The 57,671-nt window shown below is 71.9% G+C and carries 49 protein-coding genes (2 of these 49 running past the window's edge); 29 read left to right on the top strand and 20 right to left on the bottom strand.

Translation table 11 applies throughout. The features are described from left to right. Positions 1-320, top strand: partial view of a quinolinate synthase NadA gene (gene nadA / locus ABT170_RS01675; protein ID WP_351863405.1) — the end only. The gene continues 868 nt to the left of window position 1, outside the view; only the last 320 of its 1,188 coding nucleotides appear in the window; its start codon lies off the left edge, out of view; it ends in the stop codon at positions 318-320. Between the two features lie 237 nt (positions 321-557). On the opposite strand, the gene ABT170_RS01670 is transcribed toward nadA, so the two are convergent. The 5 genes from ABT170_RS01670 to ABT170_RS01650 form a co-directional block, all read right to left on the bottom strand. Then, complete coding sequence (locus ABT170_RS01670; protein ID WP_351863403.1) at positions 558-3,707, bottom strand: efflux RND transporter permease subunit; 3,150 nt, start codon at positions 3,705-3,707, stop codon at positions 558-560. Between the two features lie 421 nt (positions 3,708-4,128). Next, positions 4,129-4,818 carry a response regulator gene (locus tag ABT170_RS01665; protein WP_266930013.1) on the bottom strand — a complete coding sequence of 230 codons (690 nt, stop codon included), beginning with the start codon at positions 4,816-4,818 and terminating at the stop codon, positions 4,129-4,131. Then, positions 4,815-6,098 carry a sensor histidine kinase gene (locus ABT170_RS01660; RefSeq protein ID WP_329943197.1) on the bottom strand — a complete coding sequence of 428 codons (1,284 nt, stop codon included), beginning with the start codon at positions 6,096-6,098 and terminating at the stop codon, positions 4,815-4,817. The genes ABT170_RS01665 and ABT170_RS01660 overlap by 4 nt, the downstream gene beginning before the upstream one ends. A gap of 198 nt (positions 6,099-6,296) precedes the next feature. After that, the gene (gene pspAA, locus ABT170_RS01655) at positions 6,297-6,575 is read right to left on the bottom strand and encodes a PspA-associated protein PspAA (RefSeq protein ID WP_329943198.1); all 279 of its coding nucleotides are present in this window, start codon (positions 6,573-6,575) and stop codon (positions 6,297-6,299) included. A gap of 10 nt (positions 6,576-6,585) precedes the next feature. Next, positions 6,586-7,368, bottom strand: a complete 783-nt coding sequence (locus ABT170_RS01650; protein ID WP_266930018.1) for a PspA/IM30 family protein — start codon at positions 7,366-7,368, stop codon at positions 6,586-6,588. A 296-nt stretch (positions 7,369-7,664) separates the two neighbouring features. On the opposite strand from ABT170_RS01650, the gene ABT170_RS01645 reads away from it, so the two are divergent. From ABT170_RS01645 to ABT170_RS01635, 3 genes are all read left to right on the top strand, one after another. Further along, on the top strand, positions 7,665-8,261 hold the full coding sequence (locus tag ABT170_RS01645; RefSeq protein WP_266930020.1) for a DUF3043 domain-containing protein: 597 nt from the start codon (positions 7,665-7,667) through the stop codon (positions 8,259-8,261). A 59-nt stretch (positions 8,262-8,320) separates the two neighbouring features. Continuing rightward, positions 8,321-9,055, top strand: a complete 735-nt coding sequence (locus ABT170_RS01640) for a class I SAM-dependent methyltransferase (protein ID WP_329943463.1) — start codon at positions 8,321-8,323, stop codon at positions 9,053-9,055. A gap of 114 nt (positions 9,056-9,169) precedes the next feature. Next, the gene (locus tag ABT170_RS01635) at positions 9,170-10,267 is read left to right on the top strand and encodes a S1C family serine protease (RefSeq protein WP_329943199.1); all 1,098 of its coding nucleotides are present in this window, start codon (positions 9,170-9,172) and stop codon (positions 10,265-10,267) included. A gap of 155 nt (positions 10,268-10,422) precedes the next feature. On the opposite strand, the gene ABT170_RS01630 is transcribed toward ABT170_RS01635, so the two are convergent. After that, a complete protein-coding gene (locus ABT170_RS01630; RefSeq protein ID WP_329943200.1) occupies positions 10,423-10,686 on the bottom strand; it encodes a hypothetical protein in 264 nt (87 codons plus the stop codon). A gap of 78 nt (positions 10,687-10,764) precedes the next feature. Between ABT170_RS01630 and ABT170_RS01625 the strand changes: the two genes are divergently transcribed. The 4 genes from ABT170_RS01625 to ABT170_RS01610 all read left to right on the top strand — a co-directional run bounded on the left by ABT170_RS01625 (position 10,765) and on the right by ABT170_RS01610 (position 15,898). Further along, positions 10,765-11,967: a bifunctional adenosylcobinamide kinase/adenosylcobinamide-phosphate guanylyltransferase gene (locus ABT170_RS01625; RefSeq protein WP_329943201.1), complete on the top strand. Its 1,203-nt coding sequence runs from the start codon at positions 10,765-10,767 to the stop codon at positions 11,965-11,967. A gap of 108 nt (positions 11,968-12,075) precedes the next feature. Further along, positions 12,076-13,257: a nicotinate-nucleotide--dimethylbenzimidazole phosphoribosyltransferase gene (cobT, locus tag ABT170_RS01620; RefSeq protein ID WP_351863398.1), complete on the top strand. Its 1,182-nt coding sequence runs from the start codon at positions 12,076-12,078 to the stop codon at positions 13,255-13,257. A gap of 83 nt (positions 13,258-13,340) precedes the next feature. Then, on the top strand, positions 13,341-15,170 hold the full coding sequence (locus ABT170_RS01615; protein WP_351863396.1) for a phosphatidylglycerol lysyltransferase domain-containing protein: 1,830 nt from the start codon (positions 13,341-13,343) through the stop codon (positions 15,168-15,170). Continuing rightward, positions 15,167-15,898 (top strand): hypothetical protein, encoded by a 732-nt coding sequence (locus ABT170_RS01610; protein WP_329943204.1) that lies wholly within the window; start codon positions 15,167-15,169, stop codon positions 15,896-15,898. The genes ABT170_RS01615 and ABT170_RS01610 overlap by 4 nt, the downstream gene beginning before the upstream one ends. Here the strand turns inward: ABT170_RS01610 and ABT170_RS01605 are convergent. Beyond that, positions 15,838-16,602, bottom strand: coding sequence for a hypothetical protein (locus tag ABT170_RS01605; RefSeq protein ID WP_351863393.1), 765 nt, complete (start codon positions 16,600-16,602; stop codon positions 15,838-15,840). The two genes, ABT170_RS01610 and ABT170_RS01605, sit on opposite strands and share 61 nt — an antisense overlap. 88 nt (positions 16,603-16,690) lie before the next feature. Here ABT170_RS01605 and ABT170_RS01600 point away from each other — a divergent pair, with 88 nt between their 5' ends. After that, positions 16,691-17,473: an adenosylcobinamide-GDP ribazoletransferase gene (locus ABT170_RS01600; RefSeq protein ID WP_351863391.1), complete on the top strand. Its 783-nt coding sequence runs from the start codon at positions 16,691-16,693 to the stop codon at positions 17,471-17,473. Between the two features lie 172 nt (positions 17,474-17,645). Here ABT170_RS01600 and ABT170_RS01595 read toward each other — a convergent pair whose 3' ends face one another. Beyond that, the gene (locus tag ABT170_RS01595; RefSeq protein WP_351863389.1) at positions 17,646-18,452 is read right to left on the bottom strand and encodes an endo alpha-1,4 polygalactosaminidase; all 807 of its coding nucleotides are present in this window, start codon (positions 18,450-18,452) and stop codon (positions 17,646-17,648) included. A 347-nt stretch (positions 18,453-18,799) separates the two neighbouring features. Between ABT170_RS01595 and ABT170_RS01590 the strand changes: the two genes are divergently transcribed. The 7 genes from ABT170_RS01590 to ABT170_RS01560 all read left to right on the top strand — a co-directional run bounded on the left by ABT170_RS01590 (position 18,800) and on the right by ABT170_RS01560 (position 29,349). Then, a complete protein-coding gene (locus tag ABT170_RS01590; RefSeq protein ID WP_329943208.1) occupies positions 18,800-20,341 on the top strand; it encodes a leucyl aminopeptidase in 1,542 nt (513 codons plus the stop codon). A 325-nt stretch (positions 20,342-20,666) separates the two neighbouring features. Then, entirely contained in the window at positions 20,667-22,055 is a 1,389-nt protein-coding gene (gene lpdA / locus ABT170_RS01585) for a dihydrolipoyl dehydrogenase (protein ID WP_329943209.1), read from the top strand. Between the two features lie 61 nt (positions 22,056-22,116). Beyond that, positions 22,117-23,907, top strand: a complete 1,791-nt coding sequence (sucB, locus tag ABT170_RS01580) for a 2-oxoglutarate dehydrogenase, E2 component, dihydrolipoamide succinyltransferase (protein ID WP_351863386.1) — start codon at positions 22,117-22,119, stop codon at positions 23,905-23,907. Between the two features lie 226 nt (positions 23,908-24,133). Then, entirely contained in the window at positions 24,134-24,757 is a 624-nt protein-coding gene (locus ABT170_RS01575; protein ID WP_266930044.1) for a GntR family transcriptional regulator, read from the top strand. A 258-nt stretch (positions 24,758-25,015) separates the two neighbouring features. Further along, positions 25,016-27,685, top strand: coding sequence for a pyruvate dehydrogenase (acetyl-transferring), homodimeric type (gene aceE / locus ABT170_RS01570; RefSeq protein WP_351863384.1), 2,670 nt, complete (start codon positions 25,016-25,018; stop codon positions 27,683-27,685). Positions 27,686-27,790: 105 nt separating this feature from the next. Next, positions 27,791-28,765, top strand: coding sequence for a helix-turn-helix transcriptional regulator (locus ABT170_RS01565; RefSeq protein ID WP_351863382.1), 975 nt, complete (start codon positions 27,791-27,793; stop codon positions 28,763-28,765). 62 nt (positions 28,766-28,827) lie between these two features. Then, positions 28,828-29,349, top strand: a complete 522-nt coding sequence (locus ABT170_RS01560) for a DUF4240 domain-containing protein (protein ID WP_329943213.1) — start codon at positions 28,828-28,830, stop codon at positions 29,347-29,349. Between the two features lie 42 nt (positions 29,350-29,391). On the opposite strand, the gene ABT170_RS01555 is transcribed toward ABT170_RS01560, so the two are convergent. Continuing rightward, positions 29,392-30,162 (bottom strand): SDR family NAD(P)-dependent oxidoreductase, encoded by a 771-nt coding sequence (locus tag ABT170_RS01555; protein ID WP_329943214.1) that lies wholly within the window; start codon positions 30,160-30,162, stop codon positions 29,392-29,394. A 185-nt stretch (positions 30,163-30,347) separates the two neighbouring features. On the opposite strand from ABT170_RS01555, the gene ABT170_RS01550 reads away from it, so the two are divergent. After that, on the top strand, positions 30,348-30,977 hold the full coding sequence (locus tag ABT170_RS01550; RefSeq protein ID WP_329943215.1) for a TetR/AcrR family transcriptional regulator: 630 nt from the start codon (positions 30,348-30,350) through the stop codon (positions 30,975-30,977). Positions 30,978-31,051: 74 nt separating this feature from the next. Here ABT170_RS01550 and ABT170_RS01545 read toward each other — a convergent pair whose 3' ends face one another. Next, a complete protein-coding gene (locus ABT170_RS01545; protein WP_329943216.1) occupies positions 31,052-31,573 on the bottom strand; it encodes a GNAT family N-acetyltransferase in 522 nt (173 codons plus the stop codon). 93 nt (positions 31,574-31,666) lie between these two features. Between ABT170_RS01545 and ABT170_RS01540 the strand changes: the two genes are divergently transcribed. Next, positions 31,667-32,566 (top strand): TIGR01777 family oxidoreductase, encoded by a 900-nt coding sequence (locus ABT170_RS01540; protein WP_329943217.1) that lies wholly within the window; start codon positions 31,667-31,669, stop codon positions 32,564-32,566. Positions 32,567-32,744: 178 nt separating this feature from the next. Next, positions 32,745-34,112 (top strand): NAD(P)/FAD-dependent oxidoreductase, encoded by a 1,368-nt coding sequence (locus tag ABT170_RS01535; RefSeq protein WP_329943218.1) that lies wholly within the window; start codon positions 32,745-32,747, stop codon positions 34,110-34,112. Positions 34,113-34,161: 49 nt separating this feature from the next. Here the strand turns inward: ABT170_RS01535 and ABT170_RS01530 are convergent, their stop codons facing one another. Continuing rightward, on the bottom strand, positions 34,162-35,820 hold the full coding sequence (locus tag ABT170_RS01530; RefSeq protein WP_351863378.1) for an NsdA family TPR-like regulatory protein: 1,659 nt from the start codon (positions 35,818-35,820) through the stop codon (positions 34,162-34,164). 268 nt (positions 35,821-36,088) lie between these two features. Between ABT170_RS01530 and lipB the strand changes: the two genes are divergently transcribed. From lipB to ABT170_RS01510, 4 genes are all read left to right on the top strand, one after another. Then, positions 36,089-36,898: a lipoyl(octanoyl) transferase LipB gene (gene lipB / locus ABT170_RS01525; protein WP_329943220.1), complete on the top strand. Its 810-nt coding sequence runs from the start codon at positions 36,089-36,091 to the stop codon at positions 36,896-36,898. Positions 36,899-37,021: 123 nt separating this feature from the next. Next, positions 37,022-37,999 (top strand): lipoyl synthase, encoded by a 978-nt coding sequence (gene lipA / locus ABT170_RS01520; protein WP_351863376.1) that lies wholly within the window; start codon positions 37,022-37,024, stop codon positions 37,997-37,999. Positions 38,000-38,272: 273 nt separating this feature from the next. Next, on the top strand, positions 38,273-38,476 hold the full coding sequence (locus ABT170_RS01515; protein ID WP_329943222.1) for an SCO2195 family GlnR-regulated protein: 204 nt from the start codon (positions 38,273-38,275) through the stop codon (positions 38,474-38,476). Positions 38,477-38,486: 10 nt separating this feature from the next. Continuing rightward, complete coding sequence (locus tag ABT170_RS01510) at positions 38,487-39,194, top strand: DUF4191 domain-containing protein (RefSeq protein ID WP_329943223.1); 708 nt, start codon at positions 38,487-38,489, stop codon at positions 39,192-39,194. 133 nt (positions 39,195-39,327) lie between these two features. On the opposite strand, the gene ABT170_RS01505 is transcribed toward ABT170_RS01510, so the two are convergent. Further along, the gene (locus tag ABT170_RS01505) at positions 39,328-39,795 is read right to left on the bottom strand and encodes an RDD family protein (RefSeq protein ID WP_351863373.1); all 468 of its coding nucleotides are present in this window, start codon (positions 39,793-39,795) and stop codon (positions 39,328-39,330) included. Between the two features lie 221 nt (positions 39,796-40,016). Here ABT170_RS01505 and glnA point away from each other — a divergent pair, with 221 nt between their 5' ends. Next, a complete protein-coding gene (gene glnA, locus ABT170_RS01500) occupies positions 40,017-41,426 on the top strand; it encodes a type I glutamate--ammonia ligase (protein WP_329943225.1) in 1,410 nt (469 codons plus the stop codon). A gap of 96 nt (positions 41,427-41,522) precedes the next feature. Here the strand turns inward: glnA and ABT170_RS01495 are convergent, their stop codons facing one another. The 4 genes from ABT170_RS01495 to ABT170_RS01480 are packed head-to-tail and all read right to left on the bottom strand — an operon-like array spanning position 41,523 to position 50,554. Then, on the bottom strand, positions 41,523-44,273 hold the full coding sequence (locus tag ABT170_RS01495; protein WP_351863370.1) for a pPIWI_RE module domain-containing protein: 2,751 nt from the start codon (positions 44,271-44,273) through the stop codon (positions 41,523-41,525). Continuing rightward, complete coding sequence (locus ABT170_RS01490) at positions 44,270-47,812, bottom strand: pPIWI_RE_Z domain-containing protein (protein ID WP_351863368.1); 3,543 nt, start codon at positions 47,810-47,812, stop codon at positions 44,270-44,272. The genes ABT170_RS01495 and ABT170_RS01490 overlap by 4 nt, the downstream gene beginning before the upstream one ends. Then, positions 47,805-48,941: a pPIWI_RE_Y domain-containing protein gene (locus ABT170_RS01485; protein WP_351863366.1), complete on the bottom strand. Its 1,137-nt coding sequence runs from the start codon at positions 48,939-48,941 to the stop codon at positions 47,805-47,807. Before ABT170_RS01485 ends, ABT170_RS01490 begins: the two co-directional genes overlap by 8 nt. Further along, positions 48,938-50,554: a PD-(D/E)XK nuclease family protein gene (locus ABT170_RS01480; protein WP_329943229.1), complete on the bottom strand. Its 1,617-nt coding sequence runs from the start codon at positions 50,552-50,554 to the stop codon at positions 48,938-48,940. Before ABT170_RS01480 ends, ABT170_RS01485 begins: the two co-directional genes overlap by 4 nt. A gap of 65 nt (positions 50,555-50,619) precedes the next feature. On the opposite strand from ABT170_RS01480, the gene ABT170_RS01475 reads away from it, so the two are divergent. Continuing rightward, complete coding sequence (locus tag ABT170_RS01475) at positions 50,620-51,537, top strand: serine/threonine-protein kinase (RefSeq protein ID WP_329943230.1); 918 nt, start codon at positions 50,620-50,622, stop codon at positions 51,535-51,537. Positions 51,538-51,585: 48 nt separating this feature from the next. Here the strand turns inward: ABT170_RS01475 and ABT170_RS01470 are convergent, their stop codons facing one another. Then, positions 51,586-54,417, bottom strand: a complete 2,832-nt coding sequence (locus ABT170_RS01470; RefSeq protein ID WP_351863363.1) for an AfsR/SARP family transcriptional regulator — start codon at positions 54,415-54,417, stop codon at positions 51,586-51,588. A 226-nt stretch (positions 54,418-54,643) separates the two neighbouring features. Here ABT170_RS01470 and ABT170_RS01465 point away from each other — a divergent pair, with 226 nt between their 5' ends. The 3 genes from ABT170_RS01465 (at position 54,644) to ABT170_RS01455 (ending at position 56,133) form a co-directional block, all read left to right on the top strand. Then, entirely contained in the window at positions 54,644-54,796 is a 153-nt protein-coding gene (locus tag ABT170_RS01465; RefSeq protein WP_329943232.1) for a hypothetical protein, read from the top strand. Positions 54,797-55,078: 282 nt separating this feature from the next. Continuing rightward, entirely contained in the window at positions 55,079-55,840 is a 762-nt protein-coding gene (locus ABT170_RS01460; RefSeq protein WP_351863361.1) for a hypothetical protein, read from the top strand. After that, positions 55,837-56,133 carry a helix-turn-helix domain-containing protein gene (locus ABT170_RS01455; protein WP_329943234.1) on the top strand — a complete coding sequence of 99 codons (297 nt, stop codon included), beginning with the start codon at positions 55,837-55,839 and terminating at the stop codon, positions 56,131-56,133. Before ABT170_RS01460 ends, ABT170_RS01455 begins: the two co-directional genes overlap by 4 nt. Positions 56,134-56,206: 73 nt before the next feature. On the opposite strand, the gene ABT170_RS01450 is transcribed toward ABT170_RS01455, so the two are convergent. Both ABT170_RS01450 and ABT170_RS01445 read right to left on the bottom strand, forming a co-directional pair. Continuing rightward, positions 56,207-56,701 (bottom strand): hypothetical protein, encoded by a 495-nt coding sequence (locus tag ABT170_RS01450; protein ID WP_329943235.1) that lies wholly within the window; start codon positions 56,699-56,701, stop codon positions 56,207-56,209. Between the two features lie 122 nt (positions 56,702-56,823). Continuing rightward, entirely contained in the window at positions 56,824-57,129 is a 306-nt protein-coding gene (locus ABT170_RS01445) for a hypothetical protein (RefSeq protein WP_266930078.1), read from the bottom strand. Positions 57,130-57,248: 119 nt separating this feature from the next. Between ABT170_RS01445 and ABT170_RS01440 the strand changes: the two genes are divergently transcribed. Further along, positions 57,249-57,608, top strand: coding sequence for an arsenate reductase family protein (locus ABT170_RS01440; RefSeq protein ID WP_329943236.1), 360 nt, complete (start codon positions 57,249-57,251; stop codon positions 57,606-57,608). A 51-nt stretch (positions 57,609-57,659) separates the two neighbouring features. Here the strand turns inward: ABT170_RS01440 and ABT170_RS01435 are convergent, their stop codons facing one another. Further along, on the bottom strand, positions 57,660-57,671 hold the 3' portion of the coding sequence (locus ABT170_RS01435) for a carboxymuconolactone decarboxylase family protein (protein WP_351863358.1). It continues 486 nt past the right edge of the window; only the last 12 of its 498 coding nucleotides appear in the window; its start codon lies off the right edge, out of view — the gene reads right to left on this strand; its stop codon occupies positions 57,660-57,662.

Here is a 57,671-nt window from a genome sequence, read left to right as displayed (position 1 = left end):
CGGCCGCGGACTACGTCGGTTCGACCGAGTACATCATCAAGGCCCTGGAAGCGGCCCCGGCCGGCTCGAAGTGGGCGATCGGCACGGAACTGAACCTGGTCCGCCGGCTCGCCGAGCGCTTCGCGGCCGAGGACAAGGAGATCGTCTTCCTCGACCGGACGGTCTGCTTCTGCTCGACGATGAACCGGATCGACCTGCCGCACCTCGTCTGGACGCTGGAGTCGCTGGCCGAGGGCAATCTGATCAACCGGATCGAGGTCGCCCCGGAGACGGAGAAGTACGCGAAGCTCGCGCTGGAGCGGATGCTCGCGCTGGCGTAGCCGCGCGAGCGCAGCCCGGCGCGTCCGGCGTGTCCGGCGTGTCCGGCCGGCATCCGGCCGGACTACCCGGGCCGCGGTACCGCGGGCGGGAGCCCGGATCTGTGGGTCCGGGCGGTCCGGGCGCCTGTCCGGGCGCCCGTCGGGGCCGCCGGGACGATGAAGGGGCCTGTCCCGCGTATGTACGCGCGGGACAGGCCCCTTCGTCGTCAGCCGTCCGTCAGGGAGCGGGCCGGCGGATCACACGCCCGAGGGCTCCGTCTCGCGGGCCTCGTCCGTGGCCCGCGCGGCCGGAAGTCCGGACTTCCCGGCGCGCTTGGCCGCCTTCTTCCCGGCCCGGCGCTCCTTGCGCAGCTCGACCATCGCGTACAGCGTCGGCACGAGCAGCAGCGTCAGCAGCGTGGAGGTGATCAGACCGCCGATCACCACGACCGCCAGCGGCTGCGAGATGAAGCCGCCCTCGCCGGTGACGCCGAGCGCCATCGGGAGCAGCGCGAAGATCGTCGCCAGTGCGGTCATCAGGATCGGGCGGAGCCGGTGACGGCCGCCCTCGACGACCGCCTCGACGATGCCCATGCCCTGGGACCGGTACTGGTTGATCAGGTCGATCAGCACGATCGCGTTGGTCACCACGATGCCGATCAGCATCAGCATGCCGATCATCGCGGGAACGCCCATCGGGGTGCCGGTGATGATGAGCAGCCCCAGCGCGCCGGTGGCCGCGAACGGGATGGAGATCAGCAGGATCAGCGGCTGGACCAGGGACCGGAAGGTCGCCACCAGCAGCATGAAGACGATCGCGATGGCCGCCAGCATGGCGAGGCCCAGCTTCATGAAGGCGTCGTTCTGGTCCTCGGAGACTCCGCCGATGGTGGCGGTGGCACCCTCCGGGAGGTCCAGGGCGTCGATCTTCGACTGGAGCGAGGTGGAGACCGCGCCGGTGTTGTCGCCGATGGGCTTGGCGGTGATCGTCGCGGCGCGCTGACCGTCGATCCGGGTCATCGAGACCGGGCCGGGGACCAGCTTCACCTCGGCGATCGTGCCGAGCCGGACCGGGCCGAGCGGCAGGTCCTTGAGCTCGGCCATCGTGGTGGCCGGGTGGGAGGACCGGACGATGATGTCACGCTCGGTGTCGTCCAGGATCGCCTTGCCGGACGGGGTGCCGCGCACCGCACCGGCGACGGCCGCGCCGAGGGTGGCCTGGTCGAATCCGGCCGCGGCGGCCTTGTCGTTGGCCTTGACCGAGATCCGCGGGATGCTCTGCGCCAGGTCGCTCTGGACGTCGGTGACGTCCTTGATCTTGCCGACCTCGGTGCGTACCGCTTCGGACGCCTTCTTCAGGACGTCGCCGTCGGAGGCCTTGACCACCACGCTGAGGTCCTGGCTGCCGAAGCCGTCGCCCGCGGCGATGGTGGTGTCCCCGATGCCGTCGAGCTTGCCGAGGGCCTCGTCGATACGGTCCTGAGCGGCGTCGAAGTCGGCCGCGTCCTTCAGGGTGACCTGGTAGGAGGCCTGGTTGGCGCCCGTACCGCCGCCGAAGGCCGCCATGAAGCCGGAGGAGCCGACGGTGACCTGGTAGTCCTTGACGCCCTTGTCGTCGTCGAGGACCTTCTCGACCTTCCGGGCCGCCTTGTCGGCGGCTTCCAGGCTGGTGCCGGGCGTCAGCTCCTGCTTGATGGAGAGGACTTCCTGCTCACCCTGGTCGAAGAAGTTCGTCTTGAGCAGCGGCACCATGCCGAAGGTGGCGAAGAGCACCGCGACGGCGATGACGATGCTGGTGATACGGCGCCGGGTCGCGAACCGGAGCACCGGGACGTAGAGCCGCTGGAGCTTGCTGGCCGCTTCCTTCTCCTCCGCCTTGCGGCGTGCCTCGGCCGGGTTCTCCTCCGTGCCCTCGGGGGCGCGCAGGAACCAGAACGAGAGGACCGGGACGACGGTCAGCGAGACCAGCAGGGAGGCCAGCAGGGCCGCGGTGACGGTGAGCGAGAACGAGCCGAAGAGCTGTCCGACCATGCCGCCGACCAGACCGATCGGAAGGAAGACGGCGACCGTGGTCAGCGTGGAGGCGGTGACCGCTCCGGCCACTTCCTGGACGGCCGCGATGATCGCCGGCCGGCGCTCCTCGCCGTAGCCGAGGTGCCGCTTGATGTTCTCCAGGACCACGATCGAGTCGTCGACGACACGGCCGATGGCGATCGTGAGCGCGCCGAGCGTGAGCATGTTCAGCGAGAGGTCGCGGGTCCAGAGCACGATCAGCGCGAGGACCACGGAGAGCGGGATGGAGACCGCGGTGACCAGGGTCGAGCGCAGCGAGGCGAGGAAGACCAGGATCACGATGACCGCGAAGAGGAGGCCGAGCGCGCCCTCGGTGGTCAGACCGGAGATCGCCTTGGAGACGGCGGGGCCCTGGTCGGAGACGACGGTCAGTTCGGCGCCGGCGCCGAGGTCCTTGCGCAGGTCCGGGAGCTTCTCCTTGACGGCGTCCGAGATGGCGACGGCGCTGCCGTCCTTGTCCATCGTCGCCATGACGGCGAGGCTCGGCTTGCCGTTCGTCCGGGTGATGGAGACCGCGGTGGAGGGCTCCTGCTTCACCTCGGCGACATCACCGAGGCGAACCGGCTTTCCGGGCTGACCGGTCGCCGGGTCCTTGGCGGCGACCTGGAGGTCCTGGATCTGCTTCAGCGAGGTGTAGCCGCCGCCGACCTGGATGGTGCGGCTCTTGCCCGCCTCGGAGAACGCACCAGCCGGGACGGTGGCGCCGCCCGCCTGGAGCGCCTGGGCCAGCGATCCGGCGTTCAGGCCGGCCCCGGCGAGCTTCTTGTCGTCGGGGACGACGGAGATCTGGAGGTCCTGGACCCCGTCGACGGCGACCTGGCCGACGCCCTCGATGTCCTCCAGGGCGGGGACGACCGTGCGGTCCAGCTGGTCGGCGAGCGCCTGCTGGTCCTTGTCGGCGGTGACAGCGAGGACCACGGTCGGGATGTCGTCGGTGGAACCGGCGATGACCTGGGGGTCCACGTCGTCGGGGAGCTGGATGCGGGCCCGGTTCACGGCCTGCTGGATGTCGGCGACGAGCTGCTTGGTGCCCTCGTCACCGAAGTCGAACGTCGCCATGATGACGGCGTTGCCCTCGCTGGCGGTCGAGGTTATGCCCTCGATGCCGTCGACGGCCTTGATGGAGTTCTCCAGGGGTTCGACGACCTGCTTCTCGACCACATCGGGAGACGCACCCGGATAGGGGGCCAGCACCGACACCATCGGGAGTTCGATGGTGGGCAGCAGCTGCTGCTTGAGCTGCGGGATCGCGATCGCTCCGAAGACGAGCGCGACGATCGAGATCAGCCCGATCAGGGCCCTTTGCGCGAGGCTGAATCTGGACAGCCAGGACATGGGTGGGTCTCTCTTCTGTGGCTTGCGCGGCAGATGGGCGGGAGGAGGAACGGGGAAGCCTCCCGCCGCTTTGTACCGACCGGTACACGGGGGACGGGGAAAGGAGCGGGGCCGGATATGTCCGGCCGGCGGGACTGAGGATCGGTGGATGGCCGAGCCGTGGTGAGTGACGGCAACGCCGCAGATGTGCGTGCCCCGCCCCGCGACCCCGCCCCCAGGTACTGGTCGTTCTCATACGATCGCCGATCCAGGTGGCCGGGACGTCGGCCCCCGGGTTGCTTTCTTATGTCGCGCATACCGCAGGTGGAGTACGCCGGATCTCCACCTGTAGCCGCACCCGGCGCTCCACCTCTCCTCCGGCCGGCGCTCCGCGGTCACTCCGCCCGGTGCTGCGCGGTCGCTCCGGCCGGTGCTCCGCGGGTCACTCCAGCCGGGCTCGTACCAGCCCCGACTCGTAGGCGATGACGACGAGTTGGGCCCGGTCGCGGGCGCCGAGCTTCGCCATGGCCCGGTTGACATGGGTCTTGACGGTGAGCGGGCTGACGGCGAGCCGCTCGGCGATCTCGTCGTTGGAATGTCCGCCCGCGACCAGCACGAGGACCTCGCGTTCGCGCACGGTGAGCGCGGCGAGCCGCTCGGAGTACGCGGCGGAGTCCGGCCCCTCCCCCGAACTTCCGCCCTGGGCGAGGAAGGTGGCGATGAGCCCCTTCGTCGCCGCCGGGGAGAGCAGCGCCTCACCGCCCGCCGCGACACGGATGGCATTGAGCAGTTCGTCCGGTTCCGCACCCTTTCCGAGGAAGCCCGAGGCTCCGGCGCGCAGTGACTGAACGACGTACTCGTCCACCTCGAACGTGGTGAGCATGACGACGCGCACCTCCGCCAGATCCGGGTCGGCGCTGATCATGCGGGTGGCGGCGAGCCCGTCCGTGCCCGGCATCCGGATGTCCATCAGCACCACGTCGGCGCGCGTCGAGCGGGCCAGCTCCACCGCCTGCGCACCGTCCGCCGCCTCCCCGACGACCTCCATGTCGGGCTCCGAGTCCACCAGCACCCGGAACGCGCTGCGCAGCAGCGCCTGGTCGTCGGCGAGCAGCACCTTGATCGGTGTCATCCGCGTCCCCCCGTCCTGCCCGCCGTGCCCGGCCGCTCCGGTTCACCCGTGCGGGCCCTGACCGGCAGGATCGCATGCACCCGGAATCCGCCTCCGTACCGAGGCCCCGCGGTGAGGGTGCCGCCGAGCGCGGTGACGCGTTCGCGCATGCCGACGAGGCCGTGGCCGCCGCCGTGGCGGTCCTCGTCCTCGACGGCGGGGCGGGCGTCACCGCCGCGGCCGTTGTCGAGCACCGTGACCTCGGCCGTCACCCCGACCCGGATGACGCTCACCTCGGCCCTGGCACCGGACCCCGCGTGTTTGCGGACATTGGTCAGCGCCTCCTGGATGACCCGGTAGGCGGCCAGGTCGACGGCCGCGGGCAGCGGGGGCTCGCTGTCGGCACAGGCCACCTCGACGGGGAGCCCGGCGTTGCGGAAGGTGGCCACCAGCCCACCGAGGACGGCGAGCCCGGGGGCGGGTTCGGTGGGGGCCTCGGGGTCGCCGGACTGCCGCAGCAGCCCGACCGTGGCCCGGAGTTCGTTGAGCGCCGAGCGGCTGGCGTCCCGGACGTGGGCGAGCGCCTCCTTGGCCTGGTCCGGGCGCCTGTCCATGACATGGGCGGCCACCCCGGCCTGGACATTGACCAGGGCGATGTGGTGGGCGACGACGTCGTGCAGGTCCCGGGCGATCCGCAGCCGCTCCTCGGCGACCCGGCGGCGGGCCTCCTCCTCGCGGGTGCGCTCGGCGCGTTCGGCACGTTCCCTGATCGCGTCGACGAACGCGCGCCTGCTGCGGACCGCGTCCCCGGCGGCGCCCGCCATCCCGGTCCAGGCGAAGACGCCGAGGTTCTCCTGCGCGTACCAGGGGGACGAGCCGAAGACCATCACGGCCACGGTCAGCACCGCCATGGTGACCAGGCCGACCCGCCAGGTGGTGGGCCGGTCGGTGCGGGAGGCGACGGTGTAGAGGGCGATGACGACACCCATGACGACCGGGGCCGGCGGGTCCGTCAGCACGAACTCCGCCGCCGCCAGGGCGCCGGTGAAGGCGAGCACCGCCATGGGGCGCCTGCGGCGCAGCACGAGGGCTCCGGCGCTGAGCGCCATCATGAACACGCTGAAGACCTCGGGGCTGCGGGTGCCGAAGCTCGGCCTCCCGTCGTTCGCCGCGCCCGGGTCGGCGAACGACGCGCAGATCATGCTCAGGAACACGATGAGGGCGAGGGCCCCGTCGAACGCCAGGGGATGGTCCCGCAGCCAGCGGCGGGCGCGCACGAGCCCGGTCGAGAGGGTGGTCACATCGGGCAACGGTACGGCGTGTCGTACACGGATTCGTCAGCGCGGTGTGCGAATACGACCACAGAACCGCCACTGCCCCGAAGCCGGGCCCGGAAGCCGCGGCGGACAGCACGGTGCCCCGCAGCCGGCGGACCGGGCGGGGCACTGTGCGAGGCGGGTGCTGTCGGAGCGTGGAGCGGGAGTCGTGCGCGGCGGCTGTCAGCCGGGGATCAGCCCGTCGTCGCGGAGCATGGCGCGCACCTCTTCGAGGGTCGCGTCCGGCGACGGCAGGATCAGCCCGGACGGCTCCAGGGAGTCGTCCGGCAGGGGTGTACCGAGCTCGCGCACCTTGTCCAGGAGCGCATGGAGCGTGGCGCGAAAGCCGGAGCCGTCGCCGCTCTCCATTTCCGCGAGCAGTACGTCGTCGAGCTCGTTGAGCTCGGCGACATGACTGTCGGCCAGTCTGACCTGGCCCTCCCCCATGATCCGTACGATCATGACGTTGCCCTTACTGCTTGTCGAACCTGTGCGGGGACTGCTGCGACTGCGGTGCGGCGTCCTGGGCGCCGCCCTCGATGGCCTGCTGCGAGGAGGAGGAGCCGCCGGCCAGTTCGGCCTTCATGCGCTGCAGCTCCAGCTCCACATCCGTACCACCGGAGATCCGGTCCAGCTCGGCGGCGATGTCGTCCTTCGCCGTGCCGGTCGGGTCGTCCAGGGCTCCGGAGGCGAGCAGCTCGTCGATGGCACCGGCCCGCGCCTGGAGCTGCTGGGTCTTGTCCTCGGCCCGCTGGATCGCCAGACCGACGTCGCCCATCTCCTCGGAGATCCCGGAGAAGGCCTCGCCGATCCGGGTCTGCGCCTGGGCTGCCGTGTAGGTCGCCTTGATCGTTTCCTTCTTCGTACGGAAGGCGTCGACCTTGGCCTGAAGGCGCTGGGCCGCGAGAGTGAGTTTCTCCTCCTCACCCTGCAGCGTGGTGTGCTGCGTCTCCAGGTCCGTGACCTGCTGCTGGAGGGCGGCGCGCCGGGAAAGCGCCTCGCGGGCCAGGTCCTCGCGGCCGAGCGCGAGTGCCTTGCGGCCCTGGTCCTCCAGCTTGGACGACTGTCCCTGCAGCTGGTTCAGCTGCAGCTCCAGCCGCTTGCGCGAGGTCGCCACATCGGCGACGCCGCGGCGCACCTTCTGAAGCAGCTCCAGCTGCTTCTGGTACGAGTAATCGAGGGTCTCGCGCGGATCCTCGGCCCGGTCAAGGGCCTTGTTTGCCTTCGCGCGGAAGATCATCCCCATACGCTTCATGACACCGCTCATGGGCTTCGCGCGCCCCCTTCTGACGGACTGAGCTCCAGCACTCCAACAGAACCCACAGTACGGGCCCTGTCTCTATTACCGCACTGTTCGGACGCGGATGTGCTCCTCCCCAAGGACGACTGCGCCCGGAGAACGCTCCAGCCCAGGGAGTAGGTGGCGGTCAGGGAGGCGGGTGACAAACGTCCGTTCTGCCCCGTCAGGACCCATCTCGAACGGCGGGCCGTTGCCGGATCGTTCCCGCCCGGTCCGTACGTGTCGCGGCCGACCCCGTACCCTTGGGTTTTGTGTTCCGTAGCCGTGCCAAGGAAGAGAAGGTCCCCACCGACAAGGTGACGACGGACCTCTCCAGGCAGTCCCGCGACCCGCAGGCCCCCAAGGGCCGCCCGACCCCCAAGCGCAGCGAGGCCCAGACGCAGCGCCGGCGTGCCTCCAGCACGCCGACCGACCGCAAGGCGGCCATGAAGCGCCAGCGCGAAGCGCGCCGCGTCGACATGGCCAAGCAGCGCGAGGCGCTCGCCACTGGCGACGAGCGCTACCTCCCCGTGCGCGACAAGGGGCCGGTCCGGCGCTTCGTCCGCGACTTCGTGGACTCGCGCTTCTGTGTCGCCGAGTACTTCCTGCCGCTCGCAGTGATCATCCTGATCCTCAGCGTGATCCAGATCCAGAACATCCAGAACATCTCGCTGCTGCTCTGGCTCGGCGTGATCGTGCTGATCGTGGTCGACTCGATCGGCCTCGCGTTCCGGCTCAAGAAGCAGCTGCGGGAGCGTTTCCCGGACACCCCGAAGCGTGGTGCCGTCGCGTACGGCCTGATGCGCACGCTCCAGATGCGCCGCCTGCGGCTTCCCAAGCCCCAGGTCAAGCGCGGAGAGCGGCCCTGAGTACGGAGACCTCCGGGTTCACGGGGGTCTCTTCGGCGTGGCTGGACGGTCTCGGCGGCCTGCGCAACACGGTCCGCCAGGAACTCGTCGCCCGACAGCTGGACGAGCAGATAGCCGCGCGCTTCCCGGTGGGGCAGCGGCTGCGGGTGCTCGACGTCGGCATGGGCCAGGGCACCCAGGCCCTGCGCCTGGCGCGGGCCGGGCACTCGGTGACCGGGCTGGAGTCCGACGCGGCCATGCTGCGGGCGGCCCGTGAGTCGCTGTCGGTGGAGCCCGAGGGCATCCGGGAGCGGGTCAGGCTGATCGAGGGCGACGGCCGGGACACCGGGGTGCACTTCCTGCCCGGCAGCTTCGACGTGGTCCTCTGCCACGGCGTGCTGATGTACGTGCCGGAGCCGGACCCGATGCTGGCGGGCCTGGCCCGGATGCTGGCCCCCGGCGGGCTGCTCTCGCTGCTCGTACGGAACGCGGACGCGCTGGCGATGCGCCCCGGGTACGCCGGTGACTTCGCGGGCGCGCTGGCGGCCTTCGACACCGCCACGTACACCAACCGGCTCGGCCTCACGGTGCGGGCCGACCGGCTCGACGCCCTGACGGCCACGCTGGCCGGGATCGCGGCGCCGCTGCACGCCTGGTACGGGGTCCGGGTCTTCACGGACAACGTGGGCAACGACGTGGAGCTGCCCGCCGCCACGGAGCTGGAGCAGCTGCTGGCCGCGGAGGACCGGGCCGCGCGGACGGATCCGTACCGCCGGGTGGCGGCCCTGCTGCATCTGTGCGGAGTACGCGGCTGACGCCGCGGGGGCGGGCCGCGCGTACGGCCCCGGGTGGGCCGGAGGCGGCGCCGCCGCCCCGTTCGGCCCATCAGCACAGGCCCCGCGGGGGTCTGTGCCATGAGACTGCCGGACATGGACTCCTCACACTCCCGACACCCCCTCAGCCGGGTGCGACGGCTGCTGATGCCGCTGACCGCGGGCGTCTGCGCGATCACCCTGGTGGGCGGCTGCTCCGATTCCGGATCCGGCTCCGTGGAACCCGGCTCCAGTCCGACGGGCGCGGCACAGGGTTCGGCCTCCCGCGCCACCAATGACCTCCAGGACGACTACCAGGCCGTCATCAAGGACGTACTGCCCTCGGTCGTGCAGATCGACGCCTCCGACAGTCTGGGCTCCGGCATCGTCTACGACGGCAAGGGGCACATCGTCACGAACGCCCACGTCGTCGGCGAGGAGAAGTCCTTCAAGGTCAGCGTCGCCACCGGGGGCAAGGTCCTCAGCGCCTCGCTCGTCTCCACGTACCCGGAACAGGATCTGGCCGTCATCAAGCTCGACGCGGTCCCCGACGGGCTGAAGGCGGCGAGGTTCGGCGACTCGGAGAAGGTCGAGGTGGGGCAGATCGTGATGGCGATGGGCTCGCCGCTCGGTCTGTCCAGCAGCGTCACCCAGGGCATCGTCTCGGCCCTCGGCCGGACCGTGAGCGAGAGCCGTTCGGGCGGTGGCACCGGGGCCACGATCGCCGACATGGTGCAGACCTCCGCGGCGATCAACCCGGGCAACAGCGGTGGCGCGCTGGTGAACCTCAACAGCGAGGTGATCGGCATTCCGACGCTGGCGGCGACCGACCCCCAGATGGGTGACAGCGCGGCGCCCGGGATCGGGTTCGCGATCCCGGTCTCGATGGTGAGGACGGTCGCCGACCAGATCATCGAGACCGGCAGGGTCACCGACTCGGGGCGGGCGGCGCTGAACATCACCGGCCGCACGGTCGTCGACGACAGTTACCGGCCGGCCGGGGTGGCGCTGGTCAGCGTGACCAAGGGCGGCGCCGCCGACAAGGCGGGGCTGCGGGTCGGCGACATCATCACCGAGGTGGGCGACGCCCCCGTCACGACGATCACCTCGCTCTCGGAGGCCCTGGCGGGCGAGAAGCCCGGCCAGAAGGTCGAGGTGACCTACACGCGCGGCGACACGGAGAGGACGGCCCAGGTCACGCTGGGCGAGATCTGATCCGGTCCGCGGACCGGGTCTCCCGGGAGCGGAACGGACCGGATCTCCCGGGAGCGGGAAGGGCGGGCGGTACAGGTGGAAGTCCCTGTACCGCCCGCCCTTCCCGCTTTCCGTCGTCCGGCTTCCCGTCGGACGGGACCGGGCGGTGCTCGGCGTCAGGCCCGGTCCGTCGTGTCGGCCCGGTCCTCCGCGCCGGCGCCCTCCGCGCCCCCGGCCCCGTCCGCGCGCAGGCTCATCGGGCCGTAGATCTCGACCGAGTCCTCGAACAGCGTCACCTGCTCCGCCCCGCCCGCCAGGAGCTCCTTCCAGAACTCACCGATCCAGGACTCCGCGTCCCCCTGCGTCGTGAACTCCTCCGGCTGCAGCGCCGGCTCCGTCTCCGTACCGTCGGACTTCTCGAACCGCCACGTCCACGCCATGTCCGCCTCCTGGGTCACGTTGCTGCCCGAAGCCTAGCCGGGCGCGCACCCCGGGCGGGGACGCGGGAGGATCATCGTGTGGAACTGACTCTGCTCGGCACCGGAGCCCCCGAGGGCCTGCCCCGGCCCGACTGCCCCTGCGCCGTCTGCGCGACGGCCCACGGCCCGCGGGCACGGGCCGCGACCGCCCTGCTGGTCGACGACGCGCTGCTGCTCGACCTCACCCCCGGGGCCGTGCTCGCGGCCGCCCGCGCGGGGCGTTCGCTGACCGGGGTGCGCCAGGTCCTGCTGACCCACCCCCACGACGGGCCCGCCGTCGAGCTGCCCGCCGTGCTGCCGCCGGCCGGGCGGGTGCCGGACGGCCAGGTACTGACCCTGATCAGCGGCCACCGGGTACGGGCGGTGCCGATGGACGCCCCGGGGACCGGCTACGAGGTGACCTCGCCGGAGGGCGAACGGCTGCTGTACCTCCCGCCGGGAGCGGCGCCCGCCGGACTCACCGACCGGGCGACGGCGCCGTACGACATGGTGGCCGGCGATGTGATCGCACGGCCCGACGCCGTGGCCCGGCTGCGGGCCGTCGACGCGATCGGCCCGACCACCGAGGTCATCGCCGTCCATCTGGACCACGACGCGCCTCCGGGCGCCGCGCTGGACCGCCGGCTCGCGGCCGCCGGTGCGCGGGCCGTGCCGGACGGTACGACGCTGGTGGTGGGCGAGTACCACGCGGTCCCGGATGTGCCCCGGCGCACGCTGGTGACCGGTGGCGCGCGGTCCGGGAAGTCGCTGGAGGCCGAGCAGCGTCTGGAGACCTTCCCCGCGGTGGTGTACGTGGCGACCGGGGGCCGGCGCGACGGCGACGCCGAGTGGGCGGCGCGGGTGGGGCTGCACCGGGAGCGCAGGCCCGCCGCGTGGCAGACCGAGGAGACCTGCGAGCTGGCGGAGCTGCTGTCGGCGGACGGGCCCCCGCTGCTGATCGACTGTCTGTCGCTGTGGCTGACGGACGCGATGGACCGGGTGGGCGCCTGGGACGACGCTCGGTGGGCGGACGGTGGCGAGGAGGCATTGCGGGAGCGGGTGGCGGAGCTGGCCGCCGCGGTGCGCGCGACCCGGCGCAAGGTGGTGGCGGTGACCAATGAGGTGGGCGCGGGGGTGGTGCCGGCGACGGCCGCGGGGCGGCGGTTCCGGGACGAGCTGGGGCGGCTGAACGCGGCGGTCGCGGCCGAGTGCGAGGAAGTGCTGCTGGTGGTGGCGGGACAGGTGCTGGTACTGCGGGGGTGAGCCCGCCTCCGGGCGTACTCGGGGGAAGGCGGCACCGGTACTGTTCCCGGCAGGAGCCCGCCGCCGGGTTCCCGGACCCCGACGTGACGACCCGCGAGGCAGACCTCCGTGAATCTGGACGACTTCTCCGACCTGATCGAACGCCCCGACGGCGGCGTACGGCGCGATGCCGAGGAACGCCGGGAGCGGCTGACCGTTCCCCCGGGTGCCCTCGGCCGCCTCGACGAGCTGGCCGAGTGGCTCTCCGCCGCGCAGCAGTCCGTACCGGTCAAGCCGGTCGAGCGGCCGCGCGTGGTGCTCTTCGCCGGCGACCACGGGGTCGCGGAGCTGGGGGTGTCCGGCCGTGCGGCGGGGAGCGCCCACGAGCTGGTCCGGGCCGCGCTGGACGGCGCGAGCCCCGTGTCGGTACTGGCCCGCCGCTTCTCCGTACCGGTGCGGATCATCGACGCGGGGGTGGACTGCGACCCGGAGCTGCTGCCCGAGTCCGTCGTACGGCACCGGGTGCGGCGCGGCAGCGGGCGGATCGACATCGAGGACGCGCTGACGGCGGAGGAGGCCGAGCAGGCGGTACGCCTGGGTATGGCGATCGCCGACGAGGAGGCCGACTCCGGCACCGACCTGGTGGTGCTCGGCGATCTGAGTGTCGGCGGCACCACGGCCGCGGCCACGCTGATCGCCGCGCTGTGCGGCACGGACGCCTCCGTGGTCACGGGGCGCGGCGGTGCGGGCATCGACGATCTGGCTTGGATGCGCAAGTGCGCGGCGATCCGGGACGCGCTGCGCCGGGCCCGGCCGGTCCTCGGTGACCAGTTGGAGCTGCTGGCCACGGTCGGCGGTGCGGATCTCGCCGCGACGACGGGCTTCCTGCTCCAGAGCGCGGTGCGCCGGATGCCGGTGATCCTGGACGGCGTCGTGTCGGCGGCCTGCGCGCTGGTGGCGCAGCGGGCGGCGTTCCGGGCTCCGGACTGGTGGCTGGCGGGTCAGGTCAGCGGTGAGCCCGCGCAGACGAAGGCGCTGGACCGGATGGCCCTGACGCCGCTCCTCGACCACGGCGTCACGGTCGGCGAGGGCAGCGGAGCACTGCTCGCCCTGCCGCTCGTCCAGGCCGCGGCGGCGCTGGCCGCCGAACTTCCCGAGGGGGCGCCGGAAGCGGAAGCGGAGGCCGAAGCGGAAGCTGATGTGGAAGCTGATGTGGAGGCTGATGAGGACGCCGAAGCGGACGGCGCCGCCGGTCACGCGGACCCCGACCACGCCGTCCCCGTGACGGGCGACGCGAAGAGCGGCGGCTGACCGCTCCCGGACACACGCGGGCCGCGCATACCGGTCGCAGCCCGCGTCACCACGATCCGCGATGCCCCATATGATCGCGTTTCATGGGAGAGGTCCGATTGTCGAGTGAGGAAGCCGGGCGCAGTACCGCCCGGTCACGGCGCAGCGCGGCGTTCGCGATCTGGTACCTGCGTGTCGTCTCGTTCATCAATTTCCTGAGCGCCGTCTGGGTCACTCTCGGCCAGGACCTGCGGCGCCACAACACCGAGAACTTCTTCACGCCCTATCTGCTCACCGCGGGCTTCTCCTCCGGAGTGGTCGCGCTCTTCCTGGCGGTCACGATGCGGCGGCGCAAGCGGGCCGCCTGGATCGTCAATGTGGTGGCGGGCGGGCTTCTGCTGCTGCTCCTGGCTCTCGCGTTCCTCTTCCCGGAGATCAGACAGCACGCGCAGAACTGGATCTCGCTGGCCCTCACCGCGGCGTTCGTCCTGGCGCTGCTGCTGGGCCGGCGGGAGTTCTACGCGAAGGGCGACCGCTCCAACCCCAGGCTGGCGGCCGTCGTGGCGGCCGTCGGGCTGCTGGTCACCTCGCTGCTCGCCGCGGGGCTGGTCACCCTCACCAACACCGCGCACGACGACCACCGCTCGACGTTCCTGGACCGCTGGCGCTACGGGGCGCTGCGGCTGATCTCGGTCGCCGCGGACGACTCACGGTTCCCCGGCATCACCACGCCGGGCTGGGTCGATGTCGTCATCAACATCCTGTCCACGCTGCTGCTGATCGCCGTGGTGTACGTGGCCTTCCGGGCCCGCCGGGCCGTCGACGCGCTCACCCCCGAGGACGAGGCGAGGCTCCGCGGGCTTCTGGACAAGTACGGCGACCGCGACTCGCTCGGCTACTTCGCGCTGCGGCGCGAGAAGAGCGCCGTGTGGTCGCCGACCGGGAAGGCGGCCGTGGTCTACCGGGTGGTCGGCGGGGTCTCGCTCGCCTCCGGCGACCCGATCGGCGACCCCGAGGCCTGGCCGGGCGCGATCACACCGTGGCTCGCCGAGGCCCGGGAGCACGGCTGGATCCCGGCGGTCATGGGCGCGAGCGAGGAGGCGGGCACCGTCTACGCCCGGCACGGCCTGGACGCGCTGGAGCTGGGCGACGAGGCGATCGTGGAAACGGCCGATTTCACCCTCGAAGGGCGTGCGATGCGCACCGTGCGCCAGGCGTACAACCGGGTCCGGCGGGCCGGTTACGAGGTGACCGTCCGACGGCACGCGGACATTCCCGCCGACGAGATGGCCGAGCTGCTGCGCCGCGCCGACGACTGGCGCGACGGGGCCACCGAACGCGGCTTCTCCATGGCTCTCGGGCGCCTGGGCGACCCGGCGGACGGGCGGTGCGTGATGCTGGAGTGCCGCGACGCCCCCGCGGGGAGCGACACCCCCGGCAGCGGCGGCCCCGCCGGGGACGGCGGGGCGGACAGGAAGCCGGGCGAGCTGCGCGCCGTCCTGAGCTTCGTCCCCTGGGGCCCGCACGGCCTCTCGCTGGACCTGATGCGCCGCGACCGGGACGCGGAGAACGGCCTGATGGAGTTCATGGTCATCGAGCTGCTCCAGCGCTCCGGGGAGATCGGGATCACGCAGGTCTCGCTCAACTTCGCGATGTTCCGGTCCGTCTTCGAGAGGGGATCGCGACTGGGTGCCGGACCGGTGCTGCGACTGTGGCGCTCCCTGCTGAGCTTCTTCTCGCGCTGGTGGCAGATCGAGTCGCTCTACCGCGCCAACGCCAAGTACCGACCGATCTGGGAGCCCCGATTCATGCTCTTCGAGAAGAGCGCCGACCTGTTGCGCATCGGCGTCGCGGCGGGCCGCGCCGAAGGGTTCCTGGAGGCTCCCGGGCTGCCCAGGTGGATGCACCGCACCCATCTGGAGACCCGTAGATGACCCTCCGTACGGGCGCCCTGCGCTCGGCGGCCCGCCGGGAGTGGGGGCCGCTGCTGGGAACCGTACGGCGGACACTGGCCGCACGCGGAGTGCGGGCCCTGCCGCTGACGCTGACGGCCGTGTTCCTGACGGCGCTGATACAGGTGGTGCAGAACCGGTCCTGGGGATTGCGGACCGTGCAGAACCTCGGCGCGGTGCGGGCCGAGGACCCGTTGTGGCTCGCTCTGCTGCGTACCCCGCTGTCGCCGTTCGTCCCCGCGCTCGACCTGCCGGTGTGGGGTGCGCTGGCGCAGTTGCTCCTGGTGCTCGGCATCGCCGAGATCACTCTGGGGCGCGGGCGCACGCTGGGTATCGCGTACCTGGCGACACTGGCCGGGACACTGTACGCGCGGATCGGCGTCGCGGTCGGTCCGGCGGGGTTCTTCGGACTGCCCGCCTCCGACGCCCAGGTGGTGGACACGGGGCCGTCGGCGGCGGTGGTGGGGCTCGCGGTGTACGTCTGCTGCGCCTACCGGGCCTGGTTCACCGGGGCACTCGTGATCGTGGCGATGGTGGTGGAGATCGTCTTCAAGGACAACCTGGCGGGCAAGGAACATCTCGCCGCGATCGCCGCCGTACTGGTGCTGTGCGCCGTGGCCGAGTGGCGCCGGCACACGCGCCGGCGCGGTCAGGACCGGGGCGCGGGCGGCAGCGGCACCCGGTCCGGGGCCCCGCCGATGAGGTCCTGAAACCTGCGGCGCGGCCCCACCCACCGCACGTCGTGGTGGTAGGCGCGCAGCACCGCCCGGGAGCGGGCCCGGTGCCGGCCCCGGTAGAAGCGCCTCGCCCACAACGATGTCGGCCGGGCCAGCCGGATCGCGCCGATCAGCGCGATGAACGGGACGAGCGTGCCGACCACCGCCATCCGCGCCTTGCCCTTGAACAGGGCGATCAGCACGAAGCAGAAATTGATCACGACGGACAGGATGACGCTCAGCCGGCTCTGCTGTTCGTCACCGCTGACGTCGTCCACCCCCAGCGGTGAGAAGCCCGCGAGGACCAGCAGGACGAGCGAGGCCGTGAGGACGACGACCTCCACGCTGCGGCGGCCCTCCTCGGTCCAGTACACGTCGTCGAGGTGGAGGATCAGCGCGAACTCGTCGAGCACGAGCCCCGCTCCCACCCCGAAGATCACCGCGAAGACCCCGGCGGTCACCCCGTGGCGTCCGCTCGCCACCGCGCCGAAGCCGCCGACCACGGACAGCACGACCCCGGGCACCACATGGTGGATGTGCACCCCGCCCGGGGTGATGTTGCGGAAGGGCCCCTTCCCCGCCCGGATCATGCGGGTGATGGTGCGGGTGACCGCGAAGGTCAGGACGAAGGCGCTCAACGCCAGGAGCAGTGGGAGCTTGCCCGGCTCGGTGATGTTGGTGTGCCACCAGTGACCCATGCCACCCACTCCCGATACGTCACACTACTCAGCCTTTGAGGCGTTTTGCCCAATCTATCGGCGAGATGAACCGGCTAGCCTGCCCGCGGTGACCTCCCTGAACAGCCACGGCATACGTTTCGCCTTCGGCACGCTGACCGTGCTCCCCGTCCGCGTCACCCGCTGGGACCGCGAGAGCGCCCGCGCCGGAATGCTCTGCGCCCCGCTCGCCGGTCTGGTCGTGGGCCTGCTCGCCGCCGCGCTCGGTTCCCTGCTGCTGCTGTGCGGGGCGGGGCCGCTGCTCGCGGCGGTCGCCTCCGTCGCGGTGCCCGCGGCCCTCACCCGGGGCCTGCACCTGGACGGTCTGGCGGACACCGCGGACGGCCTCGGCAGCGCCAAACCGGCCGAGGACGCCCTGCGGATCATGAAGCAGTCGGACATTGGGCCGTTCGGTGTCATCACGCTGCTCCTGGTCCTGCTGGCCCAGGTCGCGGTCCTCTTCCAGCTGTACGCGCAGGGCTGGGCGCACGGGGCGCTGGGGGCGGCCGTCGCCGCCGTCGCGGCTCGGCTCGCGCTCACCCTGGCATCGCGTCAGGGCGTGCCCGCGGCCCGCCCGGAGGGGCTGGGCGCGGTGGTCGCGTCCACGGTTCCCAGGGGGCGCGCGGTGGTGGCCGGGGTCCTCACGGTGGCGGGCTGCGCGGCGGCGGGTGCGCTGGTGGGCCCGTACGGGGCACCGCACCACGCGCTCGCCGTACTGGGCGCCCTCGTGGCCGCGGAGCTGCTGCTCAGGCACTGTGTACGGCGCTTCGGCGGAGTGACCGGGGATGTCTTCGGCGGGCTGGAGGAGACGGCGGCGACAGCGGCCCTGGTGATCCTGGCGCTGGGGGCGTGAGCCGCCGGGCCGGTCCACCACCGGCCGGGCCGAACCGGCCCCCGCCCCAGAACCGGAACGGGAACCCGAAGCGGAACCGGAACCGGAGGCAGAACCGGAAGCGGAAGCGGAAGCGGAACCGCGCCCCAGACTCCGCGCCTCGCGCCCCCGGGCTCCGCGCCCCGGGCTCCGGTCAGCAGGCCTTCCGCCAGACGCCGAGCTCGTACTTCTTGAGCAGGGAGCTCAGCCCCAGTCGCCGGGAGTCCGGGCAGAACCGGGCCACCGGCAGCTCGTACTCGACGTGGAAGACGGCCTTGCCCGCCTCGATGAACGGGGTGAGATCCCCGCATTCCCCGAACTGGGCGCACTGTTCGTTGACCGCGAAGTCGAAGTCCCCCACCAGCTGCGGGATCTGGTCCAGGTCGTTCTTCAGTCCCACGGCGAGCCCGTGGCGGTGGGCGATGCGGGCGATGAGGCGGTTGTAGCGCAACTGGTCGGCGGCGGTGAGCGGAAAGCCAGTGCGGTTGCGGTAGCCGTCCATGTTGTCCGGCTCCACGGCGTCGAAGCCCTTCTTCGCGCACATGGCGATCCGGGCCTCCATCAGCGGCTCCAGGATGTCGACGGCGCGGATGTCGAACCAGCGCTCGCCCTCCCAGCCGTTGCCCCGGCCGAGCACCGCGGCGGGGAACTTCCCGGCGTCCGGGCGGAAGTCCTCCCAGGCGCCGGTGGAGAGGTAGCAGATCACCTTGCGGTCCCGGCGGTGCAGAGCGGCGACCGCCGCCGCGTCGTGATCGAAGCCGTCGATGTCGTACACCGGGACGTCGACCGTCGGATCGAGCCGGCCGGAAAGCTGCCACTGCCAGTCCAGGCCCGGCTCCGGACGCCAGCGGGATCCGGTGTCCGGACGGGCGGATCCGGAGCCCTCCTCGGGGCCGGATTCCGGCCGCCCCGGGGTACAGCCGGAGAGCAGGACCAGCAGAATCAGTACGGTGACGGGCACCGGCGACCACCGCCCCGTACCCTCTGCCCCACCCCAGCCCCGCACCGTTCCCCCGCTTCTCCCGGTTTCTCCCGGCTTCTCGGCCTGCCCGGCACCGGCCGGAACAACGACCCTACTGCGGGGCCGCGTTCCCTCCGGCCCCGCCCGGCGGGGAGGACCGCCGGAGGCGCGCCGGAGCACCGCGGCGGGGGCGGACCGGACCGGGAACGGCCCGCCGCCGTTATCCAACAGGAAAGGCGCGCGTAGGCTCATTCCCGGCACATTGCGGCGGCGTCTACGATGCGCCGGGCACGGTCGGCCCACCCCTCGACCGACTCAGAACTCAACGGAAGCGAGATTTCACCACCGTGACTGCTCTCACTCTCAGCACCTCCGGCGCGGCGACGCTGCGCGCCGACGCACTCGTCGTCGGCGTCGCGAAGGGTGCCAAGGGCCCGGTCCTGGCACCGGGCGCCGAGGCCGTGGACAAGGCGTTCGACGGAAAGCTCGCCACCGTCCTGGAGACCCTGGGTGCCACAGGTGCCGAGGGCGAAGTGACCAAGCTCCCCGCGCCGTCCGGCCTCAAGGCCCCGGTCGTCATCGCGGTCGGTCTCGGTCCGGTCCCGGACAAGGACGACGCGTACGACTCCGAGGCGCTGCGCCGGGCCGCGGGCAGCGCCGCCCGCGCGCTGACCGGTTCGAAGAAGGCCGGCTTCGCCCTGCCGGCCGAGTCCGTCGAGGACGCCGAGGCCGTCGCCGAGGGCGCGCTGCTCGGCGCGTACGCCTTCACCGCCTACCAGGGCGGCGAGAACAAGCTCGCTCCCAAGGGCAAGAAGGACAGCGGTCCGAAGCAGCCGCTCGCCGAGGTGGCGCTGCTCGGCGCCAAGCCGCGCGACAAGGCGTTCAAGGCCGCCGCCGAGCGCGCCGTCGCCCTCGCCGAGGAGATCAACCGCGCCCGCGACCTGATCAACACCCCGCCGAACGACCTGTACCCCGAGTCCTTCGCCGCCGTGGCCACCGCCGCCGGCAAGGAGCACGGCATCAAGGTGCAGATCCTCGACGAGAAGGCGCTCGTCAAGGGCGGCTTCGGCGGTCTGCTGGGCGTCGGCCAGGGCTCGTCCCACGGCCCCCGCCTGGTGAAGCTCGCCTACACGCACCCGAAGGCGGAGAAGACCCTGGCCCTCGTCGGCAAGGGCATCACCTACGACTCGGGCGGCATCTCGCTGAAGCCGGCCGGCCACAACGAGACGATGAAGTGCGACATGAGCGGCGCCGCCGCCGTGTTCGCCGCCGTCGTCGCGGCCGCCCGTCTCGGCCTCCAGGTCAACGTCACCGGCTGGCTGGCGCTCGCCGAGAACATGCCGTCCGGCAACGCCACCCGCCCGGGTGACGTGCTGCGCATGTACAGCGGCAAGACCGTCGAGGTGCTCAACACGGACGCCGAGGGCCGCCTGGTGCTCGCCGACGCGCTGACCCGCGCCTCGGAGGAGAAGCCGGACGCGATCGTCGACGTGGCGACCCTGACCGGCGCGATGGTGCTGGCGCTCGGCAACCGCACGTTCGGCATCATGGCGAACGACGACGCCTTCCGTACCTCCATCCACGAGATCGCCGAGGAGGTCGGCGAGGCCTCCTGGCCGATGCCGCTCCCCGCCGACCTGCGCAAGGGCATGGACTCCCCGACCGCCGACATCGCCAACATGGGCGAGCGGATGGGCGGCGGCCTGGTGGCCGGTCTGTTCCTCCAGGAGTTCGTGGGCGAGGGCATCGCCTGGGCGCACCTGGACATCGCCGGTCCGGCCTTCCACGAGGGCGCGCCGTACGGTTACACGCCCAAGGGCGGCACCGGTTCCGCGGTCCGCACCCTGGTGCGGCTGGCCGAGCGCACCGCCGCCGGAGACCTCGGCTGAGTCAGCCGGCGTCGTACGGCCCCGGGCATATGTCCGGGGCCGTATGTGTTCTTCCGTCGGTATCGCCGCACGGTCCGGGCGGGTTTCGCTCTCGACGAAATCCGTACGTCTCCACGCAGCGGTAACCGTCCGGGACGGACGATCATCCGTCCCAGACCCGGGCCCCGCGTCCCGCCCACCGTCAACAAGTGCGAAGATGGGTTCTCGGCAGGACAGGGCCCCCACCACAGGGCCGAACAACAAAGCGGCCGAACACCAGCCGACCGGCCGGTCACACCCCAGCGACGGGGCCCGGCGTACGGCGCACATGCATGGAGGACGTGACGTGGCGAACGACGCCAGCACCGTTTTCGACCTAGTGATCCTCGGCGGTGGCAGCGGCGGGTACGCCGCGGCCCTGCGCGGAGCGCAGCTGGGCCTGGACGTCGCCCTGATCGAGAAGGGCAAGGTCGGCGGCACCTGCCTGCACAACGGCTGCATTCCCACGAAGGCGCTGCTGCACGCCGGCGAGATCGCCGACCAGGCACGCGAGGCCGGCCAGTTCGGCGTCAAGGCGACCTTCGAGGGCATCGACATCGAGGCCGTCCACGCGTACAAGGACGAGGTGATCTCCGGCCTGTACAAGGGCCTGCAGGGTCTCATCGCCTCGCGCAAGGTCCACTACATCGAGGGTGAGGGCCGGCTCTCGTCGCCCACCTCGGTGGACGTGAACGGCCAGCGCGTCCAGGGCCGCCACGTGCTCCTGGCGACCGGCTCCGTGCCGAAGTCGCTGCCGGGCCTGGAGATCGACGGCAACCGGATCATCTCCTCGGACCACGCGCTGAAGCTGGACCGGGTCCCGAAGTCCGCCATCGTGCTGGGCGGCGGCGTCATCGGCGTCGAGTTCGCCTCCGCGTGGAAGTCCTTCGGCACCGAGGTCACCATCGTCGAGGGCCTGAAGCACCTCGTCCCGGTCGAGGACGAGAACAGCTCGAAGCTTCTTGAGCGCGCGTTCCGCAAGCGCGGCATCAAGTTCAACCTCGGTACGTTCTTCGAGAAGGCCGAGTACACGCAGGACGGCGTCCGCGTGACCCTGGCCGACGGCAAGACCTTCGAGGCCGAGCTGCTTCTGGTCGCCATCGGCCGCGGCCCGGTCTCGCAGGGCCTGGGCTACGAGGAGGCCGGCGTCGCGATGGACCGCGGCTATGTCCTCGTCGACGAGTACATGCAGACCAACGTCCCGACCGTCTCGGCCGTGGGCGACCTGGCCCCGACCCTCCAGCTCGCGCACGTCGGCTTCGCCGAGGGCATCCTGGTGGCGGAGCGGCTGGCCGGTCTCAAGACCGTCCCGATCGACTACGACGGCGTGCCGAAGGTGACGTACTGCCACCCCGAGGTCGCCTCCGTCGGTATCACCGAGGCCAAGGCCAAGGAGATCTACGGTGCGGACAAGGTCGTCGCCCTCAAGTACAACCTCGCGGGCAACGGCAAGAGCAAGATCCTGAAGACCGCGGGCGAGATCAAGCTCGTCCAGGTCAAGGACGGTGCCGTGGTCGGCGTCCACATGGTCGGTGACCGCATGGGCGAGCAGGTCGGCGAAGCGCAGCTGATCTACAACTGGGAGGCGCTGCCCGCCGAGGTCGCGCAGCTCATCCACGCCCACCCGACGCAGAACGAGGCCATGGGCGAGGCCCACCTGGCTCTGGCCGGCAAGCCTCTCCACTCCCACGACTGATCCTCAGTCCCGGGCGCGACGACCGACCACTTCCGCATTTTCGTAAGGAGCAACTGAAACCATGTCGGTTTCCGTAACCCTTCCGGCGCTCGGCGAGAGCGTCACCGAGGGCACTGTCACCCGCTGGCTGAAGGCCGAGGGCGAGCGCGTCGAGGCCGACGAGCCGTTGCTCGAGGTCTCGACCGACAAGGTCGACACCGAGATCCCGGCGCCCGCGTCCGGCATCCTCGCCTCCATCAAGGTCGCCGAGGACGAGACCGTCGAGGTCGGCGCCGAGCTGGCCGTCATCGACGACGGCACCGGAGCACCGGCCCCGGCCGCCGCTCCGGCAGCCGAGGCACCCGCCGCTCCGGCCCCCGCCCCCGCCGCCGAGGCTCCGGCCCCGGTGGCCGAGGCACCCGCCGCCGCTCCGGCCCCCGCGGCCGAGGCACCCGCCGCTCCGGCCGGTGGCGCCGCCGGTACCGACGTCACCCTCCCCGCGCTCGGCGAGAGCGTCACCGAGGGCACCGTCACCCGCTGGCTGAAGGAGGTCGGCGAGGAGGTCGCGGAGGACGAGCCCCTCCTGGAGGTCTCCACGGACAAGGTCGACACCGAGATCCCGGCCCCCGTCGCGGGTGTGCTGCTGGAGATCGTGGTCGCCGAGGACGAGACCGCCGAGGTCGGCGCCAAGCTCGCCGTCATCGGTGCCGCGGGGACGGCTCCGGCCGCCGCCCCGGCACCGGCCGCTCCGGCCCCCGCCGCCGCTCCGGCACCGGCACCGGCCGCTCCGGCTCCGGCTCCGGCTCCGGCCGCCCCGGCTCCGGCTCCCGTGGCCGCTCCGGCCGCTCCGGCCCCGGTGGCTCCCGCCGCCCCGGCCCCGGTCGCCGCTCCGGCGCCCGCCCCCGTCGCCCCGGCCCCGGTGGCTCCGGCCGCACCCTCGGGTGACGACGGCGCGTACGTCACGCCGCTGGTCCGCAAGCTCGCCTCCGAGAACGGTGTCGACCTGGGCGCGGTCAAGGGCACCGGTGTCGGTGGCCGTATCCGCAAGCAGGACGTCGTCGCCGCCGCGGAGGCCGCCAGGGCCGCCGCCGCCGCTCCGGCGCCCGCGGCTCCCGCAGCCGCCAAGGCGCCGAAGCTGGAGGCTTCCCCGCTGCGCGGTCAGACGGTCAAGATGACCCGTATGCGCAAGGTCATCGGCGACAACATGATGAAGGCGCTGCACTCGCAGGCCCAGCTGACCACGGTCGTCGAGGTCGACATCACGAAGCTGATGAAGCTGCGCAACCAGGCGAAGGCCGCCTTCGCCGCCCGTGAGGGCGTCAAGCTGTCCCCGATGCCGTTCTTCGTGAAGGCGGCGGCCCAGGCGCTGAAGGCCCACCCGGTCGTCAACGCCCGGATCAACGAGGACGAGGGCACCATCACGTACTTCGACTCGGAGAACATCGGCATCGCCGTGGACGCCGAGAAGGGTCTGATGACCCCGGTCATCAAGGGTGCGGGCGACCTGAACATCGCCGGTATCTCGAAGAAGACCGCCGAGCTGGCCGGCAAGGCCCGCGGTGGCGGCCTGACCCCGGACGACATGTCCGGTGCCAGCTTCACGATCAGCAACACCGGTTCGCGCGGTGCGCTGTTCGACACCGTCATCGTGCCCCCGAACCAGGCAGCCATCCTGGGCATCGGTGCCACGGTCCGCCGTCCGGTGGTCATCGACCACCCGGACCTCGGCGAGACGATCGCGGTGCGCGACATGACGTACCTCGCGCTCTCCTACGACCACCGTCTGGTGGACGGCGCGGACGCCGCCCGCTACCTGACCACGGTCAAGGCGATCCTGGAGGCCGGTGAGTTCGAGGTCGAGCTCGGCCTCTGAACGACCCGTCTGTAACCAGCCTCACCAGCGGCGCCCCTGTCCGGAACTCCTCCGGGCGGGGGCGCCGCCGTATTGTCTAAGACCGACCGGCACTGTCCGAGACCGACCGGCACCGGCCAGGACCCGCCGTGAACGGCGCCCGCGGGCCGGACGGTCTCCCCACCGCCGCTCACCCCTGCCGCCGTGCTGGTGTAGGCAGCACCGGTTTGCCCAGAAGGAGCACCCCATGACCCCGCCAGTCGTCCACTCGCTGCGCGAACAGATCCGCGAGCACATCGTGGACGGGATCGTCAGCGGGCGCTGGAAGCCGGGCGAGCGGATCGTGGAGCGGCGCATCGCCACCGAGCTGGAGGTCAGCCAGACGCCCGTGCGCGAGGCGCTGCGGGAACTGGAGACGCTGCGGCTGATCGAGTCGGCGCCCAACAAGGGCGTCCGGGTCCGCAATCTCACCGCCGCCGACCTGGAGGAGAGCTACCCCGTACGGGCGGGGCTGGAGCAGATCGCGGCGGAGCTGGCGGCCGGGGTGCTGGGCGAGGACTGCTCGGCGCTGACGCCCCATGTGGCGGCCCTGTACGAGGCGGACCGGCTGGCCGACGGGGAGGCCCAGGTGCGGCACACAGTGGCCTTCCACCGGGAGATGGTGCGGGCCGCCGGGAACGCCGTACTGCTGCACACCTGGGAGGGGCTGGGCATCGAGGTGTTCACGGCCCTGTCCATCCGCTGGCTGGGCACGGTGCAGAAGTCGTACGCGGAGGAGCACGAGGCGCTCGTCGAGGCGTTCCTGCGGCAGGACCCGCAGATCGGGCTGCTGGCGAAGGCGCATGTCCTGGGCTGCGCGCCGCGCGCCTGAGCCTCCGATCATCTGCGCCGAGGGGCGCTCGACCGTGCGGCCGACCACCCCTTATGTGCCATTTGACCCGTCACTCCGTGCCCCCTTTCGCGGCACCCCATGCCACTTTTCTTCAGATCGAGAAGTTTTGCCTTCAATCCTTTGATCGATCATCGATCAGCGACTTACAGTTCACTCCGCGGGCCCACCGGCCCCATTCGCCCTGTCCTGCCAGCCAGGGCCTTTCTCCACCCCCCTCCTCTCCGGAAGGCGGCGATCATGACCGACCCCGTAGGAAAGCTTCCGAGCGAGCTCGACCAGCTCCCGGACCGTGACCCCGAGGAGACCGCCGAATGGGCGGCCTCCCTGGACGCCGTCACCAAGGCCGCGGGCCCGCACCGCGCCGCATACCTGATGCGCCGTTCGCTCCAGCACGCCGAGGGCGCCGGTCTCGCGCTGCCCAAGCTGCTGGAGACCGACTACGTCAACTCCATCCCCACCGCCGCCGAGCCCGCGTTCGACGGCGACCTGGAGATGGAATCCCGGATCACCGCCTGGAACCGCTGGAACGCGGCCGCGATGGTCACCCGCGGCGCCCGCGCCGGCGTCGGCGGCCACATCGCCACCTTCGCCTCGGCCGCCTGGCTGTACGAGACCGGCTTCAACCACTTCTTCCGCGGCAAGGAGGGGGACGGCTCCGGCGACCAGCTCTACATCCAGGGCCACGCCTCCCCCGGCATCTACGCCCGCGCCTTCCTCGACGGCCGGCTCAGCGAGCGGCAGCTGGACAACTTCCGCCAGGAGACGGGCGGCGACGGTCTGCCGTCCTACCCGCACCCGCGGCGGCTGCCCTGGCTGTGGGAGTTCCCCACCGTGTCGATGGGCCTCGGCCCGCTCTCGGCCATCTACCAGGCGCGCTTCAACCGCTATCTGGCCAACCGCGGCATCAAGGACACGTCGGGCTCGCACGTCTGGGCCTTCCTGGGCGACGGCGAGATGGACGAGCCCGAGGCGACCGCGGCCCTCGCCCTCGCGGCGCGCGAGCAGCTGGACAACCTGACCTTCGTCATCAACTGCAACCTCCAGCGCCTCGACGGTCCGGTCCGCGCCAACTTCCGCGTGGTCCAGGAGCTGGAGGGCGCGTTCCGCGGTGCCGGCTGGAACGTCGTCAAGACGCTCTGGGGCAACGCGTGGGACGAGCTGTTCCAGCTGGACACCACGGGTGCGCTGATCCGCCGGCTCCGCGAGGTCCCGGACGCGCAGTTCCAGACGTACGCCACCCGCGATGTCCCGTACATCCGTGAGCACTTCTTCGGCACCGAGCCCGCGCTCGCCGAGCTGGCGAAGCTGCTGACCGACGCGAAGATCGCCGAGTGCTTCTACACCTCCCGCGGCGGCCACGAGGCCCGCAAGGTGTACGCGGCCTACCGCGCGGCTCTCGCGCACAAGGGCGCGCCGACCGTGATCCTCGCGCAGACGGTGAAGGGCTACACGCTCGGCAAGGGCTTCGAGTCCAAGAACGCCAACCACCAGATGAAGAAGCTGTCCGTCGACGAGTTCAAGGACATGCGCGAGCTGCTCGGACTCCCGATCCCGGACAGCGCCTTCGCGGACGGCCTGGTGCCCTACGGCCACCCCGGCGCCGACTCCCCCGAGGTCCGTTACCTCCAGGAGCGGCGCGCCGAACTCGGCGGCCCCGCCCCGGCCCGCCGGACGCACATGGTGTCCCTGCCGCAGCCGGAGGAGCGTGCGTTCAAGGCGCTGTACAAGGGTTCCGGCAAGCAGGAGATGGCCACCACCATGGCGTTCGTACGCCTGGTGAAGGACCTGATGCGGGACAAGGAGACCGGCAGGCGCTGGGTGCCGATCGTCCCGGACGAGGCCCGTACCTTCGGTATGGAGTCGCTGTTCCCCTCGGCCGGCATCTACTCCCCGCTGGGCCAGACGTACGACCCGGTCGACCGCGACCAGCTGATGTACTACAAGGAAGCCAAGGACGGCCAGATCCTCAACGAGGGGATCACCGAGGCCGGGGCCATGGCCGACTTCATCGCCGCCTCCACGTCGTACGCGACGCACGGCGAGACGATGATCCCCTTCTACATCTTCTACTCGATGTTCGGCTGGCAGCGGACCGGCGACCAGATGTGGCAGCTCGCCGACCAGCTCGGCAAGGGCTTCATCGTCGGTGCCACGGCGGGCCGCACGACGCTCACGGGTGAGGGTCTCCAGCACGCGGACGGCCACTCGCACCTGATCGCGTCCACGAACCCGGCGTCGCTCAACTACGACCCGGCGTTCGCGTACGAGATCGCGGTGATCGTCAAGGACGGTCTGCGCCGGATGTTCGGCCCCGCGCCGGAGGACGTCTTCTACTACCTGACGGTCTACAACGAGCCGAAGGCCCAGCCCGCGATGCCCGAGGGCGTCGAGGAGGGCATCCTCAAGGGCCTGTACCGCTTCAAGGAGGGCACGCCCGTCACGGCGGACGCGCCGCGCCTCCAGCTGCTCGCCTCGGGTACGGCCATCCACTGGGCCCTGAGGGCCCAGGAGCTGCTGGCCGCCGACTGGGGTGTCACGGCCGACGTCTGGTCCGCCACCTCGTGGGGCGAGCTGCGCCGCGACGCGCTGGCGTCCGACGAGGCGCTGCTCCGCGGCGAGCAGCAGGTGCCGTACGTGACCCAGGCGCTCTCCGGTGCGCCGGGCCCGGTGCTCGCGGTCAGCGACTGGATGCGTCAGGTCCCGGACCAGATCAGCCAGTGGGTGGAGCAGGACTGGTCCTCGCTCGGCACGGACGGCTTCGGCCTCTCCGACACCCGTGACGCGGCCCGCCGCCACTTCGGTGTCGACGCCGAGTCGATCACGGTCGCGGCCCTGGCCCAGCTGGCCCGCCGCGGCGAGGTCACCGCGTCCGCGGTCAAGGAGGCCCGGGAGCGCTACGGGCTCTGAGCCCCCACGGCCCCCGGGTCCTCGACAGCCCCCGGTCATCGGGTGTGCGCGCCGGTCGCGCACGCCCGACGGCCGGGGGCTTCGCCGTGCGGCGACAATGGGCCCATGCGCGCTGCCCGGCTGATCAAGATGGTGCTGCTCCTCCAGTCCCGTCCCACCATGACCGCCGCCGAACTGGCCAGGGAGCTGGAGGTGTCGGAGCGGACGGTCACCCGGGACGCCCAGGCGCTCTCCGAGGCGGGCGTCCCGGTGTACGCGGACCGGGGCCGGGCCGGCGGCTACCGGCTCATCGGCGGGTACCGCACGCGCCTCACCGGGCTCGCCCGTAACGAGGCCGAGGCACTCTTCCTCTCCGGGCTCCCCTCCGCGCTGCGGGAGATGGGCCTGGAGGACGCCGCGTCCGCCGCCCGGCTGAAGGTGTCGGCGGCCCTGCTGCCCTCGCTGCGGGACGCCTCCGACTCCGCCGCCCAGCGCTTCCATCTGGACGCCCCGCGCTGGTACCACGAACCGGCCACCCCCGAACTGCTGCCCGCCGTGGCCGAGGCCGTCTGGGACGACCGTCTCGTCCGGGCCCGCTACCGCAAGGGCGGCGAGGACGGCGCGGAGGTGGAGCGGGACATGGCCCCGTACGGTCTCGTCCTCAAGGCCGGGGTCTGGTACCTCTGCGCCCGGGTGGCGGAGGACTTCCGGGTGTACCGGATCGACCGCTTCACCTCCGTGACACCGGCGCATGAGCGCTTCGCCCGCGACGAGGGCTTCGACCTGCCCGGCTTCTGGGACGAGCGGGCGGCGCAGTTCGCCCGCTCCCTGCTGCGTACGGAGGTGACGGTACGGGTGTCCGGCGCGGGCGCCCGGCACCTGGCGCACACGGGCGACCGGGCCGCCGCCCGGGAGGCGCTGGACGCCGCCGGGCCCCCGGACGCGGACGGGTGGCGCACGGTCACCCTGCCGGTCGAGTCGCTGGACGTGGCGTACGGCCAGCTGCTGGCGCTCGGGCCCGAGTTGGAGGTCCTGGATCCGCCCGGGTTCCGCGTCCGCTTCGCCGAGGCCGCCGAACGGCTGCGCGAGCTCTATCGCTGAAAGGCTTCATTTCGGTGTCTCCGCGTGCGTCGCCCGCCACCAGGCACGATGCTGGACCCGTGATGGACGAGACGGAATTCTGGGAGCTCATCGACAGCACCCGCGAGGCCGCCGAGGGCGACCCCGAGGACCACGCCGACCTGCTGGTGGAACGGCTGGTGCAGCTCGATCCCGATTCCGTGCTGGACTTCGCCCGGCACTTCGAGGCCCGCTACAACCGCGCGTACCGCTGGGATCTGTGGGGCGCCGCCACCGTGCTGCTCGGCGGGGCGAGCGACGACGCGTTCGACTACTTCCGGTGCTGGCTGATCGGCCAGGGCCGGGAGGTCTTCGAGGGCGCGCTGCACGATCCGGACAGCCTCGCCGAGCTGCTCGACGACTTCGACGAGGAGCTCGACGGGGATGCCGAGGACCTGGGCTACGCCGCCGACGAGGCGTACGAACAGCTCACCGGCGTGGTCGCGCCGGACCTGGGGCTTCCGCCGCAGGCCACGGATCCCGGGGGCACCCCGGTGAGCTTCGAGGACGACGCCGCCCTGGCGGCGCGCTTCCCCCTGCTGTGGGACCGCTTCGGCGCGGGCTGACCCGGGGGCGGGCGCCCCGGGTCAGCCCGGGGCCCGCCGGGATCAGAAGTGGGTTCCGCCGTCGATGCGGATCTCCGTACCGGTGATGAACGCCCCGTCCTCGGAGCCGAGCATCGCGACGACGCCCGCCACGGTGTCCGGGCTGGCGAAGCCCGCGCCGAGGGCCGGGGAGAGCTTCGCGAAGAGCGACATGTCGGCGTCGGCGGGCAGACCCGGGCCGTTGCCGCTGGTCATGTCGGACGAGATCGAGCCGGGCGCGACGGCGACGAACCGCACCCCCTGCTTGCTGTACTCGCCGGCCAGGGCGTGGGTCATCGACTGGATGCCGCCCTTGCTCGCGGCGTAGGCCGCCATGTACGGGTGCGCGAAGGCGGCCGAGGTGGAGGAGAAGTTCACGACGACCGGCCCGTCGCCCTCCAGCAGGGCCCCGATCGTCTCGCGGACCATCAGGAACGTGCCGGTGAGGTTGACCGCGATGATCTTGTTGAAGAACTCCAGCGTGGTCTTGTGCGTGTGCTCGGAACGCAGGATCCCGGCCGCGTTCACCAGGACGTCCAGGCCGCCGAGGGTGTCGAGCGCGGAGGCGACACCGGCGCGTACCGACGCCTCGTCGGAGATGTCCAGGGACAGGGTGGTCAGGCGCTCGGCGGTGCCGTCGGTCACCGCGGTCCCGTAGGTCTCCGCCAGCCCGGCCGCGTTGACGTCGGCGGCGACGACACGGCCGCCCTCGGCCAGGACGCGGTGGACGGTGGCCCGGCCGATGCCGGAGCCGCCGCCGGTGATGAGGACGCGGCGGCCTTCGTAGCGGTTCATGTGGTGTCTCCCGATCCCGGACCCGCCGGCGAGTGCGCCGGATGTCCGATGACGTTCCCGAGGGATATCCGGCTGGACGTCCCGATTCATGTCCACCGTACGTCTAGGTGGCACGTTTTGCCATAACGGCATTACGTGCATTCGTATTCCGCCCGCACCCCGCCCACCGGGGTAATCTGCTGGGAATGAGCCCTCAGCAGCCGTCCCTCACCGAACGCCGCAAGGCCGCCACCCAGCTGGACATCGCGCGGGCGGCCGCCGCGCTCTTCGCGGAGCGCGGACCGGACGGCACCACGGCCGAGGACATCGCCCACCGGGCGGGCGTGGCGCTGCGCACCTTCTACCGGTACTTCCGGTCCAAGCAGGACGCGGTGGGTCCCCTGCTGTCCGGCGGCGCCGAGCGCTGGCGGGACCTGCTCGAAGCGGCCGAGCCCGGATCCCCGTTCGCCGAGGCCCTGGAGCGCGCCGTCAGCGACTCACTGGCCGCGCCGGACGCCTCCGCGGTCGAGCAGCTCACCTGGACGCGCGGTCTGCTCCGGGCCGCCGACGGAGATCCGGCGCTGCGCGCGGTCTGGTACCGGGTCAATCAGGATTCCGAGGAGCGGCTGCTCCCGGTGCTCACCCGGCTGGCGGGCGAGGGCGCGGACCCGCTGGAGGTGCGGCTCGCGGCGGCGGCCGCCACCGCCGCGGTACGGGTGGCGCTGGAGGCCTGGGCCGGCACGGACGCACCGGCGACCGGCGACGGTTCACCGGCCGCGCTCGCGGTGCGCTGCCTGCATGAACTCATGGGCGGAACACGGCTCTTCAAGGGCTGATCCGGCCCCCCGCCGGCCGCCGCGACCGGAACGTCACGTCCGGCCCGGCCCACCGGAAGGCCGCCGGGAAGCAGTCAGCCGGCCGTCAGCGAACGCCCCATCAGAACGTCGTCGACATAACGCCCGTGCAGGAAGAACTCCCCGCTCAGCACGCCCTCCACGACGAAGCCCTCCGAGGCGTACAGGGCACGGGCCGGGGTGTTGTGGCCGAGCACCCGCAGGGTGACGCGGTTCGCGCCCTGACGCCGCGCCTCGGCGCAGGCGGCCCGCAGCAGGGCCCGCGCGACACCGTTGCCGCGCGCCCAGTCGGCGACGGCCAGGCCCTGTATCTGCCGCACATGCGCGTTGCAGGCCAGCGGGGTGGGCGGCACGAGCCGGATGTACCCGGCGATGCGGAGCCCTTCGGCAGCGCTGTGCGCCTCCGCCACGAGGAAGTCCCCGGGCCGGTGCCGCTCGTCGTAGAACGGCTCGTACGGCGGCTGGGGCTTCGGCTGAACGGCGTGCAGCGTCGACCAGGTGGCCCGGTCGAGCTCCCCCAGCGCGTCGCCGTCGGCGAGCACCGCGTGACGGACGGGGCGGAGCGGGAGCGAGTCCATGGCATCACTGTGCCACGCCGCGATCCGTGGGATCCACGGGGTTTCCGCGTGATCCACCGGGGTTCCGTGTGATCCATGGGGCAGGATGGGCCCATGCTGCGCACCCGAATCGCCGTGAGCGGATCGTCCGGACTCATCGGAGCGGCGCTGGTGCGCTCGCTGCGGGCCGACGGACACGAGGTCACCCGCCTGGTCCGGCGTCCGGCGCGGGCGGGCGACGAGGTGGAGTGGGACCCCGGACGGGGTTATGTGGACGTGGCCGGCCTGGTCGGCTGCGACGCCGTCGTCCATCTCGCCGGGGCCGGGGTCGGCGACCGCCGCTGGACCGAGGCGTACAAGCGGGAGATCCGCGACAGCAGGGTGCTGGGCACCGCCGCGATCGCCGAGGCCGTCGCCTCGCTCGACACTCCCCCGAAGATCCTGCTGTCCGGGTCCGCCATCGGTTTCTACGGCGACACCGGGGACCGTGCGGTGGACGAGAGCGCCCCGCCCGGCGAGGGCTTCCTGCCCTCCGTGTGCGAGGAGTGGGAAGCGGCCACCGCCGCCGCGGAGGAGGCCGGTGTACGGACGGTGCACGCGCGCACCGGACTGGTGGTCGCCCGCCAGGGCGGGGCCTGGGGCCGGCTCTTCCCGATCTTCAGGGCCGGACTCGGCGGACGGATGGGCAACGGCCGCCAGTACTGGAGCTTCATCGCGCTGCACGACCACATCGCGGCCATGCGCCACATCCTCGAAACGGAGACGCTGTCCGGACCGGTGAACCTGACCGGGCCCGATCCCGTCACCAACGCCGAGGTGACCGCGGCGATGGGCCGCGTACTGCACCGTCCGACGCTCTTCACCGCCCCCGCGCCCGCGCTGCGCATCGCCCTAGGGGACTTCGCCGAGGACGTCCTGGGCAGCCAGCGGGTACTGCCGGGGCGGCTCCTCGACTCCGGATTCACCTTCGCCTTCCCGGGAATCGACGCGGCCGTCCGCGCGGCCCTGCGCTGATCCGGCACCCGGTGGCGGGGCCGCCGCCGCGCCGCGTGCGACCCCGTGCACCGGCCCCCAGGCGCGCGTGTCTGTATCTGTATCGGCCATCCTCCTAGCCTCGACCCGAACTCCGGCATTCCGGGGGCCTGTTGGGGGCAAGAGCCCCCCACCAGTCGCGCCGACTCGGGAGGGGCATGTGCTCAGCACGGCACACCACGCGGACGTGGTCATCATCGGGGCCGGAACAGCCGGTCTGTCAGCCGCCCATCAGCTGACCAGCGCGGGGGTCAGCGTCACAGTTCTGGAGGCCGCCCCCCAGGTCGGCGGTCGCCTGGCAACCCACGAGGTGGACGGCTTCCTGCTCGATCGCCTGGGCCCCCTGCTCAGCACCTCGTACCCCGAACTGCGCCTCACCCCCGGGCTGGACGGTCTGGTCCTGCGGGAGTTCGCCCCCGGGGTCCTCGTCCACAGCGAGGGCCGCCGCCACCGGACCGGCGACATACGAAGCGCGAGGGGCGCACTGAAAGCGGTGCGCACCCGGTCGAGCGCCCCCCGCACCCGGCAGGGCACGGGCCGGGGCGACGGCCGGGGCGGGGCCCGGGGCATCCCCCGGAGCGGCGCCATGGCGGAGGCCATCGACCGCGCCCGGCTCGGGGCCGCCCTGTCCCGGCTGGCCGCCGTTCCGGCCGACCGGATCCTGGGCCGTCCGGAACGGACGGCGCTGGCCGCCCTGCCGACCCACGGCCTCCCCGCCCGTACGGTCAACGGCTTTCTGCGCCCGCTGCTCACCGCGCTGCTCAGCGATCCGGAGCTCACCACATCGAGCCGGCGCGCCGATCTCGCCCTGCGCGGCTACGCGCGGGGCGGGCTCTGCGTGCCGCAGGGCGGCTCGGCCGCCCTGCCCGCGCTGCTGGCGGCCACACTGCCGCCGGGCACCGTACGAACGGGAGTCCATGTGACGGCCGCCGACATCACCTCGGTGCGCACCAAGGAGCACGGTGAACTGAACTGCCGCTCCCTGTTGCTGGCCACCGGGGCGGGAGCCGCCGCCGAGCTGCTGCCGGGGCTGCGGATCCCGGCCTTCCGCCCGGTGACGGTCCTTCACCACACGGCGCCCGCCCCGCCGCCGACGGGCCGTTCGCTGCTGCTGGACGCCGACCGCTCGGGCCCGGTCGCGTACAGCGCCGTGATGAGCGAGGTCGACCCCTCACGCGCGCCCCGGGGCCGCGCGCTCATCACCTCGACGGTGCTCGGCACCCCGCCGCCGGACCTCGACCGCTCGGTCCGCAGACATCTCGCGGCGCTGTACGGCACCCCGACGGACGACTGGGAGCTGCTGGCGGCCCATCACGACCCGGAGGCGGTTCCCGCGATGGAGCCGCCGCACGATCCGCGCCGCCCGGTCCGGCTGCTCGCCGGGCTGTACGTCTGCGGTGACCACCGCGACACCAGCACGGTCCAGGGCGCGCTGTACTCGGGGCGCCGCGCTGCCGCGGCGATCCTGGCCGACCTGGGCGTACGGAAGGAGTACGGGGACGGCTCCACGCTCACCGAAGCGGCGTAGGCGCCGGGCGCCGGGGCGTCACCGGGCCGGGGCGCCGGGCCGGCCCCGGTCAGCCGAGGGCGGCGACCCGGTCGCGGTATCCGCGTACGGCCGCCGCGTCCCGGTACGGCTCCAGCCGGCGCTCGAACTCCCGCACATATTCCGTGGCGCGGGCCGAGCGCATCTCGGACGCCTGCTGCGCCGCCTCGGCGGCCAGCAGGCAGGCCTGGTCCAGCTCGCCGAGGCCGAGCCGCGCGGTGGCGAGCACCACCCGGCAGAACAGCCTGCTGCGGGCATAGGCCGGGGCGCGCAGCTGGAGCGAGCGCTCCGCGTGCTGCGCGGCGGCCCGGTACTGCTGGAGATCCCGGTGGCAGTGGCCGAACTCGTCCGCCAGCTGGGCCTCGTCGAAGTACCGGGCCCAGTGCGGCATCTCGTCGCCGGGGCGCGCGGACTCCAGGGCGCGCTCCGCGCGGGCCAGCGAGGCGACGCACGCCCGTGCCTCACCGAGCACCCCGTGCCCGCGCGCCTCCACCGAGTGCAGCAGCGCCTGGGCGACGGGGGGCGCGGCGGAGCCGATGCCCTGCTGGGCGACGCGTGCCAGCTGGACGGCCTCCCTGCCATGGCCGAGGTAGACCGCCTGACGGCTCATGGTGATCAGGACGTAGGCGCCGTAGCCCCGGTCCCCGGCGGCCTGGGCGAGCCGCAGGGCCTGGACGAAGTAGCGCTGGGCCAGACCGTGCGCGGCGATGTCGTACGAGGTCCAGCCCGCCAGCCGGGTCAGGTCCGCGGCCGCGGAGAACAACCGCCTCCCGGTGGCCTCGCCGTAGCTCCCCCGGAGCATCGGCTCGGCCTCGTGCTCCAGATACCGCACCAGGGCCTGCCGGGCGTGTCCGCCGCCGTAGGCGTTGTCGAGGGTGCGGAAGAGCTCACCGACCGAGCGGAGTGCGGCGACGTCCCCGCTGCCCACCCGCTGCCCCGGCCCGCGGTCGGTGGAGCGCTGCCTCGGCACGACGGGCGGTGCCGGCGGCACGGGTGGGCGCACGGGTCCGGGGCCGGTCGTACCGGCGCCGCCGCGGCCTCGCTGTCCCCCCACCACCGAGGAGCGGTGGGAGCCCGGCCCGCCCGTGCCCATCGGTCCGGGGCCCCCGCCGGGTCCGGCCGCCCCCGCGGCTCCGGACACCCCGGCTCCCCCCGGCCCTCCGGCCCCTCCGGCCCCGCGGGCAGCGCCCGGCGGCGCGGTGGACTGGGCCGCCGCGGCCCGGGGTGCCGTGTCGCCGTTGCCCGCCCACTCGTCGGCCCGGCCGATCAGCCAGTCCCGGCTGGGGACGACCAGTCCGGCCGGGGTGAAAGCGATCTTGCGCAGCTCCGCGTGGCTGCCGGAGTCCTTGCGCCACAGGCCGCTGACGATGTCGACCGCCTCGGCCGGGGTGGCCGCGAACTCCAGCCCCGCGTAGACGGGCGCGCAGGCGTCGAGGCCCAGGTCCTGCGCGGAGAGCCGGCGTCCCAGTCGCCGGGTGAAGACCTCGGCGATCAGCGCGGGCGTGGTTCCCCGGGGCTGCTGTCCCCGCAGCCAACGGGTCACCGAGGTCTTGTCGTACCGCAGATCGAGGCCGTGTTCGAGTCCGAGTTGGTCGACCCGGCGGGCCAGGCCGGCGTGGGAGAACCCGGCTTCCGCGATGAGTGAGGCGAGCCGGCGGTTGGGGGTGCGCTGCGGGGGTCGTTCCGACATCAGCTGTACGGTCTCCTGCCTTCGGGGCCGGGCGGGCAGCCCTAATGGAACGGCGCGAATTTAGCGGCCTCCCGGGCGGTCACAGCCACCTTTGCTCCACTTTCATCCGATCGTGTGAGGATTGCGGGCAGAGCTGACGGGAATGACCTGCCGGGTCACCCGTTCGGGAGCGGTCGTACAGTGGCCCGGGGCGCGATCAGTGCAGGGCGACGTGGCTCCGGGGACATCCCTCCGGGCTCCCGGCACCACGAGTAGGAAGGGCATCCCCGTGAGTGAGCTGCGGTTCGTCCGTCTGGGGTTCGGCGAGGAAGCGGTCGAGTACCAAGAGGCCTGGCAGAAGCAGCGCGAGGTGCACGCGGCCCGGTTCGAGGACACCGTCCCGGACACCTGTCTGCTCCTGGAGCACCCGCCGGTCTACACGGCGGGACGCCGCACGGCGGACAGCGAGCGCCCGCTGGACGGCACTCCGGTCATCGACGTGGACCGGGGCGGCAAGATCACCTGGCACGGCCCGGGGCAGCTCGTGGGCTACCCCATCCAGAAGCTGCCGCGCCCGGTCGACGTCGTCGCGCATGTCCGCCGGCTGGAGGACGCGCTGATCCGCACGGCGGCCGACTTCGGCCTGGAGACCTCCCGGGTCGAGGGCCGCAGCGGCGTCTGGGTGCTGGGCGACCCGGTCGAGGAGCGCCGCTCCTTCGGCGGGCTCTCGCTCGACTTCGACCCGCGACTCCAGGACGACGAGTTCGACCCCCGGCTGAACGGCCCCGAGTACGCCCCGTCCAACGCGGGCCAGCGCCGTGAGGACCGCAAGCTCGCCGCGATCGGGATCCGGGTCGCCAAGGGCGTGACCATGCACGGTTTCGCCCTGAACGTGAACCCGGACAACACCTGGTTCGACCGGATCGTGCCCTGTGGCATCCGGGACGCCGGGGTCACCTCGCTCAGTTACGAGCTGGGCCGCGAGATCACCGTCGCGGACGTCCTCCCGGTCGCCGAGAAGCACCTGCGGGACGTCCTGGAGAACGCGGAACTCGCGCCCAGGGTGATCGATCCCCCGCGGGCCGCGGCTTCCGCTTAGGGCCGTTCGGGGAATAGGCCCCGATGGCCACAGGTTGGCCAGGCGTAAGACCGTTTGAACTACGGGCGTACCCTGGTGTTCGCCGAAGAATCAAATGCAGCGAGAGCAAAGGGGAGTGCCGGAGTGTCCGCTGTCGCACCCGACGGGCGCAAGATGCTGCGCCTGGAGGTCCGGAACAGCCAGACCCCCATCGAGCGCAAGCCCGAGTGGATCAAGACCCGGGCGAAGATGGGCCCCGAGTACAACCAGTTGCAGAAGCTCGTCAAGAGCGAGGGGCTGCACACGGTCTGCCAGGAGGCGGGCTGTCCCAACATCTTCGAATGCTGGGAGGACCGCGAAGCCACCTTCCTCATCGGTGGCGACCAGTGCACCCGGCGCTGTGACTTCTGCCAGATCGACACGGGCAAGCCGCAGGCGCTGGACCTGGACGAGCCCCGCCGTGTCGGCGAGTCGGTCGTCACGATGGACCTGAACTACGCCACCATCACCGGCGTCGCCCGCGACGACCTGGAGGACGGCGGCGCCTGGCTGTACGCCGAGACCGTGCGCCAGATCCACGCGCTGACGGCGGAGCGGGAGGCCGGCGCGACCAAGGTCGAGCTGCTGATCCCCGACTTCAACGCGGAGCCCGAGCAGCTCGCCGAGGTCTTCTCCTCGCGCCCCGAGGTGCTCGCGCACAATGTGGAGACGGTGCCGCGGATCTTCAAGCGGATCCGCCCCGGCTTCCGCTACGAGCGTTCCCTGGAGGTCATCACGCGGGCCCGCGAGGCCGGCCTGGTGACCAAGTCCAACCTGATCCTCGGCATGGGCGAGACCCGTGAGGAGGTCAGCGAGGCGCTCCAGGACCTGTACGACGCGGGCTGCGAGCTGATCACGATCACGCAGTACCTGCGGCCGTCCGTACGGCACCACCCGGTCGAGCGCTGGGTGAAGCCTCACGAGTTCGTGGAACTGAAGGACGAGGCCGACGCGATCGGCTACTCCGGTGTGATGTCGGGGCCGCTGGTGCGTTCCTCGTACCGTGCCGGGCGCCTCTTCCAGCAGGCGATGGAGGCCCGCGGCGCCGCCGCGGTCCCCGCGACCGCCGTCACCGGTGTGTGAATCCGCGCACAAGTGACTACCGGTCGGTAATGACCCGTTCGGCGCGGCCCGTACGCTCCCCCGCAGGTGGGGGACGCGTATGGGCCGCTTCGACGTGCGCGCCGCCGGAATCAAGGTTTCATTGGTGTTTGACCGACCGGTCACGCACTGGTAACACCGAGCAGTGACCCTAGGTACACCCGCGGCACCGGCTCCGGCAGCCGCCGCCGTCACCGCTCGCCGTACGACGCTCCGCCCCCATTCCGCGCATCCGCTCCGAGGGGAACCACCACGATGCAGGCCGCGCCGGTCCGTACCATCCCGTCCGTCACCCATGCCCTGCGTGCCGTCGAGTCGCTGCTGCTGAGCAGCGGCCAGCGCACGGCCCGCCGCAACGCCTGGACGGCGGTCCTGGAGGACCGCCGCCGGGCCAGGGACCGCGTCGAGGCCCTGCACGTACTGGAGGCCGTGGCCGACCGCCGTTCCCGGGCCACGTAAACTTCTGTACATGGCGAGGAAGGCAAACACTGAAGGCGCGGACAGCGCCGAGAACGCGGGGCGGCTCAAGCAGATCGCCCTGACCTACAAGATGACCAGGCGGACCGACTCCAAGATCGGTCTTGTCGTCGCTGGTGTGGGAATCGTCACCTTCGGTGTCCTTCTCGCCATCGGCTTCGTGGTCGGGCATCCGGTCTATCTGGGCATCCTGGGCTTCGTCCTGGCCCTCCTCGCGATGGCGATCGTCTTCGGGCGGCGTGCCGAGCGGGCGGCCTTCGGGCAGATGGAGGGACAGCCCGGCGCGGCGGCGGCGGTACTGGACCGGGTGGGCCGCGGCTGGACCACGACGCCCGCGGTCGCGATGAACCGCAGCCAGGACGTCGTCCACCGGGCCGTCGGCAAGGCCGGCATCGTGCTGGTGGCCGAGGGCAACCCGAACCGGGTGAAGAGCCTCCTGGCGGCCGAGAAGAAGAAGATGGCCCGCATCGTGATCGACGTACCGGTGCACGACATCATCGTCGGCAACGGCGAGGGCCAGGTGCCGCTGAAGAAGGTCCGCACCAAGATGCTGAAGCTCCCGCGCGTCCTGACCGGCCCGCAGGTCACCGCGGCCAACGACCGGCTGCGGGCGATGGGCGACCTGATGAGCAACATGCCGCTGCCGAAGGGCCCGATGCCCAAGGGCATGCGGATGCCGCGCGGCGGAAAGATGCGCTGACCGCCCCACCCACGCGCGACGGAGGCGGCCCCGGTACCGATCGGCCTGATCGGTACCGGGGCCGCCTCTTCGTTCTGTTCCCTGCCCGGTGGCCTGTGTGTCCGGTGGCCTGTGCCCCGTACGGGGACGGGGTTCAGATACGGACCTGGACGGCGCGGGCCAGCCGGTCGTGCAGACCGCGCCCGTCGCGGTCCCAGACCAGGGCGGGGATGACGAGAAGGAGCAGCACGCTCCGCAGGATCACGCGGCCCGCACCGGCCCGGCCACCGTTCTCGGCGACGACGCGCAGCCCCAGGATGCGCTTGCCGGGCGTGGAGCCGATGGTTCCGACGGTGAGCACGCTCATCACGAGGAAAACACCGAGTGCCCAGTTGCCCGCCGCCTGCTGGTCACCGCGAGCGAGCAGCCCGTATGCGATCACCATGCAGAGCGACCAGTCGATGAAGAGCGCTCCGAAGCGGCGGCCGAGCGGGGCCACGGACCCCGGTCCCTTCTCGGGCAGACCGAGCCTCTTGCCCCGGTAGCCGAAGTCGGCACCCATCTCCTCGGCGGCCGCACGCGGTCCGGAGAGCCACGATCCGATTGCTTGCCTGTTGTCCACCCGTCCACGGTACTGCGCGGATGTCCGCGCCCGGCCGGGCGGGGCACCGGTACACGTCGCTGAGGCGCCGCTCACACCCGCCCCGGTTAACTTGGGCGAAACAAATGGGTCATGCTTGAGAAATCCCGCCTGCCTATGGTCGGGTCCAGCGTGTGCCACCGCACTGGCCGCACAACGAGCTGCAACCCCGTCCCTCCCGGGCCGGGAGTAGGAGGAGTTGGATGTTCCAGAACGCCGACGAAGTGCAGAAGTACGTCGCGGACAACGACGTCAAGTTCATCGACGTCCGGTTCTGCGACCTGCCCGGGGTGATGCAGCACTTCACGATCCCGGCGGCGACCTTCGACCCGGCCGAGGAACTCGCCTTCGACGGTTCGTCGATCCGCGGCTTCCAGGCCATCCACGAGTCCGACATGGCGCTCCGCGCCGACCTGTCGACGGCTCGGGTGGACCCGTTCCGCCGCGACAAGACGGTCAACATCAACTTCTTCATCCACGACCCGATCACCGGCGAGCAGTACAGCCGTGACCCTCGCAACGTGGCCAAGAAGGCGGAGGCGTACCTCACCTCCACCGGTATCGCCGACACCGCGTACTTCGGTCCCGAGGCCGAGTTCTACGTCTTCGACAACGTCCGCTTCCAGACGTCGGCGAACGAGAGCTTCTACCACATCGATTCCGAGGCGGGCGCCTGGAACACCGGTGCGACCGAGAACAACCGCGGTTACAAGGTCCGCTACAAGGGCGGCTACTTCCCGATCCCGCCGGTCGACCACTTCGCCGACCTGCGTGCCGAGATCTCCCTGGAGCTGGACAAGAACGGCCTCCAGGTCGAGCGCCAGCACCACGAGGTCGGCACCGCCGGCCAGGCCGAGATCAACTACAAGTTCAACACGCTGCTGGCCGCGGCCGACGACCTGATGCTCTTCAAGTACATCGTGAAGAACGTCGCCTGGCGCAACGGCAAGACCGCGACCTTCATGCCGAAGCCGATCTTCGGCGACAACGGCTCGGGCATGCACGTCCACCAGTCCCTGTGGGCCGGCGGCGACCCGCTGTTCTACGACGAGCAGGGTTACGCGGGCCTGTCGGACATGGCGCGCTACTACATCGGCGGCATCCTCAAGCACGCCCCGTCGCTGCTGGCCTTCACCAACCCGACGGTCAACTCGTACCACCGTCTGGTCCCCGGCTTCGAGGCCCCGGTCAACATGGTGTACTCGCAGCGCAACCGCTCCGCCGCGATGCGCATCCCGATCACGGGCTCGAACCCGAAGGCCAAGCGCGTCGAGTTCCGCGCCCCGGACCCGTCCTCGAACCCGTACCTGGCCTTCGCCGCGCTGCTGATGGCGGGCCTCGACGGTGTGAAGAACAAGATCGAGCCGGCCGAGCCGATCGACAAGGACCTCTACGAGCTGGCTCCCGAGGAGCACGCCAACGTCCAGCAGGTCCCGACCTCGCTCCCGGCCGTGCTCGACGCGCTGGAGGCGGACAACGAGTACCTCCAGGCCGGCGGTGTCTTCACGCCCGACCTGATCGAGACGTGGATCGACTACAAGCGCACGCACGAGATCGCCCCGATCCAGCTGCGCCCGCACCCGCACGAGTTCGAGCTGTACTTCGACCTCTAGAGCACGTCCCCGGCGGCCGGTGAGGTTGCCGGAAGCATCGCCCGAGGGCCGTCACCCGCTGTTGTGGGGTGACGGCCCTCGGGCGTCGGGGCCGCGCTACTCGTCGTCCGGCACCCGGGCCTTCAGCGGTGCGGTGGCCAGGGGCAGGACGTACTCCTTCGCCATCCGTGCCAGATGCAGGGGCAGCGGGCGGGCCAGGGGCGGGTAGTCGTCGTGGAAGCGGAGCTGGTGCGCGAGGGTGGCCCATTCGGCGGGCCGGTCGGCCGGGCGGTCGGTCCTTCCGGCGTCGGCCAGGGCCTTCTCCGACAGGCAGCCGAGCACGGTCAGCTCCAGATGGACCGGATTCCACGCGCTCCTGCCGGGAGCCGTACGGCCCGCGGCGGTGGGGACCAGTTTCATCAGGCCCTTGGGCAGCGTCGCCGTGTGCGGTACGTCGGCCGTGCTGGCGAAGACGCGGTTCTCCGGGTCGGACGTGCCCCACACCCCCTTCGCGAAGCCCGCCCGGCCCGCGCCGTCATGTGCGTACCACTCGGGGACCTCCTCACGGCCGTTGGCGTCCCGGGCGAGGACGACGCGCAGGTCGGGGCCGTACACCGCGAGCCGTTGGGGGTCGGACGCGCCGAAGCCCAGCATGTCCCGGGCCAGGGATCCGTTACGGAGACCCGGCCAGCACTGACGCAGGTTCCCGCTGCTCGCCATGAGCAGGGTGGGGCGGTCGCGGAGCTGGAAGAGCAGTGCCCGGATCTGCCGCTCGGCCTCCTGCTGCCCGTCCCCGGTGACCGTTCCGCCCCGCGCGGGAGCGGGTCCGGTGACCGCGGCGTCCCGGGACAGGGAGAGAAGAAGGTCCGGGTAGGGCACCCAGGCCGCGCGTTCGGAGTCCCAGCCGTGGATGCCGCCGGGGCCCTCGTCGGGGCGGACCCGTACGGCGACGAGACGGCGCGTGGGACAGCGTGTGGGGCCCTTCCTCGTCCAGCGCACCAGCCACAGGGCTGCGTACTGCACGTCCTCCGGGATGCCCGGCCCCACCCGGTGCGCGGGAGGTGCGGTCGCCCCGAGCTGGCGGAAGGCGTCGAGCCACGCCGAGCGCGCCCGGTGCGGGAGTGTGTCCTCGGCCTCCCCGGGCAGACCGATGAACTGGCTGAGCCGTCCCCGGCCCGCGAGACCGAGACGCAGCGCGTGCTTCGGATCGGATTCCGGGGTCCGGAAGTGGTCCTTCCCGCCGAGTTCGACGATCGCCAGGCCCCGTACGTCCCGGGGCCGTTGGACACGGCCGGCGATGAGTGCGCCGCGGTCGGCGATGGCCTCCGCGAGGCGGACGGCACGCTGTCGTCCGCGGTCGCCCGGCAGGTCCAGCGGTGCGGCCAGTGCTCCGGCGTGGCCGGTCCGGACCCGGATGTCGAGACCGTCGGCCCGCCAGTGCCAGGTCTCCTCCGTCCGGTCGCCGGCCGCACGGTCGCCGTCGTTGCGGTCGCTGTCCTTGCGGTCGCTGTCCTTGCGGCCGGGCGGCAGTCCGATCAGCTCCGGGAGTGCGGCGATCAGTTCCGCCCTGGTCTCGGGCGACTGCCAGAGGATGTCGATCTCCAGCGGGCTGCCGTCCAGGGCACTCGCCAGCGCCTCGCGGCGCGCCGCCGCCCGGCGCGCGTCGCGCGATGCGGCATCGCCCGCGGGGCCGGACCGGGGCAGGAGCGAGGGGGTGTTGTGCCGGGTGACCCTGGTCAGGTCCGGGACGCGCCGGAGCATGGGCCGCAGTCCTTCCTCGGCCCAGGCATCCAGCTCCGCGCGCTCCTTGGGCATCAGTCCGGGACCCACGCTGTGGGGGCCGAGGGCCGGACGGTAGACGATTCCCGCGGCGATGCCCTGGCGTCCGTTGATCCACTTCTCCGGGTCGGTGAGCAGGTCTCCCGGTTCCGGGTAGCTGTGCACGATGTCCAGGTCCGGCAGGATCAGAGCAGGGCTGTGGCTGCGCCACGCCAGGCGTCCGCGGTCGTAGTCGAACGCGTTCTCGATCAGCCGCTCCCTCGGATCGGGAACGTCCGGCCAGGGAAGCGGCGCGTCCAGCAGCACGGTGGCCCCTCGCAGGTCCTGGGACCGGGCCCCCGGCCGGGTGGCCCACCGGCGGACGCTGGTCGAGACATGGACCCGGAACCGGTCGCTGAACGGCACGGTCTGGACGCCGACACCGACCAGGGCGGAGTAGTACCAGGTCCGCTTGCGGTGCTCGTACCGCTGCGGCGGCCAGGAGACCAGTTCCGCACCGTTCTCGCGGCTCACCACGCGGAAGCGGAGTTCGGCGCCTCCGGTACGGAACGGGCGGGCGGCCAGCCGAAAGGCGATCCACTCCGGGAGCAGGCTGTACAGCCGCGGGGCGGGTTCGGCCGTGCCGCCCGCCGAGACGGCCGTCTCGGTGAGGTCCACGGGTACGGACTGCCATGGGGGCAGGTCCGCCAGGACCTGGTCGAGGCCCTGGAACAGTTCGTCCTCCCTGCTCGTGGCATCGGCCGTCTCGTCCTCGTCCTCCGGTGCCGGTGTCCGTGCCAGACCGGCCGCCCAGGTGCTGATCAGTGGGGCGATCACCTCCCGCGGAACGGGCTCACGCCCGTACAGCCACGGGATCCGGGGATCGGCACCCGCGTTGCGCGCGGTGGCGACGACCCCGGGGGCCATGGCCCGCAGCAGGGAGTTGAGCCGGCGGACCGGCAGCTGTACGGGGTCGTCCCCGCAGCGGCGCGTGCGGGCGTACAGGGAGGTGAGCTCCGCCCGCAGTTCCTCGCTGAACGGCATCACGTACGGGGATTCGGTCCACGGCCCGTACGCGGGGTCGGGTTCGTAGGCTGCCGTCCTGATCACGTGGTACACGGGGTGCTCCCTGATTCGTCGGCGACGGGGCCGGGCTCTTCCGGTTCATCGGTGGGTCGGGCCGGGTGCAGACAGCGGTTCAGCATCAGCCACAGCGGCCCGTACAGGGCCTCGGTGATGAACCGGTCGTGCTCCGACTTCTCGCCGGTGCCGGCGAAGTAGGGCCGCAGTACGTCCAGCACACTGTGCAGAAGGCTGGATTCCGGAGTGTCCGGCCCTGGTGGCGTGGCGGACGCGCACGGCGCGAAGGCGGCGTCCACGAAGACCACGCGGGCAGGCACGCCACCACGCACGAGCCGTCCGATGACCTGCCACATCAGGACGAGCAGGTCCCAGGTGACCTGTTCGCGGTCGTCCCCGAGCCGGCTCCAGGCCATGCTGCGCTGGAGCACCTGGTACCAGCGCGAGCGCGCCCGGCGCCGGACCTCCTCGGCGCCCTCCTCCACATGCGCGCCGCCGCGGACCCAGGAGGCGAACTCGCCGCTGTCCCCCGCCCGGACGATCCAGTCGTTGATGGCGTGGACGGCGAGCCCGAGATCGTCGGGGTGCGGATTCGGACGGGCGAGGAAGTAGACCGTACCGATGGCCGCCACGGCCTCGTCGTTGAGGATGTTGTGCCCCCGCTCGACCGCGAGGAGCGGGGCCACGAGGATGTCGGCCCGGCAGTCCTTCAGCTGCTCCACATCGCCCCGGCGCAGCACCCGGGCGTGGTGGTCGCCGTACCCCTCGCTGTCGTCGTCGATGTCCTCGTCGTCCGAGACCAGCCGCAGGACCTTGTTCTTCCAGCGGGAGTTGAGGGTGTGCAGGGCGTCCGCCACCACCCGCGCCTCTTCGTAGCTGCCCACCAGGAGCAGGATGTGGTCACGTCCCTCCGGGAGCGACAGCAGCTCCATCTCCAGGGGGCCGCCGTCCTCCTCGTCCTCGTCGACGCTCGCTCCCAGCCGTGTCGCGATGCGGCGCAGCGTCTCCGGCCGGTCCTCCTGGGCGGTTCCCGAGATCCGCAGGGCGGCCCCGTCCTCGGTGATGAACTCGAACCGCATCTCGCTCTTCCCGGCGATGCGACGGGTCACCTCCGGCGGTGGCTCGATGACCACTCCCACGTCGACCGGGATGTGATAGCGGCTGGACCGCCCGGCCCAGCTGCTGCCGGACATGAGGAGGACATGGGCGCCCGGCCTGCCGTCCACGGCCGTCAGATCGGGCATGGCCCGGAGCAGTTCGCGGCCGACGCCGCTGCACCGGAAGAATTTCAGCTCCCCGCTGCGGACTCCTCCTTCGTCCCGTCCTCTGACGTGGAACTGGAAGCCCAGGACATTTCCCATCGGCGCTTCGGGGACCATCGGTCCGTAGTCGGCCGGGCGGCGGTACATGGAGTTGTAGTCCAGTCTGAGCGCCGCCTCGACCCGGGGCCACATGGCGTTGATCAGCGCGAGTTTCGGTTCGAGGGCACACAGCAGAAGGGTGAACTCGAAATGCCGGGCGAACTCCGATTTCCAGCTGTCCGGGCTCTGCGGCTTCCGGGGCTCCTTCCTCCGGCGCGGCCCGTCCTCCCACTTCCTCAGCGCCACTCTCCAGACGGCCAGCTCCTTCTCGTACTGGGCGTTCCGTGCGGCCATGAAGGGTTCGTCCAACCGGAAGACCTTCTCCATCACCGTCACGAGGCGCCGCCTCGTATGGTCGGGATTGCTGGTGTGCAGCACTTCGTTCAGCAGACCGGTGAGTTCGGCGAAGTCCTCCGAGGTCAAACGGAAGCGGTCCCCGAACGGGTTGTCCCGGAAGGCGTCCAGCCGGGTGCCCAGTGCCTCCCGGGCGGCGGTGTCCGAACCGGCCGGCCCGCTCCGGCCGTCGTCCTGCGGGAGCGGATAGCGTTCGTCGAGCAGTCCGAGCTGAAGAGTCCAGGCGCTGAAGTAACCGGTCCTGACCCAGGTACGCAGTTCGTGGCTGCCCACCAGCATGGCGTACAGGCGGTCGGTCGCCGCCCCCGCCGTGTTCAGCGCGGCCGAGAAGTTCTCCACTTCCCGGTCGGAGAGCTGGGTCCTGCCGCCGACGGAGAACTCACGCGTCTTGTGCCCGCTCAGCTTGTCGATGAAGCCGTCCTTGTCACCGCCCGCGAGCAGGACGGCCGGGGCGAACGACTGGTCCCACTGCATCTGAACCCGGTCCGCCTCATCGACGATCACAAGGTCGCTGCGCCGGCAGGCCAGCTCCAGATAGCGGATGCGCTCGCCGTTCTGCGGGCGCGGCGGACGGGCGTCGAGGAGACCGGCCTGTGTGGTCACCCAGATGTCGGCGCCCACGAGTTCGCGGGCCGCGTGGTGGCGGGGGCAGACCGACCAGTACGGGCAGCCGACCGTCTGCTTCTGCCATCGCGGTGCCCCTCCTGGTCCGTCCGGCGGTTCGGGGCGGCGGGACCTGGGCTGGAGGCGGTTGCAGGGCGCTTCCCCGAAGCCGAGCGGCCCCTCGCCCGGCGTGCCGCGCCGCAGGACGTTCAACGCGCAGGAGGTGCCGAGGTAGTCGAAGGAGGAGTCGTCATGGGCGAGCAGCCGGTGCTCGCCCCTCCCGGCCAGTCGCCGGTGCAGCCGCTGGGCGTGCCGCTCCCTGCCCGACGCCCCGAGAACGGGAGCGGCCGAGCCGTCGGTGTGGACGTTGTAGAGCTTGACGAGCTTGAGCACTTCGGTGACGTCGCCGACCACGACGGTGACGCGCCGGGGGACGGGCAGGGTGGCCAGGTGGACGGCGATGATGTCGCGCAGGGTGCTCTTGCCCGCCCCGACGATGCCCAGAAGGTGCTGGATCCGGCTGACGGTGAAGGTGTCCGACGGTCCGAAGCCGTCGCCCTGTCTGGTCGAGAGGCTGAAGGCCTTCAGCCTGCCCACCCAGTCCTGTCCGGGCTGCCGGGCGTCCATCCGGGCCGCGGTCCGTTCCAGTTCGGCCAGGCCGAAGGTCAGCGGTTCGCCCCCGCCCGGTGGCAGCGTGTCCACGTCGTGGGCGATCAGGGGTGTGCCGGGTACGGACGGCAGGTCGACCAGCGCCAGGTCGCGGCCGACCGGGAACGCGTGCCGGCCGGGCCCCGCCCGCCGGAGCCGTTTGCCCGTCAGCGGCGGTGCGATCCTCAGCAGTTCCTCGTAGACCTGACCGCGCCCGTGCGCGACGGATGTCCCGCACGCTTCGGCGGGCAGGTCGGGGTCGGGTACGTCGAAGACGCGCAGCGGACGCGGGAACCGCTGGTACCGCTCCAGCGCCTCGCGCCAGGCCCGGCGCCGGCGCAGGGTCCACAGGGAATAGCGTCCGACGTGGAGCGTCCTCCCGGCGTCCGCCGGCATCGGGGCGCCCCACGCGGTGGCGAACGGGTACCCGCTGAACAGCACCCACGCGTGCGCCGCGGGGCTGTCGGGCATCAGCCTTCGCTGAAGGTGCAGGCCGAGCTCGACCTGGCACAGGGCTTCCAGCGCCGGGCCGCGCACGGTCGGCCCGGCGTACGACTTGAGCTCCTCGACGATCTCGCCGAGCGGCTGGTTCAGGCTACGCATGGTCCCTCTCCGTTTCCTTCGCGGTGCGGCAGGCCCGTACGTCGCGGACCAGGTCCTCGGGGGACGTGAGTACCGGCCGCCCGCGATGACCGGTGTCCGCCGCCTTCTCGAAGGCGGCCCGGTAGACGGGGTCGTCCGCCTGCCTCCGGGGCACCACGACGAACGTCACCGGGGACGGGCCGTCGGCCGTCTCGCCGACCCGGGCGGCGAGCAGGGCGGGCTGCTGCCGGTCGTAGACGCACAGCAGCCGGTCCGGGACGTCCGCACCGCGGATCCGGTAGGAGCCGAGGCCGGACGGGCTGAACTCGTGGCCGACCTTCGCGCGGGTGAGTTCGGCCAGTGCCGCCCGCTCGGTCGGGCCGGTCAGGGCGAGGAAGACCCGCAGGCTCCGCCGCAGCAGGAGGGCCTGGGCGGGGTCGCGGACGAGCCGGAGCGGAATCCCGGGCGGGCAGTCCTCCTTCTCGCACCAGGCACCCGGCCGGCCCGCCCGCTCGTCGCCCTTCCGCGCGGGGAGTCCGCAGGTCCCGCACAGGAAGAGCGTCCGCCCGCACCGCAGGGACTCCGGTACAGGTCCGTACAGGCCCTTGACCCGGTCCCAGACCGCCTTGTTCCAGCGTCCGCGCCCGTGCTGCATCCGGTCCGTCTGGCTGACCAGGGGCCGCTCCATCAGGAAACTCCGGCAGCGGCGGTACTCCGCGGTCGGGCCGCAGCGCGCCGCCAGCCCCGCCATGAGGCTGATCGCCTCCTGCTCGATCCGCCCCCGCGGACCGGTGGAGGCAAGCTCCAGGCAGGTCCTGGTGGGCATCGCCCCGACCGGGTGGACCAGCGTGGCGTCCGGGGAGACCCGGTCCGGCGGGATCCGGAACAACGGGTCTCCCGCGGTGATCCGCCGGCACCAGGAGAGCAGCTCCGGGACGCTCCTGGGCGGTGTGCGCCCCTGACCGAGGCAGTGCAGCACCATGCGGTCGAGCGCGAGCTGGGCATCACGCGGGTAGGGCAGCGAGAAGGACCGCAGTCGCTCCTGGCCGGCGGTCGCGGCCACGACACCTGCCAGCTCGGCGAAGAGTTCCGGCCCGTCGTGGCTTCCGGCCGGCGGGCCCGTCCGCGGCGCCGGTACCCGGGGCCTCACGCCGCCACGCCTTCCCGGGTGCCCGAAGGGCACCAGCGCGCCACCTCGCACCGGGCGCACTGGGGGCCTGGCCGGGCGCTATGCGTGTCGTCCCGGTGCCAGTCGGCCGCCAGGCCGCTCAGGACCTCCTCGGCGGCCGACCGGACGGCGCGGTCGAAGGGGTCGATGATCTCCAGGTCCGCACCGCCGGGGCGGAGTACCTCGATCTCGATCCGCGAGCGCGACGAAGAGCCGCCCATGGTGCCGTCGGCGACGAGCGGAACGGCGAGGGCCAGCTGCGGGTAGTTGTCGAGCAGCCCGCCGGGCCTCCGGCGCTCGCCGGCCGACGTCTTGGTCTCGCGCCACACCCAGGAGTCACCGTCCCGGTAGAGCAGATCGGGTGCGGCGATCACGACTGCGTTGCCCGTCGCGTCGTAGCGCACCACCCGTGGCTCGGCGCGCAGGTCGCTTCTGTCCCGCACGCACAGCAGCGGGCAGACCGCCGCGTGCCGGCGGAGCAGGAGCATCCCCAGTTCGCGTTCCTCGTCCGGCAGCGCGAAGCCTTCGGGAACCCAGTGGGCGGGCACGTTCACGGTGCACGGCCGGAGGGAGCCGTGGCCGTGGCGCTCGGCGAGGTAGGCGTGGACGGCGCGGCCCCGCTCGGCGGCGGGGCCCCGCTCCACCGCGTCCAGGGTGGGCAGGTTCAGCCTGCGCAGATGATCGCGGGCCGGGCACTCCCGGTAGTTGCGTCCGTTGGTGACCGACCAGGTGCGCCGCGGCCGGCCCGGGGTGCCGACGCCCAGGAGACCGGGCGCCTTGCGCAGGGCGGGGCAGACGGCGAGGTACGCGCAGCCCCCGCACGCGGAGCCGGGCCGGTATTCGTGGTTGTCCAGCAGCCGGGCCAGGGCGGTGACGCCATGGGTCCGGTACCGCTCGACGGCTTCCGCCCGGGTGCCGTCGAACAGCGTGCGCACCGCGCCGTCGAGGAGCGCGAACTCCACGACGCGTACGTGTGCGGGCGGGGGCCCCGGGGTGCCCTCGGCCAGCACCAGCGCGGCAGCGGCGGCATGTGCCTCGTCCGGTGCCGTATCGCTCAGCCGGTTGACCGGAAGGCGCAGTTCGCGCCGGGTCCCGTCCGCCGACCGCAGGCAGCGGCCCCAGGCGGTGATGCGGTACTGGAGTGCGCCCCGACCGTCCGGGACGGACAACCGGTGCCGGTAGGCCCAGGGTTCCGGAGCCTCGGTGAGGGGATCGTCCGGATCCGGCGGGAACGCGGCCCGGTACATGGACACGGCGTGCGCGGTCCACTGCCGCAGGCCTTCGTGGACGGTAGCCGTCCGGCGTCCGGCGCCGGGGTCCTCCGCGCGGTCCGGGGCCGTGCCCCGGACCGCTCCGCCGTCCGCCGCTCCGCCATCCGCCGCACCGCGGTCGAGCGCGGCCATCATGGGGCCGAAGGCGAACTGTTCCAGCAGTTCCCGGCCCTGCGGGGAGGAGCGCTGGGGGCGATAGCCTCGTGCCTTCAGCGCGTCGGCTGCGGGGCAGCGGTATGCGTTGCTCTTGAACATGCCCAGGGACACGTTGATGACATCGGACTTCCGGTACAACCCGTCGGGGGGTGTCCAGGATTCCGCCACGGTGACTCCCTTTCTCAGTCGATTCCGGCCGCACGCAGGTGGCGGCAGAATTCGGAGGTAGCTCGATGACGACGGTGAAGAACATGGTTCTGGGGCGCTATGAGTTGTTGGACAGGGTGGGCAGCGGGGGCCAGGGGGAACTCTTCGCGGGCTGGGACGTCGCAACGGACCGGAAAGTGGCCATCAAGCTGCAGAAACCGCGCGAGTTCGAATCGGCACGGCATTACGGCGAGATCGCCCAGGAACTCGCTTTCGAGGGCGGTCGCACGAAGCACCTCGCGGGAATCGAAGGAATTCCCGGGTTCCTCGCGAGCGGTCAATATCAGAACCGGTACTGCATCGTCCTGGAATTCGTGGACGGGGCGGCCCTGTACGACACGATGATCTCCGCCAGGCCGTTGAAGGTGTCCACGGCGGCCGCGGTCATCGGCCAGCTGTGCGAAATCCTGCATCAGGTGCACACACGTCGGCTCGTCCACCGCGATGTGAAACCGGAGAACATCATCCTGGAGCCGGACGGACGGGTGCGGCTGATCGACATGGGGCTGGCCATCGAGATCGGCGAACCCACCGAACGGGGCTGCGGAACGGTGGGTTACGCGCCCCCCGAGCAGTTCGACGAGAATCCCGACGGCGTGACCCCGCGAGCGGATGTCTTCGCCCTCGGCTGCCTGCTGCTGGAGATGACGGTCATGCGGTTGCCCTATGCCGGTATGACGGAACGGCCCGAGCCCGATTGCCCGGTCCTGCCGCCCGGCCGTCTGCGGCTGGTGCCGGAGCAGATCCGGTCCCTCGCACTGCGGATGGTGGACCGCGAGCCCGCGAACCGCCCGGCGGACGTGCTGGAGGTCTTCCGCCTCCTGCGCCCGCTCCTCCTCCCCCCGGGCTCGAAGCCCCCGGGCAAGCCGCTGGACCCCGACCCGACCGAGTTCTACCGGACCGGGCGTTCAGCGCTGTGGCCGCTCGGCGACCCGGTCCGGTGACGGCAGACCGGGCCGCCCCCGTCACCCCGGTCACCCCCGTCGCCCCCGTCACCCCAGATTCCTCAGCTGGTCCTGCACCTCGCGCAGCCCCTCGCCCCCCATCGACTCCAGCAGCTCGACGACCCGCTCCAACGCCTCCACGGCCTCGGGCACCCGTCCCGCCGCCGTCAGCACCTCGGCGTAACGGCGCAGCGTGCGGGCCTCGTTGGGCCAGTAGCCCAGGTCGCGGTAGATGCCGATGGACCGCTGGTACACGAGCAGCGCCTCGTCCCGCTCGGACCGGGACAGATGGATCTTTCCGAGCGTGACCAGCACATTGGCCGTTCCGTTCAGGTCCGTTGTCGTCTCGAAGATCCGCAGGGCGTCACCGCAGTCCCGCAGCGCCGCGTCGTACTCGCCGTGGTCATGACGCAGGGTGCCGAGCCCGTTCAGCGCCGCCGCCTCGCCCACGGGGTCGCGCAGGTCCCGGAACATGTCCAGCGCCTTGCGGTAGTCCTCCCGCGCGCCCGCCGGGTCGCCCCGGCGGCGCAGGGCGATGGCCCGCATGTGCAGGGACCGGGCGAGGCTCAGGCGTCCGGCGTCGCCGGCTTCCAGCCCACTGAGACGGATGGCCTGGCCCAGGTGCGCCACGACCTGCCGGTCCGAGCCCATCCTCATCTCGCTGCCGGCCAGCATCCGGTGGACCATGGCCTGGTCACCGGGCGAGGCGTCCTCCCGGGACGCCTCCACCGCGGGCACGAGGTTGCGGTACGCCGCCGCGTGGTGGTTGCGCCGCCACTGGTAGGTGACCAGAGCCATGGGCAGGAGCCAGATGTAGCGGTTCAGCCCCTTCTGGACGGCCAGCTCGATGCCCCGCACGACCGCCTCGTACTCGTCCTCCAGACAGGACATCGCCTCTTCCTCGTCGCGGGGATCGACGATCCCCCGCATGGCGTCGGACAGTTCGATGGGCAGCGTCCTGCCCGAGTCGAGCACCTGGTCGCAGACCCCCGCGTACTGAAGCTGGTACTCCAGCACCCGGCGCACCGTCGCTTCCTCCAGTCGCCCGCGCGGCCCGCCGGCGGCCGAGGGGTCCAACTCGTGCCGGGCGTAGGCCCGCACCAGATCGTGCAGGCGGTAGCGGTCGGACGACAGCTGTACGAGGCTGGCCCCGACCAGTTCCTCGATGGCCCGGTCCACATCGCCGCCGGCGCCCACGCTCCCGAGGTCGACCGCGGCGGACCAGCTGATGCCCGGCCCCGGATGGACGGCGAGCTGCCAGAGGAGGCACTGCGCCTCCGGGGACAGAGCCCGCGCCGAGCAGTCCAGGGCCAGCCTCACGGAGAGGTCGTGGTCGGACCGGTGGAGCGCGTCCAGCTTCCGCCGCTCTTCCCGGAGTTCCATGACGAGCGCGCGGATCCCGTCCGAGGTACGACCCTCGATGCGCTTGGAGACCACGGTGAGCGCCAGGGGCAGACGCCCGCAGAGTTCGACGAGTTCGCTGATCAGATGCCCGGCCCTGAGCCGGCTCCGCGGGGGGATCACCTCGTTCAGAATGCTTTCCGCGGTCTCACCGTCCAGCGGTTCGATCGGCCTCATGTACACCTCCTTCCGGGCCCGCAGACCCGCCAGGCTGTCCCGGCTGGTGACGATCACGGCGCAGGCGCCCCTGCCGGGAAGGAGGGGGAGGACCTGTTCCGCGTCGGCCGCGTCGTCCAGGACGATGAGCACGGACCGGGTGGCCAGCGCCGTGCGGTAGGCCGCACTCTTCGGTTCGAGCCCGGTCGCTTCCGTACGTACGCTCAGGGCCTCCAGGAACCGGTCCAGAACCTGTTCCGGGTCGGCCGGGGCCATCCTGCTGTCGGCGACACCGTGCAGTCCGGCGAAGAGCGTGCCGTCCGGGTAGTCCCGCTGGACGAGTTCGCCCAGGCGCAGCGCGAGGGCGGTCTTCCCCACGCCCGGCATCCCGGTCAGCGCGATCAGCGCGCTGCCGACCTGCTCCCGTCGCCCGCCGAGGAATTCCCGCAGCGGGGTGAGATGGCCGTCCCGGCCGAGCACCGGCCGGCCGGACGCGGGCAGTTGGGCGGGAACGGGGCGCAGGGGACCGGCCCGACGCGATCGTCTGCCGGACGGACTCCCGCGCAGTTCCCCGATCGTCTCGATCAGCTCCGGGTCCTTCGGCTCCCCGTGCCGTTCCCGGCGCTGCTTGAGCAGCTTCGTCAGAGCCGCCCGCGAGAGCCTCGGGCTCTGCCCGATCAGGTGGTACCGGAAGATCCGCTCGTTCTGCGGAAAGCGCTGGAACAGGATGGCGGCCTCTCTGCGAAGCCAGTCGTGCAGACCGGCGTCGTATGCGGCGTCCAGGCGCATGATCGCCGCCGCCAGCCATTCCATCCGCAGTTCGGAGCGCCGTGGCTCGAACGTGGCCGGGAGCCCCACAAGCGCCTCCCCGTGCGGCCACCCGGCCATGACCGGGTCCAGCGCGTCGAAGCACGGTTGCCCGCGCAGCGTGGCCGCGCGGGCGACCCCGTCACGGAAGCGGAAGAGATCCAGGCTGTCACGGGGCAGAACAATCGAACATTCGCGCAGCTTCATGCGGGGCACACCGGGAACCACATCCCGGAGAAGCTTCAGCCACTGGCTGACGGCGTTGTCACTGACGGTCCTGTCCGACCGGAGGACATGCTTGACCTCGTCGACCGTGGCCCGGCATCCGTCCGCGGTGGCCAGGAGGGCGAACAGGGCGGACATCCTGTCCGCGCCCCGCACAACGCGCTCACCAGCGACAAGGACTTCGACCTCCCCGAGCACACGTGCGCGTACCTCCTCTCCCGCGTGTTTCGCCCCGTGCGTCCCGGCCGCACCGTCCGCCGTCCCGAGCAGCACGTCCTGCCCCCTCAGCACCCCGACTCCTCATGCACCCGTCCCCTGCGCCCCTTCCACATCGCCCTCAGATTCACCTCAGAACACGCCGCCCCTCCGTCCGAGGAACCCGGGCACGATGCCGTCATCACTCGGCGCGCCGCTCGACCGAGCGGCCCGAACCGAGGCGCGTCCGCCGGCTTCCCCACGCGGACACCGCGGTGAACCGAGTGATCACGACACGACTGCACCAGCCGAGGAGAGACCGATGACCAACCGCCGCCGCCCCCGCCGCGGAACCCGCACCCTGCGTTCCTCGTCGATCCCGTCGACCAGGCGGCTGATCGACAAGGCCAAGCCGCAGAGCCCGGAGGCTCCGCCGGCCGCCGCCCCCACCACCCCGGAGTCCGAGCAGGCGTAGCCGCTCACCCTTCCGCCCGCCGACGCATCAGGGTGCCCGCCGATGGGCGGGCGCCCGCACCTTCCGCGCCAATCTGCCCACCGGGTCGGCAGGATCCGCTGTGGTCCTCCCCTCCACCCGCGCACCGCAGCGGGTCACTTCAGCACTCCACGCCAACAAATCTGTGACGCGTGGGACTGGTGCCCGTTTTATCCAGTCGCCGTCTGCGGCTGGGCTGTCCCAGAGAGCACACCCTCAAAGATCCGGATTCCCGGCACCCATGGTGCCGAGGGAGGACATGTCATGACATTGCTCCACCCGGGCGGAGTGTTCGCCGCCGTCACGTCCCACTTCGCCGATCCCCTCAGCGTCGAGGACGTTCGTCTGACCATCGGCTCGGAGCGGGGGCCGCTGTCGCTCTCGCCCTCGGAGGCACACGAGGCACTGCACGGGCCCGACGCGGACCCGGTGCTGAGTGCGGCAATCTGGCGGGAAGTGATCCGCGCCGCGCGGAGCGGGGCGGATCCCCGTGGTAAGTGGCAACTTCTGCTGGTCTGGCTGCTCCTGCCCCGTCTCGGCGGCACGGTGTACCGGGTCTCCGCACGGCTGCGGGCGAACCGGGCGGACGTGGAGTCGGAGATGGTGCTCGCGCTGCTGGAAACGCTGGAAGGACTGGACCCCGAATTCCCCGGCGCGGCGGACGCCTTGACCGCTTCGGCCCGGGGCAGCGCGTGGCGGTACGCGCGCTCGGCCCGCCGCGCCGTCCCGGTCGGCCACATCGAGAGCATCGCCCGGGACGACAGCCACCCGGGAGCGGCCGACGAGGAGGGGACGGAGGACTTCGCTCCGTTCGACCGGGAACTGGAGGTCTCGCCCCCGGACAGGCCCGACGGACTGAGCGCCCCCTTGCGGATCACCGTCACGGCGGCACAGGTGGAAGCGGTACGTCTCGGGGCTCTGGCCCACCGCTTCGGTCTCCCCGATGCCGTCCTCCGTACGCGGGGAACCGGTCGCAGGCGCTGCATCGGCCGTGTGTCGCTGCGGCCCGACGGCCGGCGGCGATGAGCATGCCTCCGCGCACCCCGCTGTCCTTCACCGAGGTGTTCGAGCTTCCGGTGGCGGTGGACATGCGCACGGCGGCCAGGGCCCTGGGCATCTGCACCGGGACCGCCTATCAGCTGGTCCGCCGGGGCGCCTTCCCCTGCCCGGTCCTGCGGATCGGCGGTGTCTACCGGGTTCCCACCACACCTCTGATGCGCGTGCTCGGCATCGAGGAGCGGCCGTTGTACGCGGTCGACCTGGAGGGCGACCAGGAACCCGATGACGGCACCGGTACGTCCGCACCCCGCGGACGCTGACACGGGAGCGAGGGCCGTCACCCCGGCTGTCTCGGGGTGACGGCCCTCGGGCGTTGACGGCGGGCCGGTGTGTTCAGTGGCGCAGGGCCGTGGCCACGTCCGCCTCGATGTCTCCGTCGAGGTCGCGGTTGCTGCGGGCCGTGGCGTCCTTGGGTGTGCCGGGCTGGGCGCCGTCGACCGTGACGACCGTGGTGTCGAGCAGGTTGCCGCCCTTGTCGCGGAAGTTGATCTGAACCGCGTAGGACTTGGCCGAGTCGGTGCTGTTGGTCACGGTGAACTTCGCCGTGGCGCGGCCGTCGCCGTCGGTGGCGACGGCGCCCAGGTCGACATCGCCCTTGGCGTTCACGCCGTCCTTGAACTCATTCAGCTTGTCCTGTGCGGCGGCCGTGGCGGAGGCGACCGCGTCGGTGCCCTTCGACGCCAGCGAGGAGGCGGCCGAAGCGGCCTTGGACACCGCGTCGGACGGGCTGCTCCCGTCGTCCGAGCAGCCCGTGGCGGCAGCCGCCACGGCTGCCGCCAGTGCCACGGCCCGTACGCCTCTTGCGCCTCGTACGCCCCGCAGGGTCATGTCTGCCTCCCGGCTCTCGCGATGGTCCCAGTCAAGGCGCGGGGCGGCGGGGCCGCATGCGGGGTACGCCGACCGGGGTACGGCTGTGCCCCCGGTCTCCCGGGGGCACAGGTCGCTCCGGGTCAGCGGCCGTAGCGGATCAGGGTGCGGACCATACGGCAGGTGGTGTCGGACGGCGGATGGATGCCGAGGTGCTCGGCGGTGGTGCGTATCTTGTGGTTGCTGGCACTCGACGGCTGGTACACGCCCGTGTCGAGCAGGGCGATCGCCAGACGCATCGCCTTGAGCCGGCGGTTGTGGGAGACGTACCACTCGCGGGGGCGGCCCGCGGGGAGTCGCTTCTTCTGGAGAGGCTTCGGCAGCGGCGGGTGGAAGGGCATGGCGAGCTGGGTGTCGAGCGGCTTGGTCGTGACTGCGGCAACGGCCATCGGCAACCTCCTGGCACGGTGGTGGAACCCTCACGAACTGCCTCCATTTTACTGCCCACCACTGACAATCGCCCCTGGCCAGAGGGGATTTCAGGAGCCTCTCCCGTAACCTTGGCCCCATGGAGATCTGGATCAATCCCGCCTGTTCCAAGTGCCGCAGCGCGGTGAGCCTGCTCGACGCCGAAGGGGCCGACTACACCGTCCGGCGCTATCTGGAGGACGTGCCCTCGCCCGAGGAGATCCGGGCCGTGCTGGAGCGGCTCGGGCTGGAGCCGTGGGACATCACGCGTACGGGGGAGGCGGCGGCCGAGGAGCTGGGCGTCAAGGACTGGCCGCGCGAGGACGGCTCGCGGGAACGGTGGATCGCGGCCCTGGCCGAGCACCCGAAGCTGATCCAGCGGCCGATCATCACCGCCGACGACGGCAGCGCGGTCGTGGCGCGGACGGACGAGGCGGTCCGGGCGGCGCTGGGCCGCTGACCACCGGCGCGGCGGTGGGGAGTCCGCGGGGGTGTACCGGCCCCGGCCGGGTCAGCGCTCGTC

The sequence above is a fragment of the Streptomyces sp. NPDC001787 genome (genome assembly GCF_040297465.1).
Classification (GTDB): domain Bacteria; phylum Actinomycetota; class Actinomycetes; order Streptomycetales; family Streptomycetaceae; genus Streptomyces.
Note: the sequence above shows the minus strand (reverse complement) of the source record. Positions and strands in the feature narration are given on the sequence as shown.

Coding starts and splice junctions, on each gene's coding strand:
- ABT170_RS01670 (WP_351863403.1), bottom strand. CDS start 3,707: ATGTCCTGGCTGTCCAGATTCAGCCTCGCGCAAAGGGCCCTGATCGGG.
- ABT170_RS01665 (WP_266930013.1), bottom strand. CDS start 4,818: ATGACACCGATCAAGGTGCTGCTCGCCGACGACCAGGCGCTGCTGCGC.
- pspAA (WP_329943198.1), bottom strand. CDS start 6,575: ATGATCGTACGGATCATGGGGGAGGGCCAGGTCAGACTGGCCGACAGT.
- ABT170_RS01650 (WP_266930018.1), bottom strand. CDS start 7,368: ATGAAGCGTATGGGGATGATCTTCCGCGCGAAGGCAAACAAGGCCCTT.
- ABT170_RS01635 (WP_329943199.1), top strand. CDS start 9,170: ATGGACTCCTCACACTCCCGACACCCCCTCAGCCGGGTGCGACGGCTG.
- ABT170_RS01630 (WP_329943200.1), bottom strand. CDS start 10,686: ATGGCGTGGACGTGGCGGTTCGAGAAGTCCGACGGTACGGAGACGGAG.
- ABT170_RS01615 (WP_351863396.1), top strand. CDS start 13,341: ATGGGAGAGGTCCGATTGTCGAGTGAGGAAGCCGGGCGCAGTACCGCC.
- ABT170_RS01610 (WP_329943204.1), top strand. CDS start 15,167: ATGACCCTCCGTACGGGCGCCCTGCGCTCGGCGGCCCGCCGGGAGTGG.
- ABT170_RS01605 (WP_351863393.1), bottom strand. CDS start 16,602: ATGGGTCACTGGTGGCACACCAACATCACCGAGCCGGGCAAGCTCCCA.
- sucB (WP_351863386.1), top strand. CDS start 22,117: ATGTCGGTTTCCGTAACCCTTCCGGCGCTCGGCGAGAGCGTCACCGAG.
- ABT170_RS01575 (WP_266930044.1), top strand. CDS start 24,134: ATGACCCCGCCAGTCGTCCACTCGCTGCGCGAACAGATCCGCGAGCAC.
- aceE (WP_351863384.1), top strand. CDS start 25,016: ATGACCGACCCCGTAGGAAAGCTTCCGAGCGAGCTCGACCAGCTCCCG.
- ABT170_RS01565 (WP_351863382.1), top strand. CDS start 27,791: ATGCGCGCTGCCCGGCTGATCAAGATGGTGCTGCTCCTCCAGTCCCGT.
- ABT170_RS01560 (WP_329943213.1), top strand. CDS start 28,828: ATGGACGAGACGGAATTCTGGGAGCTCATCGACAGCACCCGCGAGGCC.
- ABT170_RS01555 (WP_329943214.1), bottom strand. CDS start 30,162: ATGAACCGCTACGAAGGCCGCCGCGTCCTCATCACCGGCGGCGGCTCC.
- ABT170_RS01550 (WP_329943215.1), top strand. CDS start 30,348: ATGAGCCCTCAGCAGCCGTCCCTCACCGAACGCCGCAAGGCCGCCACC.
- ABT170_RS01545 (WP_329943216.1), bottom strand. CDS start 31,573: ATGGACTCGCTCCCGCTCCGCCCCGTCCGTCACGCGGTGCTCGCCGAC.
- ABT170_RS01540 (WP_329943217.1), top strand. CDS start 31,667: ATGCTGCGCACCCGAATCGCCGTGAGCGGATCGTCCGGACTCATCGGA.
- ABT170_RS01530 (WP_351863378.1), bottom strand. CDS start 35,820: ATGTCGGAACGACCCCCGCAGCGCACCCCCAACCGCCGGCTCGCCTCA.
- ABT170_RS01515 (WP_329943222.1), top strand. CDS start 38,273: ATGCAGGCCGCGCCGGTCCGTACCATCCCGTCCGTCACCCATGCCCTG.
- ABT170_RS01510 (WP_329943223.1), top strand. CDS start 38,487: ATGGCGAGGAAGGCAAACACTGAAGGCGCGGACAGCGCCGAGAACGCG.
- glnA (WP_329943225.1), top strand. CDS start 40,017: ATGTTCCAGAACGCCGACGAAGTGCAGAAGTACGTCGCGGACAACGAC.
- ABT170_RS01490 (WP_351863368.1), bottom strand. CDS start 47,812: ATGCGTAGCCTGAACCAGCCGCTCGGCGAGATCGTCGAGGAGCTCAAG.
- ABT170_RS01475 (WP_329943230.1), top strand. CDS start 50,620: ATGACGACGGTGAAGAACATGGTTCTGGGGCGCTATGAGTTGTTGGAC.
- ABT170_RS01465 (WP_329943232.1), top strand. CDS start 54,644: ATGACCAACCGCCGCCGCCCCCGCCGCGGAACCCGCACCCTGCGTTCC.
- ABT170_RS01460 (WP_351863361.1), top strand. CDS start 55,079: ATGACATTGCTCCACCCGGGCGGAGTGTTCGCCGCCGTCACGTCCCAC.
- ABT170_RS01455 (WP_329943234.1), top strand. CDS start 55,837: ATGAGCATGCCTCCGCGCACCCCGCTGTCCTTCACCGAGGTGTTCGAG.
- ABT170_RS01450 (WP_329943235.1), bottom strand. CDS start 56,701: ATGACCCTGCGGGGCGTACGAGGCGCAAGAGGCGTACGGGCCGTGGCA.
- ABT170_RS01445 (WP_266930078.1), bottom strand. CDS start 57,129: ATGGCCGTTGCCGCAGTCACGACCAAGCCGCTCGACACCCAGCTCGCC.
- ABT170_RS01440 (WP_329943236.1), top strand. CDS start 57,249: ATGGAGATCTGGATCAATCCCGCCTGTTCCAAGTGCCGCAGCGCGGTG.